We start from the raw sequence: 57,671 nt of genomic DNA, 5'->3' as shown, positions 1-57,671 counted from the left end.
GGTGTGCGGTTAGGCGATAGCGCCACACCCACGGCAAAGACCACCGCGAACAGGATGCCCGCGATGGCGATGTAGTGTTTAGCCGTCCACCCGAATGGTGGTATTTTTTGGGTCATAAGGGCTGTCCTCGACAATCTCGGCGTCCCACAGCTGATCGAACATCTTGACCTTCAATTTGGTCCCGACCACCGCAGTCTCGGGCTTGACATAACCCATGCCGATCGACTTCCCAAATGCGACAGAATAGCCTCCCGAGGTCAAACGCCCCACGCGGGTCGCACCGTGATAGAGTACTTCACGGCCCCAAGGGTCTGCATCATCCGGCCCGTCAATGAGAACAGTGACGCATTTCGCTTTGATCCCATGATCTGCCATGGCTTGCTTGCCGTAGAAATCCTTGTCCATGTTCACAAAACGCGGCAGATCAGCCTCAAGCGGGGTCGCATCGCGCCCCAACTCGGTGCCGAAGGCGCGATAGGATTTTTCCTGACGAAGCCAGTTCTGCGCACGTGCGCCGACCAGCTTCATGCCATGCTTGTCACCCGCTTTTTCCAGCAGATCAAACAGGTGGTTCTGCATCTCAATGGGGTGGTGCAATTCCCAACCCAGCTCTCCGGTATAGGCCACGCGGATGGCGCGCACAGGCACCATGCCCAGTTCGATATTGCGCATGGTGAGCCATGGGAAGCGTTTGTTGCTCAGCGCTGTCTCAGGGTCTGCGTCTTTGATCACGTCGCGCAGAACATCACGCGATTTGGGGCCTGCGATTGCGAACACGCCCCACTGCGTTGTCACGTCATGACACTCGATATAGCCAAGCTCGGGCGCTTTATCTTCAATTGCCTTGCGTAGATAGTCACTGTCATAGGCTGTCCAACCACCCGCGCTGACAAGGTAATATTCGTCCTGCGCCAAACGCACGATGGTGTATTCCGTGCGCGTCGTGCCTGCACCCGTCAGCGCATAGGTGAGATTGATACGGCCCACATTGGGCAGCTTGTTACAGGTGAACCAGTCAAGGAAAGCCGTCGCACCGGGCCCTTTGACCAGATGTTTGGTAAAGGCAGTCGCGTCGATCAGGCCCACGCCCTCACGGATCGCCTTGGCTTCCTCGACTGCATGTTTCCACCAACCACCACGGCGGAAGGAGCGGCTACCTGCATCATCAAACCCAACTGGCGCATAGTAGTTCGGACGCTCCCAGCCATTCACCCAGCCAAATTGCGCACCACGCGCGGCTTGGCGATCATAGGCGGGTGACGTGCGCAAAGGCCGCGCGGCAGGACGCTCTTCATCTGGGTGGTGGAGGATATAGACGTGCTCATATGCCTCCTCGTTCTTGCGGGCCGCAAACTCGGTGGTCATCCAGTCGCCGTAGCGCTTTGGATCGAGCGAAGCCATGTCGATCTCGGCCTCCCCCTCCACCATCAACTGCGCGAGGTAATAGCCTGTACCGCCCGCCGCTGTGATCCCGAACGAGAACCCCTCGGCCAGCCACATGTTGCGCAGACCGGGCGCAGGACCCACCAGTGGATTGCCGTCAGGCGTGTAGCAGATCGGGCCGTTAAAGTCGTCCTTGAGGCCAGAGTCCTCAGCAGATGGAATACGGTGCAGCATCGCTGCGTACTGATCCTCAATACGATCAAGGTTGAGCTGGAACAGGTCCGCACGGAAGCTGTCAGGCACCCCGTATTCGAACCGTGCTGGCGCGTCTTTCTCATAAACGCCCAAGATCCAGCCGCCGCGCTCTTCGCGCACATAAGACTGCGCGTCTGCATCGCGAATGACCGGATGCTCAACATTACCTTCGGCGCGGAATTTGACTAGATCAGGGTCCTGATCCATGACGATAAATTGGTGCTCGACAGGGATTGCCGGCATCTTGATGCCCAGCATTTGCGCCGTGCGCTGCGCGTGGTTGCCAGAGGCGGTCACCACATGCTCGGCAGTGATCACAACCTGCTCGTCCGAAGGGATCAAATTGCCCCCCTTCTCGACCATCTTGGTGACGGTGACTTCCCACGCTTCACCATTCCAATGAAACGCGTCCGCCTGCCATTTCCGCTCGATCACAACACCACGCTGGCGTGCGCCCTTGGCCATCGCCATGGTCACATCGGCGGGGTTAATATAGCCATCCGTCTGGTGGTATATCGCACCCTTCAAATCCTCGGTACGGATCAGAGGCCACTTCGCCTTGATCTGGTCGGGAGTCATCCACTCATAGGGCACGCCACAGGTCTCGGCGGTGGAGGCGTAGAGCATATACTCTTCCATCCGCTCCTCAGTCTGGGCCATGCGCAAATTTCCCACCACGGCGAAGCCTGCATTTAGACCTGTCTCCTCCTCAAGCGTCTTGTAGAACTTGATGGAATAATCGTGGATATGCGTCGTCGCATAGGACATGTTGAAATAGGGCAGCAATCCTGCCGCGTGCCAAGTGGAGCCCGAGGTCAGCTCGTCGCGCTCTAGCAGCATGACATCGTCCCACCCCGCACGTGCCAGATGGTAGGCAATCGATGTTCCCACGGCGCCGCCGCCGACAACCAATGCTTTGACTTGTGTTTTCATGACACGATTCCCTTTTGCGCGCTTTGGCTTGGTTTTATCCCCGAACACCGAAATCCAACGCCAAGCCGCGACTGGAAAACGTGCAAATCCGACCTCGCTCCATTTCAAGCGCCTTAGCAGCAGGCGGTAGGCTCAGGGCATAATCTTTCCGGGATTCATGATGTCGTCAGGGTCCAGCGCATGCTTTATCGCGGCCATGACATCAACTGCACCGCCCAGCTCTTTGACCAGATAAGGACGTTTGCCCTGACCGATCCCATGCTCGCCTGTACATGTCCCACCAAGGGCAATCGCGCGGTCATTGAGCCAGCTTACAAATGCCTCGGCACGCGCGACTTCTTGGGCGTCGTCCATGTCGATCAAGACAGAGGCATGAAAATTCCCGTCCCCTGCATGGCCCACAATCGGCGCCACAAGGCCCAACTCGGCGGCCTTCTCATTGGTAGCAACAACAGCCTCTGCAAGTTTGGAAATCGGCACGCAGACATCAGTCGCCACGGCCTTACAACCAGGGCGCAGGGCAAGCATCGCCCAATAGGCATCATGGCGCGCCTGCCACAGCTTGTTGCGCTCCTCGGCGGAAGTGGTCGCAGCATAGCCATTGCCGCCGAACTCCTCGGCCAACGCGCCGAATGTCTCGGCTTGCTCGGCGACCCCTGCGTCTGATCCGTGAAATTCCAGCAGCAGCAAGGGTGTCTCTGGCAAGGTCAACTTGGAATAGCTGTTGACTGCCTTCACCACCATCGCATCCAACAATTCGATCCGCGCCACGGGCAGACCGTATTGGATGACAGCCATAACCGTCTCACAGGCTGCCTCGACAGTCGGGAAAGAACAACTCGCCGCCGAGATCGCCTCGGGAATACCCTGCAAGCGTAGCGTAACTTCTGTGATGATCGCCAGCGTTCCTTCGGAGCCAACCATCAACCGCGTCAGATCATATCCAGCCGAGGATTTACGCGCACGGCTGGCGGTGCGGATAATCTCGCCATTGGGCATCACCACTTCGAGGCTCAGCACGTTGTCTTTCATCGTGCCATAGCGCACCGCATTGGTGCCTGACGCGCGTGTCGCGGCCATACCCCCAATGCTCGCATCAGCACCGGGATCAATCGGGAAAAACAGCCCCTGATCGCGCAGATGCGTGTTGAGCGCCATACGCGTCACACCGGGTTGCACGCGGCAATCCAGATCGCCTGCATTCACCTCCAGCACCGATGCCATCTGGCTTACATCAATGCTGACCCCCCCCGCAGGTGCATTCACATGCCCTTCCAGCGATGTGCCCGTGCCAAACGGAATAATCGGTACTTTATGAGCGGCACATATCTTCACGATGTCCGAGACTTCTTGCGTAGAGTGGGCAAAGACCACGCCATCAGGCGGTTGGTTGATGATCCACGTTGTCGTGTGGGCGTGCTGTTCGCGAATGGAGGCCCCCGTCTGGAACCGTTCGCCAAACTGCTGCTTGAGAATGCCCAACGCCGCGCCGATACCTTCTTCGTTCCGTGCAAGTGCAACTGCCTGAACCATCGTCTATTCCCCCAATGCAATGCCTTCACGGCGCGGATCAGCGCCACCTTGTAAGCTATCACCGATTCCGATCAGGTGAAGACCCGAGGTCAGCCCGCGCACATTTGTCTCATAGCCTATGGTTCCCAAATCCTCGGCAAGCGCTTCTGCCGAAGTGCCTTCTTCCAGATCATAAGTGCCAAACCGATTGACTAAATGAGGTAATGCCGCCGCCTGCTGCGGGTCCAGCCCCCAATCGATCATTCCAATAATCGCTTGCGCAGTATAGCCGATGATGCGGCTCCCGCCGGGCGATCCCGCCACAATCACGGGTGCGCCATCCTTCATCACAATCGTCGGTGACATGGAGGAACGCGGCCGCTTGCCAGGCTCCACACGGTTGGCAATCGGCACACCGCTCTTATGGCTACGAAACGAAAAATCAGTGAGTTCATTGTTCAGCAAAAAGCCCCCCACCATCAGACGACTGCCGAAACCGTTCTCAATGGTCGTAGTCATTGACGCTACATTGCCAAAGCTGTCGACGATGGAGATATGCGAGGTTGAGGGTAACTCAATCGCCTCATCATCCGCCCAGTTCAGCGCATGATCAAACGCGGGGTTACCCGCCGACACTTCGGGCAAAGCATCATCCCCTGCCAGCAGTGCGCCGCGTTCTGCCAGATAAGCCGCGTCCAGCATCCCCTCAACAGGTACAGGCACAAAATCAATGTCCGCGACATAGCGACCCCGATCCGCAAAAGCCAAGCGCGACGCGTCACCGATCAGGCGGCGCACGGTCACATCATCAGGTCCCGCGCTCAGGTCGTAGCCCTCAAGCATCCCAAGCGTTTGCCCCACCGCAATCGCACCAGAGGACGGAGGCCCCATGCCGCAAACCTCATGCGCACGGTAGCTCGCACAGATCGCAGGGCGCTCCTTCACACGGTAGATGGCCAGATCAACTTCGGACAGAACACCCGCGTTCTCGGCGCCTTGCACAGTGGCGACAATCGTCTTGGCCAGATCGCCCGCGTAGAAGGCGCCAACGCCCTGCTCGCCCAGTACTTTCAAGGTTTGCGCATAAGGCAGGTTGACCAAAGTGTTTCCCGCTGCAAGCGGCACACCCGCAGGCATAAAATATGCGGCGGTGACTTCAGAGCTTCCCAACCGCTCCGCATCCGCCGCGACAAGCTGCGCAAGGCGCGGGCTGACGGCGAACCCTTCCTCGGCCATTTGCATCGCGGGGGCCAGTAAACCTGCCCAGTCTTGAGTTCCAAACCGCTTGTGAATTTCGGCAAGCAGCGCAGGCGTGCCTGGCGTCCCGACAGAGCGCCCCCCTACGACAGCATCAAAGAATTTCAAAGGCTCGCCCGCGTCATCCTGAAACAGACGCGGTGTCGCAGCCAAGGGCGCAGTCTCGCGCCCGTCAAAGGTCGTGATCTCGCCCGATGTCGCATCATACCAAACCAGAAACGCGCCGCCGCCGAGTCCCGAGCTTTGTGGCTCCACCAGTCCCAGCATAACTTGCACGGCAACCAGCGCATCCGCCGCTGTACCACCCCGCGCCAGAACATCAGCACCCGCCTTCACTGCATGCGGGTTGGCCGCGACGACCATCCAGTTGTCCGCTTCCACAGGCACGCCAGACGCCTTGGCGGCCAAGGCATTCGTCACTTCCGGTGACAGGCTCTGAAATACTCCACCCCCCGCCACCTCAGGTTCGACCGCATCCGCCGCCTGCTGCGCAGTCGCGCTGCCTGCCATCGCCACAAGAAACCCCATCACAAATGCACGCATCACAAACTCCTCAGCTCTTTTTCGTTTTTCCCTTAAATCCATCTGCGCGGTCAACACACACACTGACTTTGCGGTCACAGCATTGATGGGACAACCTGATCCGGCGGACGGTGACCATCATCAAATGTCTTGATGTTAATGATTACCTTCTCCCCCATATCAATCCGGCCTTCCAATGTCGCGGACCCCATATGCGGCAGCAGCACGACATTCTCCAACTCGCGCAGGCGCGGATTGATCTCGACACCGTGCTCATACACATCGAGGCCCGCACCTTTAATCTCACCCGCGCGCAGCATGCGGGTCAGCGCGTTCTCGTCGATGACCTCCCCGCGGGAGGTGTTTACGATCACCGCGTCAGGTTTCATCAACTTGAGCCGCCGTGCATTCATCAGGTGGAAGGTAGAGGGCGTGTGCGGACAATTTACCGAAATCACGTCCATCCGCGCCACCATCTGGTCAAGGCTCTCCCAATAGGTCGCTTGTAGTTCGGCCTCTGTCTCGGGGCGCAGGCGGCGACGGTTGTGATAATGGATCTGCATGCCAAAGGCCGCAGCGCGCCGTGCAACAGCCTGACCAATGCGGCCCATACCAAGGATCCCAAGGCGGCGACCAGATATCCGCCCCCCCAGCAACGCATTGGGGGCCCAGCCGTCCCAGTTGCCATTCTTCATCTGCGCCATGCCTTCGGGCATGCGGCGGGTGACCGCCAACAGCAGGGCCATGGTCATATCGGCCGTATCATCCGTCAAAACACCTGGTGTGTTGGAAACCAATACCCCCTGCTGACGGGCCGTCGCCACATCAATGTGGTCCACGCCTGCCCCGTAGTTCGCAATCAGCTTGAGGCGACCACCTGCCTGAGAAATCAGCGCGTTGTCAATCTGGTCAGTGATGGTGGGGACCAAAACATCACAGGTCTTGATCGCCTCGGCCAGTTCTGCACGGGTCATGGGCGCATCTGTTTCGCGCAGGCGTACATCGAACAATTCCGCCAGTCGTGTTTCGACGACTTCGGGCAAGCGTCGCGTGACTACAACACTCAGTTGTTGTTTTGGCATAATTCAATCTCCGGACTTGGCGTGACGTATCTGTTACTGCCATGGTGACCCAAGCAGCGACGAGGCACAAGAACCTCGCGCATGCGATGAGCAGAACTAAAACAATAAAATCCAGTGCAGGCAGCACATCATGAACAAATCGAAATTGCGTCGTCTTGGCGCGGGCCTCCTTGGCGCATGCGCCCTGATCCTGACCACCAGCTTTGCAACTCCTGTCCTCGCGGCAGGGGTTGAAGAGATTGGAAAAGTCACAAAGCGTCCGATCCCGCGCTATGTCTCGATGAAGGCGTCCGAGGGCAATGTGCGCCGTGGCCCCTCCCTGACCCACCGAATCGATTGGGTATTCAAGCGCCGCGACATGCCACTGCGCATCACTGCAGAACACGGCCACTGGCGCCGCGTCGAGGACCGTGATGGCATGGGCGGCTGGGTACACTACTCCCTTTTGTCTGGCACTCGCACCGTGCTGGTTGAAAAAGACATGCTCACTCTGCACGCACGCCCTGACGCCACTGCCCCTGTAATGGCGGCCCTCGAGATGGGCGTTGTCGCCCGTGTTTCCGAATGCGGCGGCGAGTGGTGTCTACTTAGATCAGGCGGGTTCAAGGGCTGGGCGCCCAAGGCCCGTCTTTGGGGTGTCCGCCCACAAGAGGTGTTTGACTGATTGCACCCCTGCCGTCCTTGGATCATGCTGACACCAACCAGTTGATCCAAAGGACGCTCGCACATGCAATCCGTTTTCTATGACCGTTTCGGCACAGCAGCCGATGTTCTTAAATCGCAAACATTTGACACGCCTGCACCCGCAGCGGGAGAAATCACTGTGCGTCTCGCCTTTTCAGGTGTGAACCCCTCTGATATCAAATCCCGCGCAGGGGCACCCGGTGTGGCAAAGCCTGCCTTTGCACAAGTGATCCCCCACAGCGATGGCGCCGGTGTGATTGAGGCCGTGGGCGAAGGCGTCGACGGTGCACGCGTCGGTACACGCGTCTGGATCTGGAATGGCCAATGGCAACGCGCATTTGGCACGGCCTCCACCCATATCACACTCCCGTCCGAACAGGCCGTAGCCTTGCCCGATGAAATATCGTTCGAGACAGGCGCGGTCCTTGGCATTCCTGGGCTGACAGCCGCAGAAGCAGTGTTTGGCGGCGGCGACGTGAAAGGTAAGACCCTACTTGTATCGGGCGGTGGCGGTACTGTGGGATATCTCGCCGCGCAATTGGCAGTCTGGGCAGGGGCCACAGTCATCACCACCTGTAGCCCCCGTGATAGGGAACGCCTTGAGACAATTGGCGCACATACCGTGCTCGACTACCGCTCGGACACGCTTGGCACTGATATCCTTGCCGCAAACGGTGGCGCACTAGTCGACCGTATTCTCGAAGTCGAATTTGGTGCAAATGTGGACATGAACGCCGAAGTTATCGGGGTCAACGGCACGATCGCCGCCTATGGCTCGCAGATCGAAATGACGCCCACGCTGCCGTTCCGCCCCCTCCTGTTCAAGGCGGTGACCCTCGATGTTATCCTTATCTATCTTCTGCCTCTTCCCGCGCGCCTTGAAAGGATAAAAAAGCTGCATCAAGCACTCAAGGAAGGGGCGCTGACCTGCCCCGTCGCACAGGTTTATCCGCTTAGCGAATGTGCTGCGGCACATGAGGCCGTGCTGGCCGGTGGTCGTGCTGGTGCCATCTTGCTGGATTGTGCCTAATTGCAAAGCGAACTCAATTTGCAAAAAGAAGGGGGCAGACCTAACCTACCCTTTTTACTTTAACCCTTTTGACAGAGATATCTTATGCGCCTGATTGCCCTAATCGCCTGCTTGTTGATACCTTTCGCCTTACAGGCACAAACCACGGCTGATCAGCCCTCTGGCACCATTACCATCGATGACAGCGCAACTCAGGATGCAGCCATCGCTGTGCGTATCCGCGATATTCTGCGAGAACTGGATGGCTATACTGACGTAACTGTCTCCGTCAGCTCGGGTATTGTGACTCTGCGCGGCAATACACTCGACACTGTGACAGCAAACCGCCTGAACGATCTGGTGGCGCGGGTCGAAGGGGTGGTGGCGATCGAAAACGAAGTGACTGAGACGACAGATGTCGTGCAGCGCCTCAACCCCGCAGTTGAGCGTTTTGTCGCGCGAGGCCAGCAACTCGTAGCCTTCTTGCCGTTGGCCTTGGTGGCAGTATCGCTCTTTGCGCTGATTGTCGTGATCGGCTTTGCCATTGCGCGACGGCGACAACCGTGGGAGCGGCTCGCCCCGAACGCATTTATCGCTGATATCTACCGCCAGATATTGCGGCTTTTGTTTGTGGTGGGCGGTTTGGTCGTGGCCTTGGATATCGTAAATGCAACGGCCTTGTTATCGGGTATTCTGGGCGCAGCGGGGATCGTCGGCCTTGCCATCGGTTTTGCTGTGCGTGACACGGTCGAGAACTTTATCGCATCCATTATGTTATCGATTCGCCAGCCGTTTCGCCCCAATGACACCGTCGAAATAGAAGGTGATACTGGTAAAGTCATTCGCCTCACCTCTCGCGCGACCATCCTGCTCAGCTTTGACGGCAACCATATCCGCATCCCCAATTCGACCGTATTCAAAAGCCGCATCGTGAACTTTTCCCGCAATGCCGAACGCCGCTTTACCTTTGAGCTGAGCGTCGCGTCCGATATTGATCTTGACCATGCGCGCACCTTGACGCTGAGCGTATTGGAAGGGCTGCCCTTTGTATTGGCCACGCCCCAAGCCTCGGTATGGATAGAATCAGTGGGAGACAGCGCGATTAATCTCGGCATGGCAGCTTGGATTAATCAGAATGATACAAACGTTGTATTAGCGCGATCCGAAGCAATACGACTGGTCCAAGCGGCCTATGACAACGCGGGCATTGGCGCGCCCTATCCGACCTACCGACTTATGCACGAAGGAGCGCTTGCAGGGACGGGATCAGCGGAGACGGGGAGCAAACCTCCCTACCAAGGCTTCAGCGATACCCCTGCTCCAGTGCAGGATGTGGACGCAGTTGAGGACAAGCAGCTTGAACAAATTGTCGAGCTGGAACGCGCCGAGGTGCATGACGATTTGCTCCACAGGAACGCCGAACAAGAATAAAGACGGATTGATCCATTTATGCAGATAAAGGACTTGCGCCCTGAGCCAACCCGTCCTATTTAACAGCCCACGTTGGGGTGTAGCCAAGTGGTAAGGCAACGCTTTTTGGTAGCGTGCACCGTAGGTTCGAATCCTACCACCCCAGCCAATTTTCTCTTAACTCATTGTATGAATTGAGACGCGATGCGCGATGTGGGAACAGATTCCCAGCTGCATCTCGTAGGTGCATCTCGCTCGGTTTGCGAAATAAAATTTTGACACCTTCGAAACCGAGGGAATGTTGAGATGACTGGTCCAAATTATGTAACCCGCCGTGGCGCGATCTGTGTTTGGCGGGGACGCCTGCCTGCCTGGGTTTCCAGAACGATGTATCTGAAAATCAGTCTTCGAACGGCAAACTTTTCCACAGCAAGATTCTGGCTAATCTTGTGAATGGCAGTTTTGCGACCTGTATTAGTCGCATGAAGAGCCAGCGGATCACTCAAGCAGAGGTACAGCGTTTCTTGGTTGATTTGGTCGCACAGCATTTGGAGCAGATCGAAGAAGAGCGCTATTATGAGCCTGACGCCCCGTCGCCAGAAGATTAGCGGCAACGATATCTCGAAGAGAGAGATCGGGCCGTCGCCGCGCGTCTCGTGGCTACACGCGGCATTGCCGCTGATCTTTTTCCTGAAGATGTAGCCGACCTGGAGAAAGATGGGTTCTCAAAGAATGACATCGACCATGTCCTTAATGAGATTGCAATTTTGAAGGCAGAGATCGAATCTCCAACATACAGAGAAGAAAGCCGGACAATGGCTGATACCGCCTTAGGGCGTGCGGATTGTGATACTTACGCTTTGCGTAAGGTGGGTACGTTGCGTTTACTGGCAAAAGCAGAAGCCTTTGAAAGGTCTGACCGCTGCAAAGCGCATGCCTTAATCCCAAGTCGGGCGATCGCCGTTGGTGACAGCGACACACCTGAACCATCGCAGCAGCCAAAGAACCAGCGGGATAGTGCGGTGATGGCTTCTATCGTGTCTGACTACCTTGTCAGTCGAAACCGCGTTGTGGATGATCCAGCCGAACAAAAGAACATTGCCAAGGACGTTACGCAGCAGAGAGCAATCTTGGCTCAGTTTACGGAAGCGACGCAGGTAGAACGGGGCAACAAAAAGAAAGAGCGGCAGGAGGCCGGGGCGGATTACCCGGACACGCTTCACCGGACGGTAAAGCAGTTGCACCAGGACCACCCGCAGGAGAAGGCGACGCTGGAGGCAGAAATCGCGGCAATTTCGCAAGAGATCAATGAATAAAAGGCATCTGGAGACGTTGAAGGCTAAGGCCGAGTTGACTGAAAAAGAGATCAAACGAAAAGAGACCTATAACCTACGGCTAGAAAAGAAGCAGGCAGCGGTGGCTGAAGACATGGAGCAACTGGATGCGCGACGGGTCGCGCTGGAAGCGACCGTGGCGCAGGAAACAGACGCCATTAAAAAAGAAAAGATAGCCGTAAGGGCGCCGGAGCAAATGGCTACGGCGCGTGCTGCCAAAGATTCCTATGAAAGTGGTGTGAACGCAATCGAAGCGGTTTTTGACAGCGTCAATCGAGGTGGTTTGCGTATGTTCCAAAAACGACCGTTTTTGACACTTCCGCTTTTAACCAAAAGCGGGAGTGGAAAGCTTTTCCGAAGTGCCTCGTTTTGCAGCTGCCCCAGTGCTATTCCGTATAAAGCTCTGCCTGACCGCATCGGCTACATCAAAACCACCTTGCTCAACCACGAATGCGACAAGTGGCCGGACGCGAAGACGCATGATTTACCCGAAGCAAAACAAATGCTTGCGTATCTCGGCTATGATTCGGATTGGGATCGAGAACCACTTGAAGAAAAAGGGGTCATGCTCTAAGAGCGCGCCGCGTCAGGGGCGAAAAAATCCGATCCCATACGATACTGATCGATACAAGAAGCGCCACAATATTGAGACCAGCTTTACCCGTCTTAAGGATTGGCTGCGGGTCGCGACACGCTACGATAGGTGCCCGTGGGTCTTTCTATCAACCTGCGCTTTGGCAGAAGTGGTCATGTTCTGGTTGTGAATCCTAACCCCAGGCATCTTGTTGCGAACTAACCGTTCGGGAAGATGGGTTGTCGGAACTATCAACGAAGCGATTCTCGATCGCAATTTTTCCTGTTACACGGCTTCAACCATGGAGTATTTAGTATGTGCTGTAAGCTCTCGGTGCTCTGCCTAGTCTTGTGTTTGTAGCTGAAGGATGTTGATTTGCGTTGGATTTTGAATTTAGTGTTTGCTGGGATCTTAGCGGGAGAGTGTATGGCAGAGGAAAAGCTAAACCTTAATATTGTATCCTACCAACCACCCGTCGGCTTGATTGAATATATCAACAAACATGCGCCCAAAGGTGTCGAATACAATCAGAGGGGATATGTTGGGCTGGCGGACGCCGATCTTCTCATCTATTATATGTCTAGTTTTGAAAGGCGCTTCGAAATAACCGAATTCGGGTCAAAAGTACTGGACGCGGGTGATGAAATTTCAAAAGGCACTTTTGTAGTCACCCGTAGTATCAAGCACCGTGATCGGATTGTATATGCTTTGTATGTAGCTACAGAAGGCCTCAACGGGTCCGAAGAATACATAAAATGTAATACAGCAAATGCAGTATCGGCCCTGTCGCTCAATTTTAAGCAGGATTTTCAGTTAGACATTTTAAAGTGTTGAGAACCCGATAATTTATTGACCCAATCTTAAGGGAATTCTATGGCAAATGAACCTGGCGCCTCGAAGAACTGAAGGCAAAGTTTCTGCTCATTGCAGGTGCCCAAGGCATGAACGATTTCCTGTGGTCGAGAGCGATCTCTAAAGAAATGGTCGAGCAACACGTCGAAGAGGAAATCACCAACCTCATGACCGCAAACGTGGCTTCAATCATCGAGGCGCGCGGTTTGCTCGAGCAATCCCAGATCGAATTTCTGGGCTTCGTGCATGAAGACCCTAGTGATGATTTTGTCGCGGCGGTCAGAGATGCCGTACAGGTCAGCTTTGCCTACGATGCGGCGCAAAAGGCGTTCAAAGACGAAGTCTGAATAAATTCCCACCACACGGAAGAACCCGCCGTGTTTGAAATTGGACTATCACCTCAATCATGTTGATAAGAGCAGGGCAAACAATGCCCCGCTCTCATTTTTCAGCTGGTGGTTAGATGAACACCAGCTCGTCATCAGGCATATCATCTTCGAAATCACTGATAGCGTCTTCGTCAACCTCTTGGTTCATCAGACCCATTATGTCTTCCGTAGAGAATGCAGCATCATTTGCTGACCAACTTGGGTTGTCGCTGTTGGTAACACCCAGAACTGCTCCATCATCGTATTCGGAATTCACAATGACCTTCATGTTGTTCAGGTCAATATCATCAAACGTCAATGGCCTCCCATCATCAGAACTGAGAGTAAAGTTGGTCTGGATGATCTCACCTTCTACGCTATCTGGCACGCTGCCGAATTGAAGCCCCACATCATAAGCGTTCCCATCACCAGCCCCGTTAGAAAGCTCGGTCACTCCATTTGCGTCGATCTGTGCATCCGTAAGATCACCTTGCGCAGTGTTATTTTCATCTGGAAAGACGACCAGATCTGACAAAGTGCTATCGTCGGCAACGTTGAAGAGTATCCCGTCAATGTCGGCAGGTTCATCCTCAAAATCGGATTGGCGCACCACGAAGAATAGAGAGCCCGCAGGTGTCATTGTCACATCAACGCTAATTTCACCCGGTTCACCCATGTCGTAGGTATAGGATATTTTTTCTCCCACTGGATCACCTCCACCAGTGGTGCCGCCGGAGCCGGAGCCTTTAGTACCGCCGGAGCCGGAGCCCTTCGTGCCGCCGGAGCCGGAGCCTTTGGTGCCGCCAGAGCCGGAGCCCTTGGTGCCACCGGAGCCGGAACCCTTGGTACCGCCAGAGCCGGAGCCTTTAGTACCGCCAGAGCCGGAGCCTTTAGTACCGCCGGAGCCGGAGCCCTTGGTGCCACCGGAGCCGGAGCCTTTGGTGCCGCCGGAGCCGGAGCCCTTGGTGCCGCCAGAGCCGGAACCCTTGGTACCGCCAGAGCCGGAGCCCTTGGTGCCGCCAGAGCCGGAACCTTTGGTGCCACCGGAGCCGGAACCCTTGGTACCGCCAGAGCCGGAGCCCTTGGTGCCGCCGGAGCCGGAACCCTTGGTGCCGCCGGAGCCGGAACCCTTGGTGCCGCCGGAGCCAGAGCCTTTGGTGCCGCCAGAGCCGGAGCCCTTGGTGCCACCGGAGCCGGAGCCTTTGGTGCCGCCGGAGCCGGAACCCTTGGTACCGCCAGAGCCGGAGCCCTTGGTGCCACCGGAGCCTGAGCCTTTGGTGCTATCTTCATTGACGTTCTTAAAATGTGAAGCAAGATTTTGGTCGTACCAATCGGCGAAGCTGTCGCCTTCGACGCCACCGTTGTGATATGATTTTGTGCTGCTGGCGCTTCCGCCGCCTGATGTATAATCCATGTTCTTCACCCTTCAATTACATTTTTATCTATCGACCAGCAGCGCATGGTAAAACGAGGCGCCGTGTCAAAGTCGGTCTATCAGCCCCTTAAATCTTTGCGGGCTTGTCTTTGTCACTCAACGGTACTTGAGAGATTTATTTAAAAACAATTAAAAAATTCACAAAAACATCCTCTTAACCATCCCTATGAGCTTCAAAAGCTGTCTTTATGTTGGATTGTCGCGTAACAGTGAACAGTGGCGAAGAAGCAATTACCGGTGCAATATCTTGTTTCTGACAAATTTCTGCCCGAGATTCGGTCAATGCGCCGCGTATTCTACTCACTTGATGGAAACAGAAAAGGCGGCAAAGAAATGGGCGAACCCTCCAAAAAACTGAGTACACGGGATCGCATTATCCAGTCGGCTGAGGAGTTCTTTGGACAGAGTGTGAGAAATATCCTCGCGCCTGGTGGATCAGATCGCGCCAGTTTGCTGCTTCAATTGGACGATCGGGAAGTATTTGCCACGCTGCGGCCAAACTTCCGGCGCACCCATCTTGAAGCTTTTGTTCTGACCGAGTTGGGAAAGTATTGCGATGATCAGCCCCAATGCCTCGGGGTGGATGGTGAAATCATGTTTCAGTCAAATGTTGGGGATAGGCGATTGAACATCGAAATTGCAAATGTGAGCCAAAAAACGCGAGCAGTCCTTGCTGAAAACTCTGTCGCGTCAATCTTTCGTATTCAAAATGCTGCGCGTAAGACCGAGATGCACAAAATGTTGCCACATCTGGGCGCGACCGATGAATGGATGGATAACTTTGTCGGGGCGATCAAGTTTCTACAGGAAATGTCTGGTGGCATTTCGAACCAGTTTGATCCAATCGCTGTGTCCGAGCGGCTGTCTGGACACACGGGGCAGTTCGTTAAATGGGATTGCAGATCGGGTAACGCGGCAATTGATCACGCAGACAAACTGAGATGGTTTGATTTTGAATATTGCGGCATGCGTCACGGAGCAGAAGATCTTGCATGGCTTATTGGTGATGAGGCTTGGCCGCTGCGCCCCGACGATATGGTCGATATTGTCATTGATGCCTTTGACCCCGACTGTGGCATCGAAATTGCAGACTATCTTGATTATCTATCCGTGTATCTGACGTTTCACGTTGTTCAGCGGATAAAACTTATCACAAAAGAATCCCAGAAACGCGGGTGGCTCAGCAAAACGCGCATTCGGAAGTATGACGACGCGGGTGTTCATCCCGACTTTGCCGCTCAGGCTTGTCGTGTTGGCGCTTATTTTTCAGCGCAATCCCCCTTAACCGCGTCATTGTCAAAAAACTTCATAGAGGCAGAAAAGGGCTTTGTTGGAGTAGCCGCTTCTTTGTGAGCGTTCTTCGCTGAACCATTTTTCAAAGAATATGTGTCTCGATAACTGAGCACCTGAACAAACGTGCGAACCTTCAAATAGCCATCGTCTGATGCTTTTTGAACGTGCCGAAACCGACACAAGTATTGATCAGCCTGGTCTCTTACGTCTTTCATGCCGTGCCCAAAACGCCTTCAGCCTTCTTAGACGGGTCTCTTTGCGCGAACGCAAATTACATTGAGCTGTAATGAGGGTATTGGCCTCGAAGAAGACCTAAGCTGCAGCTGAAAGTGCCACGTGCTGCCAAAAGTCTGGTTTGAGCCCAGAGTGGCCGGTGCTGCACCATAGCGAAAGTCCGCTTCAAATAATTTCGGACACGAGCCTTCGAAGCGAAAGTGCGCATTAAGTTAACTGGCGGGAAAGCTGTCGAACTTATGCTGACCTCTAGGGTAACAAAAACTCAGAGCGATCCCATGGCCACCTATACAATTGTAAGTTCAACGACAGACCCACTTGGTCCCGGCGAAATCGCCGCCGGGGGCACCATTACTGTGTCGCCCGGTGATGTCTTTGTCATCGACCCGTCAGCCAACTCCAATATCACTTTCGTCGCCTCCAGCGGTGGGCCGCATGATTTCGACGTGGTGTTCAATGATAGCAACGCCAACACGTTCAAAGTCATCACATCGGCCAATCTAAGACCATCTGTCACAATCGCGGACAATTCCAACCTAAGCAATGTCGACATAGAGGCGCAGTCCTCCGAAGGGCTCACTCTTGATGTTGGCCACAACGCAAGTCTTGGAAAGCTGGATGGATCTGGCGCGGCGGATACCATAACCATCGGCGATGGTTTCACAGCAACGGGGGATTGGAACACGCTCAATGGCGCTGACGTACTCACTGTTGGTGACAACGCAACTTTCCTGAAGCTCAAAACCGGTAATCAAAACGATACGGTCACTTTTGGTAACGGCGCCAATTTTGGTGAGATCGATACAGAAGGTGGCAATGATACGATCACATTGGGTGACGATGCCACCGGAGGAAATATTCAAGCCGGAAACGGTGACGATACGGTTCGCACTGGAAATCGTGAGAACGTCTCTACCGTTGATGGCGCGAGTGGCAACGATAACTACACAACCCAAACAAGTGGCACCAATCCCTCGAATATGGAATCCACCTCGGTCGTTTGCTACGCCCCGGCACCATGATCGACACACCGGATGGCCCACGTGCAGTAGAAATTTTGCGTGCTGGTGATCTGGTGCTGACGGTAGATCACGGGCCGCAAAATGTTCGCTGGGTGCGAAGTAGTGAGCACGCACTTGAAGATGCCGAGATTGATGACAAGCCAGTGCTCATTCAGGCTGCCGCTTTGGGCGTTGGTCGGCCTGCACAAGACCTCATCGTGTCGCCGCAGCACCGCATACTGGTGGGCGGCGGTGGGCAGTTAATCGAGTATTTCAAGACCGAGGCCTTTGTTCCCGCCAAAGCACTGACCGGATTGCCCGGAATCCGGCACATGAAAGGCAAAGCAAAAATCACGTGGATTCATTTCGCCTGCCAGCGGCACGAAGTGGTGACGGCCAACGGCTGTCTGTCTGAATCTCTACTGCTTGGACCAGCCGTTCTAAATGGGCTGAACCGTGAAGAATGGCGCACGGTGGTCACTGCATTCGAAGCTATTTTACATCCAAGCCAAAACATGTGTAGAGATCCGGCCCGCACCATTTTGAAGGTCGGAGAAGTGCGCCGCCTGCTCGCAACTCAAGCATTGGCGAACTCCAAAGGGGAAAAAGAAATTCGCAAATGGAACTTTGATGCCGCTATGGAGAAGTTCGAGGCTGACCATATGCATTTCCTCGAACCGTCAAGAGCTCACAACAGATAAGCGGACGTTGGCCGCGCTGGCGGCAAGGTCGGGTTTACCCGCTTAGCAGCCCTTTTGTGCGGTAAGAATGCTGCAAAAATTACGAATGGCTACTTTGGTGACACCTCGCTCAAGCGTTTAAACCCAACGCGAAGGTCGGCAACGTGCCGTATGCGGCAGCCTTCGCGAAGGGCGGATTGGACCATAGATTCTGGCGATGGACCTGAAGCCTGTCACTAGTTTTTCAGCTTCCGTCCCATCGGCTACAATACCACTCGATCTATGCTGTGAAACATTGACCGCTACACGTCTATGTGCAGTACAGTTGCATCACACAGTGAAGTGTAGCGAAATTTTTCATCTAGAAAAACAATGAGTTACAAACTTTTCTTGGAATCTACCACCCCAGCCAGTTTTCTCTCAAGTTATTGATAGTTATCAGCCCTCCGGTTGGGGATGCGGTGGTTTCACCCCACTGCATCACATCCGTGCGCACAGGAACACCAGCCAACGGTTTAGATGAGGCATATTCGGCGCTCGGCTGTATCGGGAGATTCGAATGCACCATCTCAACCACGTCCACCGTCGGGGGCAGTTGACGTTTGGCGGCGACGCATGCCAGTAGCATGCTCAGACTGCTGTGATTTTATCCAAGTAAGCCTCCGCACCCGCGAGTTTTCCACAGCTAAGAATCTTGCGGCCCTATTAAATAGCGCTTTTTGCATCTCTATACTGAGGGTGAAGACGCAAAAGATGACCCAAGTTGAGGCTCAGCAATTCCTCACGGCGGTCGCTTCAGAAGACTTGAAGCGCATTCAAGCCAAAATATACGCGGAGCTTTTGCGTGACGATTTTGGCGGAACCGCTATAAAACGTATTAAAAATCATATCAAAGATCTGGTGCCACTGTGTGGCGCGGACCTCGAGCGCAAGACAATAGAGCTTGCTGATATTCATCTTCACTGGAGTGACTTCTCATCAAACGACCGTCGGTTTTCTCAAAAATTTGGCTGACTGGAAAAGCAAATGCCATAGCGCAAAGCGATCAGCGTACCCAGACTACACCTTTCATCAACCTAGACCCGATCACCTGACAGCCCTACCGAGACTTACGGCAATGTTTTTATAAGCCATGGAAAACAGCTATGGATCAGCAGTTGCAGTCAGGGTCGACACGCAAGGCTTTTTATTCATTCAGGCACCGTGTTGTGACGCCTCTCCGACATCTGCGCGATATCGATAGAGCATGGGTCAAAGACCTTGTCGGCCATAACCATGGCGATGAAACAGATGGTAGATATCGCGATCCGACGCCACTTGAGCAACTCAAAGAGGTCGTAGAGACCCTCCGAGACATCTTCTAAATGCGGATCAAGATAGTAGCAATTAGAATGGATTGAATGACAGTTCTTCTTCATCCAAATTCTGCGATGGGCCGTGCCACTCGAACAGCGCCTGAAACAGGCCTACAGGGCATACCGTCGCTCATACCGTTCCTCACCCAGAGGTATCATCGAAAGCAAATTTCTGCGATGTCTTCAGGCCAGCCTCTCTGGCCAGCCATTTCAGTCTGAAAAACCAAATCGCTCGTCCTGCGTTGCAACCTCCGTAAGAATTTTCAAATAAGCCATCTGCCCGCTCAGGTTCGCCAGCCGTCGGTCATGCCGATCCGCATTCTCGATAGGCCTCTGGAGTAGATTGAACAGACGGTCCGCGAAATTGAGCTCCTTCTCCTGTGCCTCCTGGTGGAGCACGGTGAGTATTGGCATAAGCTTCTGGACATCGTTCCGCGTCAGATCTAGCTTTTCGTGCGGGATTTTGAGGATAATTCAGTTCGGTCATCAATACCTTTTTCCCTAGATGAAAAATCGGGAAAACCCTATTCCCGATGTGCTGCCTAATGTGCCGCAAGATGGAGCCTCGCTGCGAATGCAAGACTGAGCAGGATGTTCCTTCAGGAGAATGAGCGGCCGGCATCCCGCGGGTTGATTTTACGTCCTGTCACTGAATTCTCGGGGACCAGATATCCAGTTTTTTTTCCGTCGGACCCTCAACCTGCTAAGGCGACTGAATCTCCCGCAGCCCCTTGTTGAGCATATCGAGCGTTTCCGGCCGGAACCTGCTCATGACTGCATTCACGTCTGACGCAAACTCAAACGCAACGGCGTTCTTCTGCTGTATTGTTTGGGTATCGGCATAACAAGACACATTTCCGGATCACGAAATCTGTCTAGTTTAAGTAAACTAAGCCGATGACATATATCCCGCGCAAGCCATTGTGTGAACCCAACAGAGGTCGCAACTTTGAGAGAACGACTTGTGAAAGTCTGCTGTGCCGAAATGATATGAACGTGGTCGCAGTTGGTCTGTTCACCACCCCAGACGACCCACGGCACCATGTTTGGTGGAATCCCGCTTTGCTCTCAAACATGCCGTGCTATTTCGTGCCACCCATCTTCACTCAGCTTTTTTCCAGCCGGTAGCGACAGCGTAAAATGAACCAGACCATCTCCTCTTGGCTTTTCGAAACGCACAAAGAATTTGACCAACGCTTCAATCATCGCTTCCGAAACACTGCCGCTCATCACATGACCAACTTTGGAAGGGTAGTGCATCACCGGTCCAGCCACAGAGGGAAAGGTTGTATGTCTCCACGTCATGTCGAGCCTTGAATTGAGGCAGTCATTACTTCCCGGACATGGCGGGACATAGCCTTGATCTGACGGGGCTTCAGCAAGTGTGGCCGACCGGTGTCTGCACTAGCGAGTTGATGACGCTAATACGAAATATGCGAAAGCTATACGATGACACCATCGTCTACGCGTTTTCCGTAGGCCGCAGAGGCAGGACTGAGAAATTTTGCTCGCGTTTCAAAGCCGTAGCTTTTTGCCTTTGCATCAATTGCATCTAGATCTTCCAAGGTTGCGCGGTAGATATACGATGTCTTTTCTTGCTCATGATCTCACCTTAAACTTTGAAATCAGAATACCGGTCAAAACATCCAAAAAACCGTTTTTTCAAAAATTTCAGAACCACCTATCAACTGAAAACGCGCATTTTTCGATGAAATAAAGGACTTTCAAGCCAACGGGGACCCACCAAGGAAAATGAAGTCAGACAAAAAATCTTCAACCGGAGCCCATCCACACCATAATTTATTTGAAAGATAGAAAATGACGTCACGCTTTAGGTGCTCAAGATCAGCAAATCCTGATGCAAACCGAAATTTACACTGCTATCGGCCTACGCTTCCTCGAATATGGGCGGAGAAGGTGATCGCGTAACAATCAATTCTGGGGGGAATGCGATTTAAGAAACTGATCCTGGCATTGCGACATATCCCTCTCGGGTTATCGTTCCAGAAAACAGACAGCGCGCGATGACAGGCTTTCCACGCCCCCTACGACGCAGCACAGTCATGCCCCAAACACACCGCATGTCTTTGCGGGATGGGGAGATTTGGGAGCAGCAATATGATCTGAAAGCAGACCCCCAAGAGGTGCGAATACGCGCGGCGCTTGAACATAAAAGGACCAACACCAACGAGGTTGGCACTCAGTGATGGGTCAACTGCAGTCGCTGTTTTGGACTTAGTGCTACATCTCTGCAAAAATTAGTTTTCAATTTCATGCCAAATACGCCATGGAGCAAAACGTTGCGGACGTATCACCTGCCACGTTTCAGTTCCCTTCATGCCAAGCCGTACAAAGTTCAGCAGCACATATCTGCAAGATGCTCAGACAACGCTTTAGTATCTCTGGGTCTTGCATAGTCGCTGTTGGACCTGAAACGCCGATGACAGTTTTTGCAGTGCCAATACGGCCTATAGGAACGGACATTCCAGAGACACCCGCCTCGAATTCTGAATGCACGATGACGTGCCCCTGCGTGCTGGCCTTCCCGATTTCCTCATGAATCGCCAAAACGTCCAAATTCGTCTGGGGAGTATACCCGATAAGGTCGCTTGTTTTGACGAAGGCTTGAACGGCTGTTTCGCTTTCTAACGCCAGCAGCATACGACCAACAGCAGTATGCGGGAGTGGCAGGCGGCTACCGACAGTAAACCCAAAAGAGATAGCCGATCCTGTGATGTTCGAGCGCGCAAGATAGACCGCGGCACCGTCACAAAGAGTCGCCATTGAAATCTCTCTTCCCATTTCTTCAGAGTATTTATTAAGTATAGGTTGTACTGTTGCACCGATCCGGTGACCGCGCAAATACCCCCCCGCGAGCACTAGAACCTTCGGTGTTAGCGAAAAAGATTTGCCTTTTTTGACAAGTAGACCCTCATCAAAAAGAGTGATCACAAGACGTCGAACCGTTGCCCGATCATATCCTGTCTCGCTCCCGATCTCGGGGAGGGTCATATGGGCAGCCCCACCCTCAAAGGCCGCTAGCACCTTTAATCCCTTCACAAGGGTCGTGGAAATATCACGCTCTGTATACCAGATATCCGTTTCATTTACGGTCAAAACAATCTCCTCAGGACTGTGGCTAGGAATACTTGACAATAGCACCCTGCATCATGTGTTATATATGTCAACAAATGTGCGTTATTTGAACATCTATAAGATGACTTACGGCACTTCAAGACACTCGAGGGAGATGAGACAGATGATCAGCCAAGAACTCAACGACCAGTTGACGCGCACTGGACCTGACACGGATGCCGGCGCTGTTATGCGTCACTACTGGCAACCTGCGGCGCTGACTGACGAGCTTGCGGGCAATCGCCCTGTGGTGCCGGTCAAGCTTCTCGGTGAAGACTTGGTGCTGTTCCGTGACAGCGACGGGGCGCTGGGATTGATCGGGCGCGCCTGCCCGCACCGCGGCGCTGATCTATGCTATGGCCGCTTGGAAGACAACGGATTGCGCTGTCCCTTCCATGGCTGGCATTTTAACCGCGACGGCCAATGCGTCGAGCAACCGGGGGAGCCTGAGGGATCGCGCATGCACGAAAAAATCCAGAACACCTCCTACCCCGTGATCGAAAAGAACGGGATCATATTTGCCTACATGGGGCCGGGTGATCCCCCCGAATTCCCGAATTTCGACTGCTTCCGAGCACCCGAAAGCCACGTCTTTGCCTTCAAAGGTCTTTGGCAATGCAACTGGTTGCAAGCCATGGAAGTGGGCATTGATCCTGCTCACGCCTCTTTCCTGCACCGCTTTTTGGAGGATGAAGACCCCGCTGACAGTTATGGCAAGCAGTTCCGCGACAAAGCTGCGGATACCGACATTCCCATGACCAAACTCTTGCGCGATTATCCCCGCCCCGACATCACGGTGGAGGAGACGGAATACGGCATGCGCCTGATCGCCCTGCGCCATCTGGACAATGGCAAAACCCATGTCCGCATCACCAACCAGATTTTCCCCGAAGCGATTTCAATCCCGATGAGCCGCGAGATGATCATCACGCAGTGGCATGTGCCTGTCGATGACGAGACCTGCTATTGGTATTCGATGTTCACCAGCTTCGACAAACCCGTCGACAAGGAAAAGATGCGTGCGCAGAGGCTCAAGGAGCACCGCCTGCCCGACTATGCCCCGCTCAAAAACAAGGCCAACAATTATGGCTTTGACCCCGAGGAACAGCAGCGCGAGACCTACACAGGCATGGGCCTTGATATCAACGTGCATGATCAGTGGGCAGTGGAAAGTCCGGGGGCCATTTTCGACCGGACCAAGGAACATCTGGGCAAAACCGATGTGGCAATCATCAAATACCGCCGCATGATGCGCGCCGCGATTGCCAGCCTCAAGGACGGTACAAAAGACGCGATGCCCATGATCTCTGGTGTCGATGTCAAAACGATCTATGGTCCGATCTCGAATGATACAATCGGGGACAAGGATGCGTGGCGTGAAGCGTTTGAAGCAAGTGATACGGTGCGCCGCACAGGCTGCACCGATTGGGACGCAAAAGTTTAGAAAGTGCCGCGCAGATGACTGATTACAAAACGCAGATAGAGGCGGGTGCTTTGGCGCGTGCGGGGCTGCTGGATGCCGCTACGATTGATGCTGCGGCGGCTTTGCTCGCGCGTGTCAGCGAGAGCGATCTTGAAACGGTCCGTGTCCTTTTTGCAGATCAGCACGGCGTGCTGCGGGGCAAAACAATCGTAGCGAGCGCCCTGCCCTCCCTCTTTACAAGCGGCCTCGCCGCTCCCTCCACCCTTCTGCTCAAAGATACGTCACACCGTACCGTCTTTCCCGTCTGGTCCGGCGATGAAGGTGTCGCGGGCGGTATGGGCGGCGCAGGTGATATCCTGATGCTGCCTGATCCTGCCACCTTCCGCATGCTGCCGTGGTCGCCCCACTCTGCATGGATATTCTGTGACCCAAGGTTCAAGTCGGGTGGTGTGATCCCCTTCTCGCCCCGTGATATGCTCAAGACCGCAGCGGAAAAACTCGCCGCTCACAACCTTGATCTGGTTGTAGGGTTAGAAGTTGAGTTCCATGTGTTCGAGCGTACCGATGCAAAACTGGACCATGCCGACGCCACCATGCCTGGCCAGCCTGTGCAGACCCGCAATCTGGCCCAAGGGTATCAGTTCCTGACCGAAACCCGCTACGCCGAGCTTGAGCCGATCATGGACGTCTTACGCCGCCACTGTCAGGCGATGGACCTGCCCATCCGCTCGATGGAAGTCGAGATGGGGCCAAGCCAGTTCGAGTTCACTTTCGATCCAGCGGGTCCGCTGACCCATGCCGACAACATGATGATGTTCCGCGCGATGGTGAAGGAAGTTTGCACCGCGCGCGGCTTGCACGCCACCTTCATGTCCCGCCCAAGTGTCGAGAATGCTGCCGCCAGCGGATGGCACCTGCATCAATCGCTACTGGACCGCACAACAGGCAAAAACGTAATGATGCCCAACGCCGATGGCACGCTCAGCGATGCCGCAAGCGGATGGATAGCAGGGCTGCTCAAACATGCCGCCGAGAGCTGCCTGCTGACCACGCCGACCATCAACGGCTACAAACGCTACCGCCCCCACCAGCTTGCCCCTGACCGCATCCAATGGGGCCGCGACAATCGGGGAGCAATGGTGCGTGGCCTTATGACTGCGGGTGATCCCGCCTCGCGCATAGAGAACCGCGTGGCTGAAACTGCTGCCAACCCATATTACTTCTTCACCAGCCAGATCCTGTCCGGTCTGAGCGGAATTCTATCGGGCGCTAAAGCCCCTGACCCTGTCGAGACACCCTATGATAACGGCCCCACACGCCTGCCCGCAAACCTGCTCGACGCTATTCGCCTGATGGAAGGATCAACATTCTACCGCGAGCAGCTGGGGGATGAATTTGTCGATTACATCACAACCATCCGACGCGCCGAATGGGATCGATACAATTTGGCGGTCTCAGAATGGGAGCAGGCCGAATATTTCGGACTGTTCTAAGGTTGAGGCAGAGCTCTTCAGCGTAAATTTTTGACGCTGCGCATGATAAACGCCGCCGACAGGCCGATCAGCACACCCCAGAATGCCGACCCAATCCCGAACATCGTCATGCCGGATGTGGTAAATAGGAATGTAAGCAGACCAGCCTGCACATCATCACCAGCCAGCATATCGGTCATGAACTTCTGGATCGCAGGGAGCAATGCAAGCCCTGCCAGCAAGGCAATAACAGCCGTGGGCAGCAGGATTAGAAAATCAACAATCGAACCTGCAAACAGCCCCCCCAGACAATAAAAGCAACCACTCGCCACTCCCGCGATGTAGCGACGGTCAGGGTTTTCATGGCTATCAGGGCTTGCACAAAACGCAGCTGTGATTGACGCCAATGCAATCGATATACCACCAAAAAATGAAGCCCCGACAGAGGCAATGCCACCCACCACCAAGATGTGTCGTGTCGATACGGCAAAGCCATTTGCGCGCAAGATTGCAACGCCGGGCAGATATTGCCCACTGAGTGTCGTGATAAGCAGAGGCAGCGCCAAAGTTGCGATGGCCGTGACCGAGAGTTCAGGAATCCAGAGGATTGGCGTTGCAAGTGTCAAACCAACATTTCCAATTGGGGCGTCGTAAAACAGAGCAGTCATTACAACTGCAATGCCCAGCAGACATAAAACGGCATAGCGCGGGACCAGTACGGTGAGGACAACAAACGCTGCGATGAGAATTCCGACAATGGCCGGATCAGTCGCAAACCCCCGAGCCGCACGCAGTCCGAAACCGAATAAAATGCCCGCCATCATGCCGTTGGTCACAGCGGGCGGCAGAAGCCGCACCAGTTTTTCAAACACTCCTGATAAGCCAATAAGGATAAGACTGACCGCTACAAAAAGATATGCTGCGATAATTTCGGCAATCGACATGCTTGTTCCGATCGAGATCAACAAGACCGTACCAGGCGCTGACCATGCCATCGAGATCGGAACCCTGAGCCAGAGACTTAGAAAAATGCTTGAAAGCCCTGCAGCGATTGAAATTGCGAATACCCACGAGACAAACATGCTCGTGGAAATTTCCATCGCCTCAGAAGCGCTCAGGTACACCAAAAGCGGCCCTGAATAGGACACCATTACAGCCAGAAAACCAGCGCCGACCGCCGTGGACGAAATGTCCTGCCATATCGGGCGGCGGGGTATTCCAGCCTCAGACAAATCTTGCCTGCGTCGCAGCGTGTAGCCTGCGTTCCTCGGCGTTCAGCTTGAGAGTAGTAATGAGGATCATACCGAAACTGTCCGCAACCCAAGGATGTCACGCGCTTGACGCCATGTGGCGACAGGACGCTCATACTTCTCACACAGATCGACAGCGCGTTGAACCAATGCCGCATTCGACGGAGCAAGAGTATCGCGGTCCAGACGGACGTTGTCTTCAAGACCAGTGCGCGTATGGCCACCCTTGGAAATCGACCATTCGTTGATCGTCAACTGCGACGGGCCAATGCCTGCCGCACACCACTGCGCGTCAGGTGCGAGGCGTTTGAGTGTCTCGATGTAGAAGTCAAAAATCGGTTCATCCGCTGGCATCGAGTTCTTCACACCCATCACGAACTGCACATAAAGCGGCCCCTTGAGGCGACCATCCGCCGCCATCCGTGTAGCCTGTACGATGTGACCCAGATCAAAGGCCTCAATTTCGGGCTTAACGTGGTGGGTGCGCATTTCCGAGGCCAACCAATCCACCAGATCAGGGCTGTTCTCATAAACGCGTGTGGGGAAGTTGTTTGATCCCACCGACAAGGATGCCATGTCAGGCGATAGCGGCAGCATCCCACCGCGATCACGCCCTGCACCAGAGCGACCACCCGTCGAGAGCTGCACGATCATACCGGGACAATGTTTTTCCAGCCCCTCCTTCAACGCGGCAAACCGCTCAGGATCGGACGTTGGTTTGCCCGCATCATCGCGCACGTGGCAATGTGCGATGCTCGCGCCTGCCTCGAATGCCTGATGCGTACTTTCAATCTGTTCGGCAACAGTTATCGGAACCGCAGGATTGTTCTCTTTCGTGGGCAGAGATCCCGTGATTGCCACGCAAATAATACAAGGGTTTGTCATAGGTCTAAGGTCCTTTGCCGCATCGTGGGATGCGTATGGGAGATTTCGGCGCTCAGCCCTGAGAAGGCATCTTGGACAGCGCGTCGACAAAGAAGGGACGAAACCCCACAGGATGCTCGCTCATCGGGAAGTGCCCAAGCTCGTCCATCACGGCGAGTGTAGCGCCAGCGATTGCGTCAGCCGTGCGTTTGGCGTCCTGAGGCGTACAGGTAAGGTCATAGGCACCAACGATAATGTGGACAGGTGTTTGAGCCGTGTGGATACCCCCCAAACGTGCGATCAGGCTGTCGTCACGGGTGTAAAAGCTGAGGTCGCCGCGAAAAATGCCAGGTCCGGATTGCTTGAACATCCAAAGGGTATTCTCGCGCTCCGCTTTTGGCGCGTAGGGGGAGATGTTGGCAGACACCAACGCGGCACCCATCTCGCCGCCATGCGCATCAGGGCGGTCGAACCAATCAATATCATACCAAGCGGGCTGAAAGTCAGAGGCCTCAATGGCAATGAATCCGCTAAATTTCTCTGGACGCAATGCAGCCAGTTGAAGGGCAATGCGCCCGCCCATGGAGCAACCGGACAATACAGGACGGTCGAGGTCAAGCGCGTCAATCAGCGCAAGGATCGTTTCCATATAAGCCTCAGTCGTCAGCATATATTCTTGTGTCTCGAACCCTTCAGGCGGCAAGGATTTGCCGTGCCATGGCATGTCAAAAGCGATCAGGCGGTTGTTTGCGGTGATCTCTGCGTCGTTCATAAGGTGGCGCCACTGGCGGGTATCTGCACCAGCTGTGTGCAGGCAAACAACGGCACGTCCCTGCCCTGCTTCCTCAAAATAGATGCGGCGCGGCGCACCCTCGACAGTGATCGTGACATACCGTCCGGTGATAGGTTCAATGCTCATGCTGCGACCTCATGGGCTGGGCGGGCAAGCGCCATGACTTCTTTGAAAAACCGCAGGTTTTTGACCAGACACAGGATGTCTCCGTCAATCTTGCCCCGACCTATTGTGACAAGACCGAAGATGTCGTGAAACTTCGCCTCTGGCAACGGCTGCCAAAATTTCTCCAGCGCCTCTGCGTCCGTTCTAAAGGCAAAACGCCACGGTGTTTTGCGGCTCGGGCCGGGAATGACCTCGACAAGTTGGCCCTTCTCGAACGTGAGATAAAGCTGATCTTCGCCAACCTCGATCAGGACAGTTTCGGAAAACAGGCGACCCAGACGCAAAAGATGCGGCGTCTCATTGAGCTGTGCCTGAATGTTTCGGAATACCTCGATCACCATCATCTCCTTTAGAACCTGTCATTACCCTGTGTGCCATGTCGTGCGGCCAGTTTGCCGTATCGATTTTGGCATAGGGTCATGCCCTGAAATTGCACCGTGAGGCACCGCATTGGCAATCATGGGTTAGGTATCACCCGATACCACCCGCGGCATTGGTCGAGGCACCTCCTTCAAGGAAGATGAGCCATCAAAGAGCGCTAAAGACGCGCCAAAGACCACGAATTTTATCGCCGATTTGGAGGAGAAACCCATGGGCATTGTAAACCTTGAGAACATCACCGACGTTGTGATTGCCAGTCTTGGCAAATCAGGCGACATCACCGACCGACAGCGCGAAATCATGGCATCCCTGATCACGCATTTGCATGGCTTCTGCAAAGACGTGAACCTGCAGCACGGCGAATTCTTTGAAGGCTGCGAATACCTCAAGCGTGCTGGCCAGACCTGTGACGAGAACCGTCAGGAATTTATCCTGTTGGGTGATATTCTGGGCGTCGAAGTTCTGGTCGATATGCTCTCTAACCCTGTTACTGGCACCGAGAGCGAGTCCACCGTCCTTGGCCCGTTCTACCGTGAGAACCCGCCTGTCCTGCCAAAGGCCGCCTCCATCATTCTCAAGCATTATGACAATGAGGAGACCGCCTATTTCGAGGGGTATATCCGTGATGAAGATGGCAAGGGTGTCGCCGGTGTGACGATGGACGTTTGGGAAGACGCGCCAAACGGTATCTACGAAAACCTCGACCCCGATCAGCCAGATTACAACCTGCGGGGCCGCTTCGAGACAGACGAGAACGGGCACTATGCCTTTGTCGCCGTGCGTCCGGTCCCGTATCCGATCCCCGACAATGAGACCGCAGGCGAGCTGCTGCGCTTTATGGGTCACCACCCCAACCGTCCGGGTCACATGCACTTTATTATCTCCAAAGATGGCTATCGCCCGCTGATCAGCCAGATTTATGACCAAGACAGCGCATGGCTCGACAATGACAGCGTCTTCGCCGTCAAAGACAGCCTGATCGGCACTTTCAGGCCAGCAGCGCCTGAGTTGAAGACCGATCTGCACTTTGAATTCGACTTCACACTCAAGACTGAAGCCGCTTCAATCGCCGCTGAATAAAGCCACCCAGATACCAGAAAAAGGCCCCCATCACTTGGGGGCCTTTTTTTATATGAAATGCTGCACTACAGTTCACTTTGCCCAGTCATTCTAGGATTCAACGCCAAGATGAACTTCAAACAAATGACCTACTTTGTCGCGGTTGCCGAAGAATTGCATTTCGGCCGTGCTGCCGAGCGTCTTGATATGGCGCAGCCACCTCTGAGCCGTCAAATCAAGCAGATCGAAGAAGAACTCGAGGCGATGCTGTTTAACCGTGGCCGCAGTGCAATCACCCTCACGCAAGCAGGAGAGCGTCTGCTGGAACGCAGCAAATCCATCCTTGCGCAATTGGACGACACAAAGCTGGAAATCAGACGGATCGGCCAAGGGGCCGAGGGCAGGTTACGCATCGGTTTTGTCGGGTCGGCCACCTACGGCATTCTCCCCAATATCATCAAGTCGTTCCGAGCCGCCTACCCTTCAGTGAACATGAATTTGATTCCCCTCAACAACGCCCAACTTCATCGCCAGCTGGTCTCGCGGATGATCGACGTGGCCTTTGCACGACCCGCGCTGAGCGACTCGGAATTTGCGATGAAAAAGCTCGTGGACGAAGATCTGATCCTTGCCCTGCCAGATACATTGGATACTGGGTCGCGCCGAATTGCTGACTTACGAAGGCTCGCCACCCATAATCTCATCCTGTATCCGGAATACCCGCGTCCCAGCTACGCCGATACCGTTTTACAGGCCTGTCAGGACGCAGGTTTTGAAGTGCCCAACCGCGTCTTTACGATGGATTTGCACACCGCACTCAGCCTAGTTGCGATTGGCGAAGGTGTTTGCGTGGTGCCTGAATCCGTGGGATCGGCGCCGCGCACAGGGATCAAATTTCTTAAGATCGAGCCAGAAATCGCCCACACTGCAATATCCATCAATTACCGTTTAGACGAACAAGGTGTGCATGTGCAGAACTTCGTCAAACTGGCGCAAAGCGTGGCGCGAAAACTTATCTAGCACCACACGATCAGTTAGACCTATCCCTGATCACCACCGCCCACGGGAACAGTCAGTCCGGTGATATAGGACGCATCATCCGAGGCCAAAAACAGGATCGGGCCTATCTGCTCGTCCAACGTGCCATACCGCTTCATATGGGACGACTCGATCGTCTGGTCGACGATGGTCTGGTACCAGTCATCGCGTTGATCTTCGGCAGCGTTTGCATTGCGCGGCACCACACGCGGCGGTGCTTCGGTGCCGCCGGGTGCTGTTGCAACCACGCGAATGCCGCGCTCCGCCACTTCCCAAGCGAGGCTTGCCGTAATCGCATTCACCCCGCCTTTGGCCGCGGCATAGGGAACGCGGTTCAACCCGCGTGTGGCAATGGAGGACACGTTCATAATAACGCCGCTGCCCTTTGCCAACATAACTTCAATCGCCGCGCGGCAACAAAACAGCGTCGGGAACAAAGAGCGCCGAACCTCCGCTTCAATCTGCGCAGGCTCGTAATGCTCGAACGGCTTGGCCCAGATCGTGCCGCCCACGTTGTTAACCAATATATCGATGCGACCCCACATGCTCACCGCTTTTGCCATCGCAGCTTCGCAGCCTTCCCATGTTTCCAGATCGACCGAGATGGAAGAAGCATCCCCTCCCGCTGCGCGGATGTGCTTCACCACATCCTCGCGTGCGTCAGAGCGGTCAACTATAAGCACACTTGCACCCTCAGCCGCCGCACGTTCCGCCACACCGCGCCCGATGCCTTGAGCAGCGCCAGTCACAACCATGACTTTATCCTTGAAACGCATGCTCATGCGGCCTCGGTAGGGTTGAATTTCTCAAAATAGAAATTGGAAGGCTCGACTCCCAGCTTGCCAAAATGACCCCGTACCGCGTCCACCATGGGAGGCGGACCACACAGATACACATCACAATCACCCCCATTCAAGTCATCAGCGCTCACATGGTCGGTGACAAAACCCTTACGTTCATGCGCGTCTTCATCAGCAGCAAGCACGGTGATGACCGTCACATTTCCGATCTTTTCAGCCAGCGCATTAACGCGGTCGAGCTCGACCAGATCTGCTGCATTTGTAACCGCGTAATAGAGCGTTATGGCCTGATCAGTCCCCTGCTCTGCCACTTGCTCCAACATCGACAAAAACGGCGCAAGGCCCGTGCCGCCAGCCAGCCAAAGCTGCCTACGCTCCATCGGGCGCAGATAGAACGCGCCCATCGGACCGGTAAGCGTTACAGCATCGCCAGCTTTGGCACCGTCACCCAGATACGAACTCATCACACCGCCGGGAATGTTGCGCACAAGAAATGTCGCCTCTTCCGATCCCGGTGCGGAGGAGAAAGAATATGAGCGTTGTTTATCCGTGCCAGGCACAGTAACATTCACATACTGACCAGGCAAAAAGTTGACCACTTTGGACGGCTTCACCCGCAGGCTGAACGATGTCTCGGAGAGTTTGTCCACCCCCAAGACTTCGCCTTCAACGGCTTCAGGCGCGGTTTTGCAGCTTGCAGCGGTAACGGGCACGCGCACCACACAATCACTCTCGGGGATCATCTGACAGGTGAGGACGTATCCCTGTTCGGCTTCTTCGTCGCTCATGGACTCGTCCATGTAGAACTCCAGCTCATACTCGCCCTTCTCGGCAAAGCATTTGCAGGTGCCACAAACCCCGTCACGGCAATCCATCGGCAAGTTGATCTTCTGACGAAACGCGGCGTCCGCTACGCTCTCGTCGTCTTCACACTCGATAACGCGGGTGACGCCATCTTCGAAATTCAGGGCAATGTTAAAAGGGGTCATGGCGTGCTCCTCCCAAATCCGCGCATCCTGTTTGACGGGATGCGCGGTGGTGCAATGGCGTCAAATTAATAAATTAGATGTGGTAGACATCGATCACGTGATGGATTTTGTCGTTCTTCAGGACGACTTTTTTATTGCTAATTAGTGGCTTCGGGCCAGACGTGTCGACGGTATAAAACGACGTTCCCCAGTGCTGATCCGTAACGCCATAGCGGTACGTGCAGGTCAGCCAGTTAAAGCGCAGCTTCAACTCACCCCCCTCTTGGCTCAGGATTTCGATGTTGCTGAGATTGTGCATCGTGCGCGGCTCTGGCAGCGAGGTCGACGAAGAGCGGTCCGTTTGAATGCGAAACACACGGTCTTCGATGCCTGACTTATCGGGATAATAGATCAAAGACATCTCGTTCATCGGGTCTTCGGTCAGCTGGTCCTCGTCGTCCCACGCGGGCATCCAGAACGGGCAGTCGGCGTGATAAAACGTCAGCCATGTTTCCCACTCGCGGTCATCCAAAGCGCGGGTTTCAGCAAACAGGAATGCCTGAACATCGTCAAAAGTCATTGTAGTGCTCATCGTCACAATCCTTATTCTGCTGCCACGGAGGCTTCAGGCGCATCAGCCCGCTCTTTCGCAATCGCTTTTGCCATACGCTCCGTCCACTGGGAGTGCTGGATCACAAACAAACCCTCATCCTCGGTGCGCGCACCCGACAGGATCGGATTGATGCCCAGCTCTTTTGCGTCCTCGTCGGGGCCTTCGATCCACTGGGTTGCACCACGGCTCAAGTCGTTCCATTTGGCATGTGCACTACCGGCATATCCCCGCTGGGTTGCGCGGAATTCTTCGGTATCATCAGGTGTCGCCATGCCGGAGGCGTTGAAGAAATCCTCATACTGGCGGATGCGCAGTGTGCGAGAGGCCTGATCTTCGCCCTTGGGCGCGATGCAATAGATTGTTACTTCGGTCTTATCAACACTGATGGGACGGAATACACGGATCTGGCTGCTGAACTGGTCCATCAAAAAGACGTTGGGATGGACGCACAAGTTACGCAGCACGCCGACCATCCACTCTGCCTTGGCTTTGCCATAGGTCTCGGACCATTTCTCGAGGCTGGCATAGTTTGGGCGTGTCGTTGGATCAGCCCATGTCGTCCAGAGCAGCAAGTGACCGTTCACATAGGAGTGGAAGCCACCCTTTTGTTTGGACCACTTGGACGCATCTGTCGCTTTGATCTTGTCTTCTTTTCCGTCCGCTGTGCGGTGCGACGTCGTCGCAACATAGTTCCAATGCACCGCAGACACGTGATAGCCATCCGCCCCGTTTTCGGCCTGAAGCTTCCAGTTGCCGTCAAATGTATAGGTGGACGATCCACGCAGCACTTCGAGGCCCTCTTCAGATTGATCAACGATCATGTCGATCATCTTGCAAGCTTCGCCGAGATACTCCTCAAGCGGTTCAACATCTGCATTGAGCGAGCCAAACAGAAAGCCACGATAATTTTGGAACTTCGCCACCTTTGTCAGGTCATGGCTGCCGTCTGTGTTGAACTGCTCGGGGTAGCCGCCGCCTTTGGCATCTTTCACTTTGAGCAGCTTACCTGTGTTCGAAAAGGTCCAGCCGTGGAACGGGCACGTAAACGTCTTTTGATTGCGGCGCTTGAAGCGGCACAGCATGGCACCGCGGTGTGAACAGGCATTAACCAGCGCGTTCAATTCACCGTCTTTGTCGCGGGTGATGATGACCGGCGTGCGGCCCATGTGCAAAGAGAAGTAGTCACCGTTATTCGGGATCTGGCTCTCGTGGGCCATGTAGATCCAGTTGCCTTCATAGATGTGCTTCATCTCGAGCTCGAACAGCTCTTCGTCGGTAAACATATCGCGGCGCGCGCGGTAGATACCCTTTTCAGGCTCGTCTTGAACCATGCCGCCGAGACGGGTTTCGAGTTCATCCAAATTTGATTGCGTGAACATATGTGTTCTCCCCTATTGAAGCCGTCACCTGTTTAGGTTTGGCCAAGTTATTTAATCGCCGGACTACTCTCCGGCAGCAGCTATGAATGTCTGTCCGCTATCACGGCGGTAGAAGTTGATTTTGTCCGGGTCGAGTGTCGCGCCGATCCCGTGGCCTTGCGGCACCTCAACACAGAAATCGCGGTACACAATCGGTTCAGCCAGTATCTCGTCTGTCAGTAACAGCGGGCCAAACAATTCTGTCCCCCAGTGCAATGTCTCAACGGTTGAGAAGAGTTGCAGTGCAGCAGCAGTGCTCAAACCCGTTTCCAGCATCGTACCTGCGTACAGACCCAGACCCGCAGACTGCGCGATTGAGATCACTTCGGAGGCGCGCTTCAGGCCCCCAGACTGCGCGATTTTCACAGCGAACACGTCCGCCGAACGGTTGGCCGCGACTGCCAGTGCATCCTCGGGACCGTTCAAGGCTTCGTCCGCCATGACCGCAATCTCGTATGAACGGGTCAGCTCTGCCATCGCGTCATGATAGCGCGCCTGAAGCGGTTGCTCCACCAGCTCACAGCCAACCTCCTGCAAGCCCTTCAGGCCCCAGCGTGCATCTTGCAAGGACCACGCAGTGTTGACGTCTACACGGATACTGCCTGCATCGCCTACAGCTTGCTTGATGCGGGCAACATGTGCCACGTCATCGCGCACACTGCGTTTCCCGATCTTGAGCTTGAAGATGTTGTGGCGGCGCGTCTCGATCATCTCTTGCGCCTCGGCAATGTCTGTCTCGGAATTGCCAGAGGCAAGCGTCCAGGCGACAGGCATCTTGCGATGCACCGCACCACCAAACAGCTGGGACACAGGCACGCCCAAGCGTTTACCCAGTCCATCCCACAAGGCGATCTCGACAGCCGTTTTGGCGATACGGTTCCCGCGCACCAGCTTATCCATCAACTGGAGCGCACCGTTTACATTGTCAGCATCCCGCCCGATCAGTTCAGGCGCAATGTATGTATCAATGGCCGATCTAATGCTCTCGGGGCTTTCAGGACCATAGGTCAGGCCACCAATCGTTGTCCCCTCCCCGATCCCTTCGGACCCATCCGAGAACTTGATATGGACGACAACAGCGGCTTGTGAGCGCATGGTCGCCATGGACAAGACGTGCCCGCGGATGGTGGGGATGTCGAGGATCATGGTTTCGATCTGGTCGATTTTGGTCATGCTCTGCACCGCTATTTTGAACTTAGTTACAGATATAGAGTGCCCAAGAGAGCGGCCTTCTGTCGATGATCAAACGGGTCTCGGGTGATACCCTCATGACCATGTAAATATATCAGTGATGTCGGATGGAAAACCGACAGGATTAGAAATGCGAAAGAGCGCATAGGTGTTTGACCATGCGCTCTCTTTTTTCGCTCCTACTGCCGCATATCTCAGGCGGGCAGCCCTCTACCAAGGGATCAGGATAAGTGTGATCACCGGGAAGGCCACAAGGAGGACCACTCGGACGATATCGGATGCAACGAAGTAAATGATAGCTTTGTACGTCTCGACCATCGGCGTTGATCGGTCCATGGCATTGATCACGAACAGGTTCATGCCGACGGGCGGAGTGATCAGGCCAACTTCGACTACAATGAGAACAAGGATACCGAACCAGATCGCGGTGCGCTCGATGTTGATGCGGTTCAGCACACCTTCGGAGACGCCACGCAAGCCGAGTTCACGTGTGACTTCGCGAGTAAGTTCTTGGCCGTTTGCCAACATCGCCTGCGCATCGGCAAGGAGCAATGCAGGCAAGTCCGCCCCGCTTGCGATCAAATCCGATAGTCTTGCGGATTGCAGATCAACCATACTCACCAGAGCGAAATCAAGCTCTTGGATGACGGGCCAGAAGATCGGGATGGTCAGTAGGATCATCGACAGACTGTCCATCAGGCAACCCAACAGCAGGTAGAAGCACAAGATAACAATCAAAATGACCCAAGGGCTATGCCCGCTGCCTCCTACCCATGCAGCGGCCTCTTGGGGCAGTTGCGTGAGCGCCAGAAAACCGTTGTAGAATGCCGCCCCCAGCACGATGAAAAAGATCATCGCTGTGGCGCGTGCCGTCACATAAATGCTCTCGGCCATAGAACTGCGCGTCAGGCCACCGGCAAGCCATGCGATCATGCCAGTCCCAAATGCGCCAACGGCTGCCCCTTCAGTCGGAGTGAACCAGCCCAGATAGATGCCGCCGACAACCGAGGAGAACACCAGCAAAACAGGCCATACCGCAATGAGCGCTTTCATGCGCTCGGAATACGGCTCACGCGGACGGGTGCCTGCCGATCCGGGGTTTACGCGTACATATATCGCGATCGCAATCATATATCCCGTAGCCGCCAGAAAACCGGGAATGAACGCCGCGAGGAACAACTTGGCGATGTTTTGCTCGGTCAGGATCGCGTAGATCACCAGCACGACCGAGGGCGGAATGAGAATGCCAAGCGTACCGCCCGCCGCCAGTGTCGCGGTCGAGAAGCCACCCGCATAGCCGTAACGCTTAAGCTCTGGCAGCGCCACACGGCTCATGGTGGCGGCAGTGGCTAGCGAGGAACCGCAGATCGCACCAAAGCCTGCACAGGCGCCCACAGAGGCCATGGCGACTCCGCCCTTACGATGCCCGAGAAAGCTTGAGGCCGCTTGGAAGAGCGCTTGGCTCATCCCGCCCAGCGTCGCGAAATGACCCATCAACAGGAACATAGGAACAATGGAGAGCGAGTAATTGGAAAAGGTCGAATAGGTCTCTGCCTTGAGCCGTGCAAACGGTAGGCTGGCATCGCCAGTGACGACGATCATGCCCACAAGACCCGCCAAGAACATGGCTACCCCGATCGGAACACGCAAAAAGATAAGAACCAGAAGTGCGGGGAAAGACAGCAGCCCGATGACGATATCGCTCAATGGTCCGCTCCCATTTCAAGAGGTAGAATATTTTGGTCAGTGGTAAATTCCAGCACTCGCATGCACGCAATGTAGACCCCGACGATTGCAGCCACGACTGCACCCACAACACTCAATGCGTAGGCCCACCAGACGGGAAATTGCAGCAGGAAGCTCGTCTGGCCCGACCCTTGCTTGCTCAGCATGCCCAAAAACAGCTGATAGGCGATGATGACCAAAATAGCGGCGAAAATAATTTCAACCAGCATACGCAGGAAACGGTTCGCGCGGCGCGGCAACGTCTGAGTGAAAATGTCGACCGAAGCATGTGCGCCGTTCAGATGGCAGATTGGAAGAAACGAAAAAATGGCAAAGGCCATGCCTGCCTCAACCAGCTCGAAATCACCGTTGATTGGGCCTACACCTGTGGCCAAAAGAAAATTGGTCAAACCCGGCACAACCGACTGGAGAATATCACTATTCAGGATCGAGTTCAGCGAACGCCCGAGTATGGACAGGCAAACCATGATTATCAAAACAATTAGAACAATGCCGCCCAATAGGGCAAATACCCGCGACAGCTTTTCCATAAAGCTTTGCATAACAACCCTCCCCTGAACAAAAGATCGCCGCAGTCCATTACAGACCGCGGCGTGTATTTTTTACATCTTCGACATGGCGCCTTTGCACGCGCCGCCCATCAGCGACTTTGCCTGATCGATCAAAGCTTGGCCGTCGATGTCCTTGCTTTTCATATCGGCAACCCATGTCTCGTAGATCGGTTTTGTCAGAGCGACCCATTCGGACGTATCCGAGACCGTGATAATGTTGTTGCCCATATCCACAGCAGCCTCACGTGCAGGACCGTCTGAATCGGACTGTGTACCGCCCGCAAAGATCGAGAAGTCGAGACCGGAGTTATCATCGACAACCTTTTTAAGGTCATCCGCCAATCCGTCATAAACACCTTTGTTCATCGCAAGGACAAACGTCAGGTTATAGAGCGCAGGGCCTGTGAACTCGGTGTGGTTCTCAACCAGCTCTGGCACTTTCAACGCGGCAGTAACTTCCCATGGGATCGTAGTACCGTCGATCACACCTTTGGACAGACCTTCAGGCACGGCCGGAACCGGCATGCCAACAGGCGTCGCGCCCGCCAGTGTTAGCAACTCATTCACCAAACGGGAGCCACCACGGATTTTCATGCCCTTGAGGTCGGCAGGCGTCTCAACCGGATCTGCCGTATGCAAAACACCGGGACCGTGAACCCATGTGCCCAAAATCTTGACGTTTTTGAATTCGTCGTCTTTCATATGCTCATCAAACATCGTCCAATAGGCGCACGATGCTTCGCGCGCATCTTCGACCATGAATGGCAGCTCAAAAACTTCGGTGGATGGATAGCGACCGGGCGTATAGCCAACGACTGTCCAGACAATATCTGCCACACCATCAATCGCCTGATCCATCAGGCCGGGAGGTGTGCCACCCAACTGCATGGAGGGAAAACGATCAATCTTGATCCGACCCTCAGAGGCCGCTTCGATTTTGTCAGCCCATACATCAAGAACCAGTTTAGGCACGTTGGCCTTCTCTGGCAAAAACTGATGTAGTTTCAATGTGACTTCTTGTGCAAATGCACCTGTGGTCAGCATCGCAGCAGCAGCGGCACCGCCCAGCAAACGGGTGATGGATTTCTTCATAGTCATGTGTGTTCCTCCCTCAGAACTGGTGTTGGGCAATGAAGCCCTCAATTTCGAGCCTTTGCAGCTCGGAAAATTCAAGGGGAGCTGATGGAGCTTTTTATGTTCACTCTCATTCGGCCCAGAACCCCCAGATCGCCTAAAGACGTCGCATCGGAGCAGGCCCATGTCGATAACACGCAGGGTCTTAGGCAATACCCTGGAGCTGTTTCGGAAAGTCTGCTCCCCTGCTTTCGTCTGAACTGTATAGCCAATACCTTGCAATGGTTGGCTTCTGCTCCACGCGGAACGAATGAGGGCGCGACTTGCAATACTGTCCATTGCACGATCCATCAGCCGTGAACTAGCAGTAAACATGTCGACGGGTTAAACAGGCCAAGCAGCGTTATATCGTTCTATACTTGACTATTTAAAGTGAGGTATCGGCTCATACCCCAAAGAAACTTATCTTAGCCGACCGACTGCAGCAAATTACTTAAAATGTGTTCAAACACGTAGCCGACCTTTGTTTAGTGAACAATGCGCAGAGAGCGAGAGCTGAAAGGCGTCAGATATGAACGGTCCAAGCGATCCAGTAAACCTGTATGACGTCGATGTCATTCGTGATCCTTGGCCACATTATGCGCACCTTCGCGATCTTGGGCCAGTTGTCTGGATGGAGGCGTTGGGCAACTATGCCTTCACAGACTATGATACTGTTCGCAGCGGTTTACGCGATCATAAAACATATATCTCAGGCCTTGGCGCCGCCGCTGATGATTTCAGCTGCACCCATCTAACGTAGCAATACCGTTGCCTCGGACCAGCCTCGGCACACAACATTGCGCAGCACAATCCTGCCGCCGTTGATGCGCGACAATATCGAAACGCTCAGATTCCACATCCAGAGTGTCGCAAAAGACATCGTCGCGGCCTGTGTAGCCAAAGGCAGCTTTGAAGCGATCACAGACCTTGCACAGCCCCGCGCCCTCACAGTGTTGCGCGACCTGATCGGATTGCCCGATTTTGGACGCGAGAACATGCTGAAATGGTCAAGTGCGGCCTTTGACATGCAAGGCATCCAAAACAGCCGTGGCCAAGCCGCCCGTCCTGTGATTGCGGAAACGAAAGAGTTCATCATAAGGGAAGTCAGACCCGAGGCGCTGAACTCAGACAGTTGGTCACGCCGGATTACCGAGCTGGCCGCACGGGGTGAAATCGACTCCGAGATCGTACCTTTTGCGATCCGCGCCTACATCAACCTCAGTCTGGACACAACGATCTCCGCAATTGGGCACTTTATCTTTCAGGCAGGATCAAATCCTGAAACTTGGGCTAAACTGAAACACAATCCATCCCTTGCACTCAACGCCGCCCATGAAGCGATCAGGATCGGAACGCCCATCCGCTCGTTCAGTCGCCATACATCGAAACCCGTTGAGGCCGCAGGACACCACCTCTCCGAAGGGGCACGCTTGATGATACTCTATGCCTCGGCAAACCGCGATAAAACGGTGTTTGCACAGGCAGATCAATTCGACATTGAGCGGCGCAATGCGCGCCGTCACCTTGCATTTGGTGCGGGGATTCAGATTTGTGCTGGTATGCATCTGGCACTGTTGGAGATTGAATGCCTGATCCTTGCCATGACGCAGCAGATGCCAGCGGTTGACGTGGGAACTCCGAAGGTCGCGATGAACAATCCTATCTGCGCATTCGCAGAACTTCCCGTCCGCATTCAGGACTAATCAGACCCCAAAGGAGCGTGCCATGCGTGTTGTGATAACCGGAGCAGCTACAGGTATCGGTGCCGAAACGGTCCGCTTGTTTAAAGAGGGCGGGCATGAAGTCTGCGCGCTGGACATTATTGAGCCCGCAAATGTGGATCAATGGATCAAGGTCGATCTGTCGGACATGGATGCGATTACAGCCGCTCGTGCCAAGATTTACGGACCGTTTGACGTTCTGATCAGCAATGCCGAATTACCACCGCGCCCCGAAAATAAAATCAAGCTGCTAAGCGTCAATCTATTCGGTTTACGCAAAGTGACGCAGCAGATGCTTCCCAAACTTACCGATGGCACGCGCATTGTGAATACGGCCAGCCGTGCGGGTCTGATGTGACAAAAGAACATCGAAGAGGTGAAGGCGTTACTGGGCCTCGAACACCCTGACGATTTGCCCGCATTTTTTCGGCGCGGGATATGGACCCAAAGCGGGCCTACAACCTCTCAAAAGAGGCAGTGATCACATACACAAAATCTTTGACCAAACCGTTGCTTGCTCAATATATCCGCGTCATCTCCGTAAGCCTTGCTCCTGACGCGACTGACATCTTGGATGATTTCATGACGGCTTTGGGGGATCGCGCAGCCGAGGCGATCCCCCTTCCGGGTCGGGCGGGGAACCCTGATGAAGTCGCGCGCGTCATTGCGTTTCTGGCAAGCGAGGAAAGTAGCTGGATCAAAGGCGAGGACATTCTGGTCGACGGTGGGGTCTCTGCAATGGTAACCAGCATTGCACTTGGGCTGCCTGCGGTCACGTAAGCGACGATGGCAGCATTGTGAGGTAAATGGTCTTTACGAGAAAGTGTAGCAATCGGTACGTTAGGCTTAAGCGAGCCGCTCTTCGTGATACAGGTAGCCGTATCACCTAACTGTCAGCAGACCTGAAAAGAACAGCCCTTAGCGGACATTGGTTGAGGTCAGCAGCGATTTCGTGGGGCCGATACCTGCAAAGCCAACTATACCGCCCTTCAACCGATGCGCCGATGCACCTTTGAATATCACATATAAACCCGATAATTCAGTCGAGCTGGACGGTGCCATCTTCTGAGGTATCGTCTCCCGCCCATCTGGCACAGAGATGGATCAGGATTATGATCATGGAAATGGGGACAGCCACAGAAATCCAGACCATCGGAATCCCGAGCGTATCTGCTGTCAGACCTGATTGGCGTGCAAGGTACCCTTTTGCAAATCCGCCCCGCAGTCCGATAAAGCAAAAGTAAATTACGGGCAGGATAAAGGTCAGCACCGCAGCGCTTTGGACCGCTTTTGCAAAAGCGGCAAGGATATGCGGCGGGTCGGGAAACACGCTTTGCATCAGCACTGCATCCGACTGCGTTTTGAACGACAGGGTTGCCCCCAGAAGACCGGTCCAGACCATTGCATAGCGTGCGACGTCTTCGGTCCAGACAGGAGGGGAAGAGAAAACGTAACGCGCGATGATTTGCACGACGACCGTTAGGAACATCAAACAGACCGCAAAAACCGCGACGCGGCGCATTGCGAGGTGCAAACGGTCGCTGGTGCTGATGATGAGGTGGCGCATGCGTCTCTCCCGTAGTGGATGGCGGGCCGCGAGGGGCAGCCCGCCGGTTGCTTTAGCGGTTCTCGTCGGAGAGTTTTTTCCACAGTGCAGTGTCTTCAGCTGTCATCAGGTCTGAATCGTAGACCGGCAAGGATGCCTCACGGAAGACAGCACGCTCTTCAGGTGTGAGGCGTTGGACCGTCACGCCTTTTTCCTCAAGTGCGGCGAGGCCTTTTTCAGCCGCTTCACCCAGCCATGCGCGTGTCGCGGCGTCTGCTGTCACAACAGCCGCATCAACCGTCGCACGGTCGGCGTCTGACAGACCATCATACCACTGCTTTGACGCAATTACGGCACGCATTGGCCAGATCACATCTGCGGTTGCAAAGTTTTTGACGAAGTCGGTTTGACCGAACATCACAGGCACGAAGGGCGAGTTCAGATAGCCATCAATCACGCCCGTTTGCAGGCCCGCAGGCACTTCGCCCCAAGGCACAATTGTGCCGCTGGAGCCCCATGCTTCATACATCGCGATCTGTGCATCATCCAAAGCGCGCATGCGCAAGCTCGACATATCGGCGGGCGAACGCACGGCCTGCGTGGTTGTGATCACGCCAGAGGCTGGTCCAAGCGGCGCAAGCGCAAGCAAGATCGCGTCTTGCTTGGCAAGGTTCTCGTTCACGCGGGTAAAGACATTACCAGCAGCCAGCGCACGGTCCATATGTGCAATGTCGTCAAAGACATATGGCAGGCGCACGCCATAGATGAACGGGTCAACCTGCGCGACTGCGCGCACGTCGGACATTGAGATTTCCAGCAAGCCCGTCGAGACCTGATCGAATTTCTCGGCTTCATTGCCAACTGAGCCGCGCGGCATTTCGCGTGTTTCCATACCGCCAGCCTTCAACGCCTCGGCGAAAGTATAGGACCAATTGTAGGATCCCGATTGTTCGAGGTCCGGTTTCCCGTCCAGCGCGATCTTGACCTCCGCAGAGACTGATGTGGACACCGTAAGCAATGCCGCCAGTGTGAGTGCCTTGAGTTTCATTAGTCGTCCTCCCTATTCGTTTGGTTTGGTTAGTTCACAGAAAATCCGAACAAGCGCGGCAAGGTAAGGCTAATGCTTGGCCAATAGACCAACGCCAGCAACAGCAGCACTTGAACGAAAACAAATGGCAGCACAGCATATGCGAGCCGCCAGTAATTGAGATTGGTGAGCGCGGATACGACTACAAGGCATTTGCCCAGCGGTGGCGTGATCAGGCCCACACACAGATTGAAACACAGCACGATGCCAAGGTGGATCGGGCTGATGCCTTGCTCCATCGCCTGTGGCGCAAACAGCGGGATCAGCAGGGTCAGGGCCACCGGCGTGTCCATGAACATGCCCGCAATCAGAAAGATACCCACAAGGAAAAACAGATATTTCGTGCCGGTCAGCCCAAAGGAGTCGACCCAATTGGCCAGCGCGCCGGACCAGCCCAACTGACCCGCAAGATAGCCCAATACTGAAATCGCTGCGAGGATGATAAAGATCGTGCCGGTCATTTTTGCCGTGGCCTCAACCGCGTCAAAGATCATGCGCCAATTCAGCCCTTTATAGAACTGGCCCGCCATAACCGCGAAAAACACCGCGATGGCAGAGCCTTCTGTCGGGGTGGCAAGCCCAAAGACCAGCGAGCCGAGGATCACCACTGGCAAGCACAAAGCAGGGGCTGCATTCAGCAAGCTGGGCAGAAAGCGCGGCAGGTCGTCGGATGCACCGCCCGGATGCCCCTTCATATGCGCGATGACTGCGTTCAGGATCATCAACGCAGCGGCGAGCATCAGGCCGGGGATAACGCCTGCAATGAACAAAGCTGCAACAGAAGCACCCGTCAGCCCCCCATAGATGATCATGATGATCGACGGAGGAATGATCGGCCCGATCATGGAAGACGCCGCCGTAATCGCACCTGCATAATAGGGATCATAACCGCGGGCCTTCATCTCGGGCACGAATGTGCGAGAAAGGGCAGCACTATCGGCAATCGCAGAGCCTGAAATGCCTGCAAAGAATACACTAGTGAGAATGTTCACATGTCCCAGGCCGCCGCGAAAGCGTCCAACGATCGACATGGCGAAATCAATCAGGCTGCGGGTCACCCCTGCGCGGCTCATGATTTCGGCGGTCAGGATGAACAGTGGCATTGCCATAAAGGCAAAGACGTCCAACTGGGCAAAAATGCGTTGTGGCAGGATCGATAGGAACTGGGTTTTGTCCACGGCGATAAAGGTCAGGACCGACACTGCCCCCATCAGATAGGCAAAGGCTGTGCCGCTGATCAAAAGCAGGATAAAAATGAAGGGGATGAACCACATATTACACTGCCGTCCGCAAGGCGCGTCTTTCGGTTGCGGACGCTGCGCGCAGATCAGGTGGATGCGTCACAATGGATGTCAGATCTACTTCCGAGTGTGGGAGGGTTTGCATATCTGCCAAAGGCCGCGCTGTCTCGGAAGAGCATGCAAAGAGAGTTTCTACCGCCTTTGCCGCCGCCAGCAGTCCTTCGTCGCCCCGAACGGGTCCCAACATCTGAAACCCAAAGGGCATCCCGGTGTGGTCGCGCCCACAGGGTAGCGTAATCGACGGCCCGCCCGTCAAGGACCCGCGATAGCATAGGGCAAGCCAGCGGTAATAAATGTCCATCTTGCACCCGTCGATCTCCTCGGCATAGGATTGCGTCCATGCAAAGGGCGATACCGGTGATGTTGGCAGCACAATCACATCAAACTGGGTCATCAGCGCGTTGAATTTGCGCAAGATACGCGATTGCTCGGCATGGGCCCAGCCGCGGTCGGCCAATGACATGGTATGTCCAAGCGCAACGTTATCCTTGATATGCGCACCAAAGCTGTCGGGATCTTGAGCAACGGCTTCGCCAAAGGCGACGCCAAAACTCTCGGCCCGCAGAATGTCGAAACAGCGGTCCATATCGCCCAAATCGAGGTCAGCCACGCGGCATTCCTTGACCTGCGGACGCAATACTTTAAGACGGGCGCGAAATGTCTCACGGATGCTTTGCTCAACAGGTGCGCCACCAAAATCTTCACTGAAACCCACGCGCAAATCTTTCAACTCTGTGGAGGGGAGCTTTGTGAAACGCCCTGTAGCGTACGGAGCAGAAAGGGGATCATCAGGATCATAGCCCTGACAGACATCCAGCATCAGCGTCAGATCATCCAAGTTTCGCGCCATCGGGCCAAGCACCGAGATGCCCGACCACCCCAAGGGCCGCGTGGGATGGGCAATCACATCAACAGACGGACGGTAGCCCACCACACCACAAAGTGCTGCTGGCATGCGGAGCGATCCACCCGTGTCCGAGCCTGTACACAAGGGCAAAAGGTTGGCCGCAAGTGCTGCGGCAGAACCACCAGACGAGCCGCCCGCGATGAGATTGGCATCAAACGGATTACCCGTCGCCCCCCAAACCCGATTGCGACTGTTTCCGCCAGCTCCCATTTCGGGGACATTTGTCTTCGCAAGAATGATGGCGCCCGCCGCCCGTAGGCGCGCAACCATCGGCAAGTCGTCATCGGGGACGTGCCCCCGTGCGCGGATGCTGCCATGGGTGGTCAATAAGCCTTTAGTGTTTTGCAAATCCTTCACACCAATCGGCAACCCGTCGAGCGGACCTAGCGGGTATCCTGCCTGCCAACGCGTCGTCGCAGCGGCAGCAGCAGCGGTGGCACCCTTGATATCCAGCGCCGTCAAAGCATTGATTTTGGGATTAGAGCGCGCAATTCCATTGAGGCAGGCCAGCAAATAAGCACTTGGCGTCAAGCTTTTTGCCTTGAACGCCGCAAGCACCTCACAGGCAGACAAAGCTCGCAAAGCTGTAGTGCTCAACGGCTCGTCCCAACGCTCATGATAAATACAACAGACACCCAAGCCCTCCCAAACTGTGTGTCTGGTTAAGGTAATAGAGGAATTAGATCATAAATAGTGAATTATACACCAAATACATTAACCAAAAGGAATGATTTTGAGATCCTCAGTCGTTTGTTGCAAACATTTGAGGAAAAATGACAGCGTCGCGTTCTGCGCATACTGGTCTTTACGCCAAAAACAGCGCGCTTCGGACAAAAGGTCACGAGTATCGAGCGGCAGCGTGACGATTTCACCCCGTGCGGCCTGCGCCTGCGCAAGCCTTTGAGGCAGCAGACCAAGTGCTGGCATCACACGCAAAAGCTCAAGGTTAAGGGCCAGTGACAGGGATGCAATTGTATTGCTCGGAGGTGACAGCCCATTCGCAGCAAACAATGCATCCACTGCCTGCCGCGCAACAGAGTTTGGTTGCGGCAATATCCACGGATAGCTTGCGACATCTGCCCATTTCACATCTTCATTTTGCCCCAAAGGATGATTGCGACCCGCGACAACGACCACGGGTTCCGAAAACAGGGCCATTTGATCAATGCCTTCCAACTCCTGAGGCTGCCAGATTCGCGCAATCAACAGATCCAGTTTTCCCGTCTCCAGTTGCGGCAGCAGCTCGACAAAATGGCCCTCCGACACCGAAACATTTGCTTGCGGCGTGCTACGCTTGAACAACGCGATCGTGCGCGGCAAGAGCACGGGCGCTACCGAACTGACAACACCAACGGAGACAGAACCCGAAACCCCGCTCGTCATTGCCTCAATGTCGAATGCTGCGCGATCAAGTTGACCGAGAGCCTGTCGCGCATGATCCGCAAGGCGAATACCGATCGGTGTCAGATACAACCTGTTGCGATCGCGCGTGACAACAGGCACGCCAACGATCTTTTCCAACTCGGCAATCTGCTTTGATACAGCGGGTTGCGTCACCCCAAGCGCCTCGGACACCCTTGCGACGAGTTTGAGATCAGACAGCGCCACAAGAGCACGCAAATGCCGAAGCGTGATGCCCTGTTTAAACCCTTTATCCAAAACGCGTCGCACCCGTTTGCAAATTCAAGCGCATGGTCTCCTGATTTTTCGACAGTTGCCCAATGAAAGAGGCAGGGATGGTATTAATCGACCCTGCTAAACAAAACTATTGCCCGCGCACGCATACCATTTGACGCGCTGCCTCGAGAATCGGCGCAAAGCGCTTGATTGGCAAGGCTTGAATTCAAGGGAACCGTCTCAGGCAGAGTTTTCAGCATCGGACGGTTCGGGCGTACGACCTCCCCTCGCAAGCAACGCGGCAGCGGGTCACGCCATTCAAACCATAGCCCCTGAAGCAGATGTTTCTTAAATGCCTGACGGATAGCTAATCATTAACTGATTTTGGAAACAGGCGCCGGACTGACTCTTGACGACAATGGGCTTAGGTTTCGCCAGCAAAGAACTGATGTTATCCAGATAGAACCATATCCGCAGGGAGCAGTTTACTATTCACCAACCGCGCGTTGGGTAGATCGTTTTCTTCTGCTTTCTTAACCGCTGCATCGCTGTCATATCCCAGATCAAGCCACCTCTTGAGCAGCCGGTTTTGGAGTTCGGCCAAAGGGACATCAAGAACGATGCCAAAATCCCAGAGCTCGGCCGAGCCATCCCATGGCGGTGCATCAAAAAGCAGATAATTGCCTTTTACCAATGCGGTTGTATCGCTAGCGAGCAAGCATCCACCGTTTGGGACAACGCAATCGCGGGCCCGATCAAATGTAGGGAATGGAACCTAGCCTGCGCGCCACATCCGCTCTGACAGAGATACAAGACCGGCAACGTCGAAAGTCTCGGGTGCTCCCTTGCGCGACCGCAACCCTCGCGCTTGCAGATGGTCGTTGCTGTGGTGAAATCCATCCATCGGTACGACACAAGCGTGTGGAATTTTGGCGCTCAGCTTCTCGGCAAGATAGGATTTCCCGCTTGCAAGAGGACCTGCAACAGTGATGATCCGTCTCCCTTGTCGCAGCGGAACGTCCATGATCCTTTGCGTGATTTCAGCATAATCAATCAAGCGTTTACCGTCTCGGATGGCGCCTCTTTTGCCCCCGTCATGAATGCGACAGCATCCGACATGGTGTAGTCTTTAGGATTGATGACACACAATCGCTTACCCAAACGGTGGACGTGGATGCGGTCGGCGACCTCGAATACATGGGGCATGTTATGGCTGATGAGAATGATCGGAATACCACGGGACTTCACGTCCTGGATCAATTCGAGCACCTTACGCGATTCCTTTACACCCAAGGCCGCAGTCGGTTCGTCGAGAATGATCACTTTTGATCCGAAAGCCGCAGCGCGCGCCACGGCGACACCTTGGCGTTGGCCGCCCGATAATGTCTCGACCGCTTGGTTGATATTCTGGATCGTCATCAATCCCAACTCGGTCAGTTTTTCACGAGCCTGACGCTCCATCTCCCGCCGGTCGAGTTGCCGGAAAAGTGAGCCGCGGATGCCTGGGCGGCGAATCTCGCGGCCCATAAACATGTTGTCCGCAATCGACAGTGCCGGCGACATGGCAAGCGTTTGGTAGACGGTCTCGATACCGGCATCGCGGGCCTGAATGGGAGATTTGAAATTGATCTCTTTGCCTTCGAGGTAAACCTGCCCTTCGTCAGGGATCACCGCACCCGATACTGCTTTGATGAGCGAAGACTTCCCCGCGCCGTTATCTCCAATCACGGCAAGGATCTCACCGGGCATCAGGTCAAAGTCACAGTGATCCAGTGCCGTTACTTTGCCATAGCGTTTAACGAGGCCGCGGCCTTTGAGGATAGGTTCCATTATGCTGCTACCTTTCTGATCCACTGGTCTACTGCGACTGCTGCGATGATGAGCACACCGATGAGCAGGTAAGTCCATTGTGCGTCCGCCCCCATGAGGCGCAGTCCGAGCGTGAACACCCCCACGATAAGCGCACCAAAGAACGTGCCAAGGATGGAACCACGCCCGCCAAAGAGCGAAATGCCTCCGATCACCACGGCCGTGATGCTTTCGATGTTCAAAAGTTGTCCTGATGTGGGAGATACAGAGCCAATCCGGCCGATCAATGCCCAGCCTGCAAATGCGCAAATCAGTCCCGCGACGGCATAGACGGAGATGATCGTTCCTTTGACGTTGACGCCGGACAGTTCTGCAGCTTCGGCATCATCGCCCACGGCATAGACATGGCGGCCCCATGCCGTATGGCGCAAGACGTAAGCCAGAACTGCTACAAGCACGACGAGAAAGACAACACCCACAGTAAAGACTGCGCCGCCTATATTAAACTTGGCACCCAGCAGTTGCAGCAGGGGCGCGTTATTTGCGATGTCCTGACTGCGAATGGTTTCATTCTTCGAGTAGAGAAAATTGGCGGCCAGCACGATCTGCCACATGCCAAGGGTTACGATGAACGGCGGCAGCTTCATCACAGCGACCAGCCAGCCGTTAACATATCCAATGGCCGTCCCTGCCAGCAAACCACAAGCCACGGCCACCTCAACGGGAAGCCCGTAGCGGAACGTAAACTGTCCCATCACGACTGACGAGATCACTGCGATTGCACCCACACTCAGATCAATACCTGCAGTCAGGATGATCAATGACTGTGCGGCGGCAACAATGCCGACGATCTGGACCTGCTGCAGAATGAGAGTCAGTGCGAAAGGAGAAAAGAATTTCGAGCCCAGCAATAGGCCGAACACCACGATGGAAGCCACGAGTACGATAAGGGGCACGAGCGCAGGATTAGTGTGCAGGACGTGCTGAACCGTACCCATAAACCCGCGATGCGGATCCTCGAATTTGGCGACCCCGTTCTTGGTGGTATCTGCGTTGGACATCTTATCCTCCCTTACCGTTGAAAAGGGGCGAACACCGCCGCCCCTTTTGTAATCAAAACCCGTCTAGGGCCGATGGGGGATTAGCCCCAGCAGAGCTTGGTACCTTCTTCGGTGTCGATGCTTTCGACACCATCAACAGGCGTGTCCGTGACCAGTGCAACGCCCGTGTCAAAGAAGTCCTTGCCCGGTGTCAGTTCAGGCTTGGTGCCGTCTTTGGCCCATGCGGCAATCGCTTCGATGCCTTTGGAGGCCATCAAAAGCGGGTATTGCTGGGACGTGGCGCCGATGATGCCATCCTTGATGTTCGCGATGCCGGGGCAGCCGCCATCGACAGATACGATCAGCACGTCATTCTCGCGCCCGATGGATTTCAGCGCCTCATAGGCACCCGCCGCAGCTGGCTCGTTGATGGTGTAGACCACGTTGATCATCGGATCCTTGGCCAGAAGATTTTCCATCGCCTTGCGGCCACCCTCTTCGTTACCAGCGGTCACATCGTTGCCAACAATACGCGGATCGGTCTCGTCCCCGTTTACGTTCGGGTCGGCCAGATCAATGCCAAATCCTTGCAAGAAACCCTGATCGCGCAGCACGCCAACAGTTGGCTGGGATACGGCAAGGTCAAGCAATGCGATCTTGGCGTTTGCGGCTTCGTCACCGAGTTTGGCCGCAGCCCATTTGCCAATCAACTCACCCGCGAGGAAGTTGTCTGTGGCAAATGTCGCATCGGCGGCATCAATCGGGGACAAGGGCGTGTCGAGAGCGATGACAACCAGACCCGCATCGCGTGCCTGCTGGACCGAAGATACAATGGATGATGTGTCGGACGGCGTCAGCAAAATGCCTTTTGCGCCGTCAGCGATGCATGTCTCAATGGCCGCGACCTGAGTTTCATGATCGCCGTCTACTTTGCCGGCGAATGACTTCAGCGTCATACCAAGCTCGGCTGCTTTGGCCTCTGCGCCCTCTTTCATCTTTACGAAGAACGGGTTGGTATCGGTTTTTGTGATCAAGCAGGCAGTAATGCCATGGCCATCAGCGAATGCAGCGCCAGACAATGTAGTAAATGCGACAGCCGTTGTTGCGAGTAGTTTTTTCATGAGGTCCTCCCAGACGTTTTCCGATTGATCGGAGACAGTTCCCGCATTTTGCGGAATTCGCTTGAGGTAATGCGATTCTCAACCTCACGTCAATAAATAAATAAACTTGATTTATTAATTCGATCTGCCACCTTCATTCCAGCACAATATGCATGTAAGGCCTAAAGGTATGGATGGGTCAAAGATCAGAAGTTTAAGCGGCGGCGTGAACCAGAGAGGGTTGCGCGACCACAATGAGAGGCTGTTGCTGTCTATGCTACAGCGCAATGGCCCAATGCCGGGCAGTGATCTTGCGCGTGTTGCAGGCCTGTCGCCACAAACCGTTTCCGTTATTTTGAGAAAGCTGGAAAAGGACGGACTGCTTGCCCGTGGAACGCCGGTAAAGGGCAAGGTGGGCAAACCATCGGTGCCCATGGCGCTGGCGGCGGATGGTGCCTTCTCGCTTGGCGTGAACATTGGCCGCCGCAGCGCCAAGATCGTCTTGATGGATTTTCACGGCACCGTACGCGATGAACGCAGCACACATTTCCAATACCCCCTCCCCGCCGATGTGTTTGAATTTCTCAGACTGGCCAGCGAGGAGTTGATCCAAAGCCTCTCAGCCTCTTTGCAGGAGCGCATTTGCGGCATCGGCATCGCCGCCCCTTTTGAGCTTTGGAATTGGCATGAAATGGTCGGGGCGAGTGCCGAAGAGTTCTCCGCGTGGAAAGACATCGACTTCCACGCCGAGATTGCGCATTTCTCCGACCTGCCCGTGCATATCGTCAATGATGCAACCGCTGCCTGTCGTGCGGAACATATTTACGGTCGTGGCAAGGAGTTTCGCGACTACGCCTACTTCTTCGTCGCGGCATTTGTCGGGGGTGGCATCGTGCTGAACCACTCCGTTTTCGAGGGGCATCAGGGCAATGCAGGTGCGCTGGGATCGCTGCGCAGTGTGGGTCCCAATGGCGAGAGCCGCCAGTTGATTGATATCGCCTCCATCCATCTGCTGGAGGCGCGCCTCGCCGAAGTCGGCCTTGACCCGAGCGGCCTGTGGAACAGCGACGACTGGACTCCCTATGAACGCTACGTAGAGCCTTGGATCAGACAAACAGCGCAAGAGCTGGCAAAAGCGGCGCTCTCAACATGCGCGGTCATCGACTTTGAAGCTGTTATGATCGATGGGGGCCTGCCGCCAAACGTCAAACAGACTTTGGTAGAGCGGACCCGCAGATATATCGCGAACCAAGATACTCGTGGTTTGATCCCGCCACAAATTGAGGCAGGTACAATGGGACGAAAAGCGCGCGAAATTGGTGCCGCTTGCGGTCCGATCTGGTCCCATTTCCTACTTAAATCAAACGCGGGTCTGTCTTAGATTGTCCGGCCCATAGAAACCGTACGCTGACACCATCAAGGAGAAGAAATGAAGCGATCCTGCATCAACGAGATCATGTTACAGGCGGACGACATGATCCGCTCTTTTGGATTTTCACTTCCTCCCTTCGCCTATTGGAGCCCTTCTGAATTTCAGGCGCGCAAAAGCGCTGCTTCGGCGTTGATTGATGCGAGATGCGGATGGGATATTACAGACTACGGCGCAGGAGACTTTGACCAAATGGGTCTGTTCCTCTTCACCCTGCGCAACGGGCGTCTTGCAGATCTTCGGCGACGCGGCGGCATGTGTTACGCTGAAAAACTTCTGATCTCGCGGCAGGACCAAATCAGCCCGATGCATACCCACATTAAAAAAGCCGAAGACATCATCAACAGAGGCGGTGCCACGTTGGTGGTTGAGCTTTTCGGCTCTGACGATAAGGGCGGTTTTTGCGAAGATCGAGGGGGGCAGGTGCTTTGCGACGGCATCATAAAGCGCTTTCACGCAGGCGAGAAACTCAAACTTGCACCAGGAGAAAGCGTAACGTTGATGCCGGGAGATTGGCACGCCTTTTGGGGCGAAAATGGTGATGTCCTGATCGGCGAAGTGTCGACCGTGAACGACGACCTTCACGACAATATATTCCGAGCGCCGATTGGTCGCTTTGCCGAGGTCGAAGAGGATGTTGGCCCATTACATTTATTGGTGAGCGACTATGCCCTCTTGTTGAAATGATGTCGTTTTACAGCGCCGCAGAATTCACAGGTATTGCTGTGTTGGATAGACAAAGCTATTTTTCCTCGCTGCCTTCTTGTGAGAAGCAGTCCATCGGTGGTCGAACGTACATTGAGTTCTGAATTTCTTCTCAGATCCTCCCTATTTGGTACCTGACCGCGATCTGCTTGCCGGATCGCAAGTGGATATAGTTATCAGGCAACACGTCACCAACCAATGCTTCTTTAGATCTGACACGTTAACGCCAATCTGAACCTCAGACATCTATTTTCGATTTGCGCCAATCCTTCTTACCAATGTAGCCTATCATCACCTATCCTGCGCCTTCTGTACGCACTGCTTTCCAGCAGGGTCGAAAGCGTTTCGCAAATTAGTTTACGATGTGACCTAAGTCGCCAACGTCATCGCATCATCAACTTTATGCTGAATGATTGAACGTGTGTGCCCATGTTGGCTGCAAGACAAGCTGAACACTAAATTTTGCTATTATTGCGAATTAGTGTAACGATACCCCAAGTAATATTGATCATCCGACTTTTTGAAACCAACGATTCAATTTCAAAGTGGAGGCCAAAGTTATGGCAAAAACTCCAAAAAACGACGGAAAACCTGCAATAGCAGTGGATGAGAAACCCGTCGATCCGTCTCAAACGCTGGACGCCGCGCCTAGACTTGGCAGCCGTATTTTGAATGTTCAGCCCGATGCGACCGATTTGCGAGACAGGATTTACGAACCAGCCCTTCTAGATCTGAAACTAAAGCTAAATCCGCCAGAGTCTGGGTTAAGTCCGGTTAGGGACCAAGGGCAGGAGGGTGCTTGCACCGGCTTCGCGCTTTCGAGTGCGATTACCCTGATGAACCGACTTCGCCATAAACGGATTGACCCTACGATTTCCATACCGATGGCAAGCCCGCGTATGCTTTATGAAATGGCGAAATTAAACGATGAGTGGCCTGGGGAAGACTATGAAGGCTCAAGCATTCGAGGCGCACTGAAAGGCTTCTATCACAACGGCGTATGCAGTGACGACATTGCACCTTACATGGATGGTGATCATAATTGGCATCTGTCCGTCCAACATGCCAAAGACGCGCGCGTTGTGGGGCTGGGTGCATATTTCCGATTGAGACCAGAGATCATCGACTATCATGCGGCCCTCAACGAGGTTGGCGTGATCTACGTTTCTGCAACGATCCACCGCGGTTGGCAAAGACCTCCCAAAGGTGACATTAAGCCTTCCCATCTCACCGAAGGGGGTCATGCCTTCATAATTGTCGGTTACGACGATACCGGTTTCCTAATCCAAAATTCATGGGGCGAAGACTGGGGCCGATATGAAGGCAAACCTGGAATCGCTCGTTGGCGTTATGAAGACTGGTCTGCGACGGTTATGGACGCCTGGGTGCTTCGACTATCTGTGCCAACGCCCAATGCATTCGATCTTACGGTCACGGAGCCAACGCCTGAGACAGAGAACCTCTTTGGGGCTGTAAACCTTCGCGCGCCTCGGAATGAAGACATCGTTGGTCATATTATTCATCTTAATGATGGGAAGCTTGTTGAAACTGGGAAATACCCAACCCCAATTACGACTATTCGTGAAACAGCAAACTTTCTCGCCGACGAAAATTTGACGGCGGGCCGGAACTACAAACATCTCGTGATCTACTGTCATGGCGGATTGAACGGGGCGTCGGCGTCAGCAAATCGCGTGAGGAAGATGAAAGAAGTCTTTAAACGCAATGGCATCTATCCAGTACATTTCATGTGGGAGACTGGCTTTTTTGAATCACTCAAGGATGTGATCTTTTCAGCGCGAACCAAAGCTGAGGGACGGACTGGAGGTCTCTCTGATTTTTCAGATCGCGTCTTAGAGGCTATCGCACGAGGGCCTGGCACAGCCGTTTGGCGCAATATAAAGCGTGATGCAGATTACAGTTTCAGAAAATCGGGCGGTGGTCGCAAGGCGCTCGAAGTACTTCTTGAGGGAAATGCAAAACGCACGAAGCCGCTCAAGGTGCATCTGGTCGGTCATAGTGCCGGTTCAATCCTGATTGCACACCTACTTGATGCAATGGACGCAATGAATCCGCTTAATGCGCCTGTTGCGTCATGCTCAATCATGGCACCGGCCTGTACCGTGGATTTATACAAGAAAAGCTATCATGCAAGGGTCGGGATGTCCGGTGCTGCAAGCGGCATCTCCAAGCTTTGGCAATATAATCTGATCAATCGAAGAGAGTTGGACGACACGGTCGGACCTTATCAGAAATCCCTTCTGTACTTTATTTCCAACGCATTCGAGGACGGAAAGAAAATGCCGTTGCTTGGCATGGAGACGTTTGAGGGGCTCATTCCGAATAAGTCTGGTCATACGATTCATTATGCTGGTCGTATGGCGAGCATCACAGACAGCCAAACTCATGGTGGCTTTGATAATGATCGAAAAACGATGAATGACATTCTTAAAAACATATTGGGCAAAAAGCCGACTGCAGCAAAAGGGTTTCAGCCTGGAGACGTCACCGGATACTAGAACTGTGCAACCCGCAAGCTGAGCGCTTCATTTTGCCCGCCTGGCTCGCGACTCATCTGCAGCCGTGTTAATTTGCTCCATGAAATCAGCAATATCGACCAAAATCAGTTTTTCATGATTTCGCGCAATATTACTATAGGGATCAAGGTTCATTAAACGGTCGCTTATTTTCTGCTCTTTGCCGAAGGCATTTTATTTTTGTTTTTCGAACCCAATGGTTTCTCACTCAGTGGCGATCATTCAAATCTGCCGTAGACGGACTTGGGCCTGCGCACCTTTGCCTATGAATTGAATAGCGGCTTTCTGACGCATGAATAAGGACTGGCAGTCGTTGATGCGCCAAGTCAGGATAAGCATCCGTCGCTTAAGCCATTGCAGCATTTCAGATATGTTTTATCTCGGGCATTTTCCTCGAACGCCTGGTACTCTATGGTCAGACGCCATTCTCTAGGGTAGCGGATCATTCCAGCTAGATGAAATTCTTCGTTGGAACTGTCAGTACCGCTTTAGAAAGATAGTTTATTACCATTCATTAAACGCTGTTGGCTGGCCAAGCTCGGCCAGCGATCCTCATAAAACTGCATATCGGGGGAGTTGAGTAGTCGATCCCTTTTGGCTGCCGCCAGCGCTCATGGGCCAAATTGAGAAGCGGTTGTTCCTGGCTCATCGTAACCACCGAGCAGTGGAAGATGAGGCAGAAAACTGAAACACGCAAAAGTTCTGATGAGAAGTTTGCCGAAGATATCAAACGGATCACCACTGCCCGGCAATGTATCGTTCAGAAATGTCCCGAGATTGTTGAAAGCATTTTCCAAGAAACACCAAGGACTGCATGGTTTCCCGTAAACGCCGTTTGATTGGCAATACAGCGCGCGTTGCTCCCCGATAGGGTCAAAGAACGACACCGCAAAGCAAAAGGCCTGAAGACAGTGGTTGCCGAGCAGACTTTAAAATGGGGTCTTCTCAAAAATGGCACACTGGCCCCTACTCCGCAGATCTCTTTGTATCGGCTGCCATGCAGTGGAAAGGATCAATGGAAAGACACTTGAAACGCAACGCTGGCTGCGCAGACAACGGGCCACATATTCAAACCAATTAGATGAACAGAACTCTCTCTTTTTTTAAGATGCTCTTGGTTCCCAAAAGCCGGACCACAGACAAATCTCTTTGCTAAGTTATATTGGTATGATTGATGTAAGCCCGATATCTTCTGCGCAAAAATTTTCACAAAGCTCATTTAAATTTTAACTATTTGTAGCGCCCGTTGGTATCGGTAATAGTTGGGTGACTGAGATGATCTACAAGACATCAATGCGATTTGGGATTTAGGATTTTTATACGCTTATTGCGTCCACCAGTGTGGATATACATAGATAATTACTGGATTGCAGAATTATTGGACTGGGCGCAGCCAAAGCCGAAAATATGTTGGGTGACGTGACAACTGAACAGACCGTCCAGAGGCCACGTTAGTTGCAGCCAGCCACAGATGCATTGGTGGCAGAGGTCATTTTTGGTATCATTGAGTGTACTCTGGCGACACCCTAACTGATGGCAGGAGTCCGCATCATTAACCATTTCTAACTGATCCGCGATCATTGAGGTTTTGGTTACCCCTTGGCTGGCTCTAATACCCGACGGAGTTCGGCATCCTAACTGGACCTGTCCCGCTTTAGTGCTGCCCCAAGTGCTCGTTTAAGCCACTTTCCCTTCGAAAGCGACGGGGCTTTTCCA

At 54.2% G+C, this 57,671-nt stretch carries 52 protein-coding genes, 1 tRNA gene and 1 pseudogene (1 of these 54 running past the window's edge); 24 read left to right on the top strand and 30 right to left on the bottom strand.

Translation table 11 applies throughout. The features are described from left to right. The 5 genes from Q0775_RS10495 to Q0775_RS10475 form a co-directional block, all read right to left on the bottom strand. Positions 1 to 116, bottom strand: the beginning of a protein-coding gene (locus tag Q0775_RS10495) for a hypothetical protein (protein ID WP_298860144.1). The gene continues 379 nt to the left of window position 1, outside the view; only the first 116 of its 495 coding nucleotides appear in the window; its start codon is at positions 114 to 116; its stop codon lies beyond the left edge, outside the window. Beyond that, positions 79 to 2,571, bottom strand: a complete 2,493-nt coding sequence (locus Q0775_RS10490; protein WP_298860142.1) for an FAD-dependent oxidoreductase — start codon at positions 2,569 to 2,571, stop codon at positions 79 to 81. The genes Q0775_RS10495 and Q0775_RS10490 overlap by 38 nt, the downstream gene beginning before the upstream one ends. A 132-nt stretch (positions 2,572 to 2,703) precedes the next feature. Beyond that, complete coding sequence (locus Q0775_RS10485) at positions 2,704 to 4,104, bottom strand: FAD-linked oxidase C-terminal domain-containing protein (RefSeq protein WP_298860140.1); 1,401 nt, start codon at positions 4,102 to 4,104, stop codon at positions 2,704 to 2,706. 3 nt (positions 4,105 to 4,107) lie between these two features. Next, positions 4,108 to 5,883, bottom strand: a complete 1,776-nt coding sequence (gene ggt, locus Q0775_RS10480; protein ID WP_298860139.1) for a gamma-glutamyltransferase — start codon at positions 5,881 to 5,883, stop codon at positions 4,108 to 4,110. 74 nt (positions 5,884 to 5,957) lie between these two features. Then, positions 5,958 to 6,944, bottom strand: a complete 987-nt coding sequence (locus Q0775_RS10475) for a D-glycerate dehydrogenase (protein WP_298860137.1) — start codon at positions 6,942 to 6,944, stop codon at positions 5,958 to 5,960. Positions 6,945 to 7,074: 130 nt separating this feature from the next. Here Q0775_RS10475 and Q0775_RS10470 point away from each other — a divergent pair, with 130 nt between their 5' ends. The 9 genes and pseudogenes from Q0775_RS10470 to Q0775_RS10430 all read left to right on the top strand — a co-directional run bounded on the left by Q0775_RS10470 (position 7,075) and on the right by Q0775_RS10430 (position 13,154). Then, on the top strand, positions 7,075 to 7,608 hold the full coding sequence (locus Q0775_RS10470; protein ID WP_298860134.1) for an SH3 domain-containing protein: 534 nt from the start codon (positions 7,075 to 7,077) through the stop codon (positions 7,606 to 7,608). Positions 7,609 to 7,671: 63 nt separating this feature from the next. Then, complete coding sequence (locus Q0775_RS10465; protein ID WP_298860133.1) at positions 7,672 to 8,658, top strand: NADPH:quinone reductase; 987 nt, start codon at positions 7,672 to 7,674, stop codon at positions 8,656 to 8,658. Positions 8,659 to 8,742: 84 nt separating this feature from the next. Further along, on the top strand, positions 8,743 to 10,068 hold the full coding sequence (locus Q0775_RS10460) for a mechanosensitive ion channel family protein (RefSeq protein WP_298860131.1): 1,326 nt from the start codon (positions 8,743 to 8,745) through the stop codon (positions 10,066 to 10,068). Between the two features lie 73 nt (positions 10,069 to 10,141). Then, positions 10,142 to 10,216, top strand: a tRNA-Gln gene (locus tag Q0775_RS10455). A gap of 313 nt (positions 10,217 to 10,529) precedes the next feature. Beyond that, the gene (locus Q0775_RS10450; RefSeq protein WP_298860129.1) at positions 10,530 to 10,655 is read left to right on the top strand and encodes a hypothetical protein; all 126 of its coding nucleotides are present in this window, start codon (positions 10,530 to 10,532) and stop codon (positions 10,653 to 10,655) included. Positions 10,656 to 10,703: 48 nt separating this feature from the next. Then, the gene (locus Q0775_RS10445) at positions 10,704 to 11,363 is read left to right on the top strand and encodes a hypothetical protein (RefSeq protein ID WP_298860127.1); all 660 of its coding nucleotides are present in this window, start codon (positions 10,704 to 10,706) and stop codon (positions 11,361 to 11,363) included. Positions 11,364 to 11,898: 535 nt separating this feature from the next. Further along, a pseudogene (locus tag Q0775_RS10440) lies at positions 11,899 to 12,145 on the top strand (IS5/IS1182 family transposase); the annotation flags it as partial. A 236-nt stretch (positions 12,146 to 12,381) separates the two neighbouring features. Continuing rightward, positions 12,382 to 12,789: a hypothetical protein gene (locus Q0775_RS10435; protein ID WP_298860125.1), complete on the top strand. Its 408-nt coding sequence runs from the start codon at positions 12,382 to 12,384 to the stop codon at positions 12,787 to 12,789. Positions 12,790 to 12,896: 107 nt separating this feature from the next. Beyond that, complete coding sequence (locus Q0775_RS10430; RefSeq protein WP_298860123.1) at positions 12,897 to 13,154, top strand: hypothetical protein; 258 nt, start codon at positions 12,897 to 12,899, stop codon at positions 13,152 to 13,154. Between the two features lie 112 nt (positions 13,155 to 13,266). On the opposite strand, the gene Q0775_RS10425 is transcribed toward Q0775_RS10430, so the two are convergent. Continuing rightward, positions 13,267 to 14,589 (bottom strand): hypothetical protein, encoded by a 1,323-nt coding sequence (locus Q0775_RS10425; protein ID WP_298860121.1) that lies wholly within the window; start codon positions 14,587 to 14,589, stop codon positions 13,267 to 13,269. A gap of 354 nt (positions 14,590 to 14,943) precedes the next feature. Between Q0775_RS10425 and Q0775_RS10420 the strand changes: the two genes are divergently transcribed. The 4 genes from Q0775_RS10420 (at position 14,944) to Q0775_RS10405 (ending at position 18,832) form a co-directional block, all read left to right on the top strand. Further along, entirely contained in the window at positions 14,944 to 15,963 is a 1,020-nt protein-coding gene (locus tag Q0775_RS10420; RefSeq protein ID WP_298860119.1) for a hypothetical protein, read from the top strand. A gap of 452 nt (positions 15,964 to 16,415) precedes the next feature. Further along, positions 16,416 to 17,159: a hypothetical protein gene (locus Q0775_RS10415; protein ID WP_298860118.1), complete on the top strand. Its 744-nt coding sequence runs from the start codon at positions 16,416 to 16,418 to the stop codon at positions 17,157 to 17,159. Further along, positions 17,156 to 17,839 (top strand): Hint domain-containing protein, encoded by a 684-nt coding sequence (locus Q0775_RS10410; protein WP_298860117.1) that lies wholly within the window; start codon positions 17,156 to 17,158, stop codon positions 17,837 to 17,839. Before Q0775_RS10415 ends, Q0775_RS10410 begins: the two co-directional genes overlap by 4 nt. A 732-nt stretch (positions 17,840 to 18,571) precedes the next feature. Next, positions 18,572 to 18,832, top strand: a complete 261-nt coding sequence (locus tag Q0775_RS10405; protein ID WP_298860115.1) for a hypothetical protein — start codon at positions 18,572 to 18,574, stop codon at positions 18,830 to 18,832. Positions 18,833 to 20,241: 1,409 nt separating this feature from the next. Here Q0775_RS10405 and Q0775_RS10400 read toward each other — a convergent pair. Together Q0775_RS10400 and Q0775_RS10395 are read right to left on the bottom strand one after the other, a co-directional pair. Further along, positions 20,242 to 20,433 carry a hypothetical protein gene (locus Q0775_RS10400; protein WP_298860113.1) on the bottom strand — a complete coding sequence of 64 codons (192 nt, stop codon included), beginning with the start codon at positions 20,431 to 20,433 and terminating at the stop codon, positions 20,242 to 20,244. 1,065 nt (positions 20,434 to 21,498) lie between these two features. Continuing rightward, positions 21,499 to 22,233 carry an IclR family transcriptional regulator C-terminal domain-containing protein gene (locus Q0775_RS10395; protein WP_298861753.1) on the bottom strand — a complete coding sequence of 245 codons (735 nt, stop codon included), beginning with the start codon at positions 22,231 to 22,233 and terminating at the stop codon, positions 21,499 to 21,501. Positions 22,234 to 22,432: 199 nt separating this feature from the next. On the opposite strand from Q0775_RS10395, the gene Q0775_RS10390 reads away from it, so the two are divergent. Beyond that, complete coding sequence (locus Q0775_RS10390) at positions 22,433 to 23,752, top strand: aromatic ring-hydroxylating dioxygenase subunit alpha (RefSeq protein ID WP_298860111.1); 1,320 nt, start codon at positions 22,433 to 22,435, stop codon at positions 23,750 to 23,752. Positions 23,753 to 23,766: 14 nt separating this feature from the next. Then, positions 23,767 to 25,224 (top strand): glutamine synthetase family protein, encoded by a 1,458-nt coding sequence (locus Q0775_RS10385; RefSeq protein ID WP_298860109.1) that lies wholly within the window; start codon positions 23,767 to 23,769, stop codon positions 25,222 to 25,224. 17 nt (positions 25,225 to 25,241) lie between these two features. Here Q0775_RS10385 and Q0775_RS10380 read toward each other — a convergent pair whose 3' ends face one another. From Q0775_RS10380 to Q0775_RS10365, 4 genes are all read right to left on the bottom strand, one after another. Further along, positions 25,242 to 26,354 (bottom strand): benzoate/H(+) symporter BenE family transporter, encoded by a 1,113-nt coding sequence (locus tag Q0775_RS10380; protein WP_298861750.1) that lies wholly within the window; start codon positions 26,352 to 26,354, stop codon positions 25,242 to 25,244. Between the two features lie 147 nt (positions 26,355 to 26,501). Continuing rightward, positions 26,502 to 27,338, bottom strand: a complete 837-nt coding sequence (locus tag Q0775_RS10375; RefSeq protein ID WP_298860107.1) for a 3-keto-5-aminohexanoate cleavage protein — start codon at positions 27,336 to 27,338, stop codon at positions 26,502 to 26,504. 52 nt (positions 27,339 to 27,390) lie between these two features. Beyond that, the gene (locus tag Q0775_RS10370) at positions 27,391 to 28,236 is read right to left on the bottom strand and encodes an alpha/beta hydrolase (RefSeq protein ID WP_298860105.1); all 846 of its coding nucleotides are present in this window, start codon (positions 28,234 to 28,236) and stop codon (positions 27,391 to 27,393) included. Beyond that, complete coding sequence (locus Q0775_RS10365) at positions 28,233 to 28,616, bottom strand: hypothetical protein (RefSeq protein ID WP_298861747.1); 384 nt, start codon at positions 28,614 to 28,616, stop codon at positions 28,233 to 28,235. The genes Q0775_RS10370 and Q0775_RS10365 overlap by 4 nt, the downstream gene beginning before the upstream one ends. 250 nt (positions 28,617 to 28,866) lie before the next feature. Between Q0775_RS10365 and Q0775_RS10360 the strand changes: the two genes are divergently transcribed. Beyond that, positions 28,867 to 29,736: a dioxygenase gene (locus Q0775_RS10360; protein WP_298860103.1), complete on the top strand. Its 870-nt coding sequence runs from the start codon at positions 28,867 to 28,869 to the stop codon at positions 29,734 to 29,736. A gap of 108 nt (positions 29,737 to 29,844) precedes the next feature. Next, on the top strand, positions 29,845 to 30,735 hold the full coding sequence (locus tag Q0775_RS10355; RefSeq protein ID WP_298860101.1) for a LysR family transcriptional regulator: 891 nt from the start codon (positions 29,845 to 29,847) through the stop codon (positions 30,733 to 30,735). 20 nt (positions 30,736 to 30,755) lie between these two features. Here Q0775_RS10355 and benD read toward each other — a convergent pair whose 3' ends face one another. From benD to Q0775_RS10315, 8 genes are all read right to left on the bottom strand, one after another. Further along, positions 30,756 to 31,535: a benzoate diol dehydrogenase BenD gene (gene benD, locus Q0775_RS10350; RefSeq protein WP_298860100.1), complete on the bottom strand. Its 780-nt coding sequence runs from the start codon at positions 31,533 to 31,535 to the stop codon at positions 30,756 to 30,758. Then, positions 31,532 to 32,542, bottom strand: a complete 1,011-nt coding sequence (gene benC / locus Q0775_RS10345) for a benzoate 1,2-dioxygenase electron transfer component BenC (RefSeq protein WP_298860098.1) — start codon at positions 32,540 to 32,542, stop codon at positions 31,532 to 31,534. Before benC ends, benD begins: the two co-directional genes overlap by 4 nt. A 73-nt stretch (positions 32,543 to 32,615) precedes the next feature. Continuing rightward, positions 32,616 to 33,113, bottom strand: a complete 498-nt coding sequence (benB, locus tag Q0775_RS10340; RefSeq protein ID WP_298860096.1) for a benzoate 1,2-dioxygenase small subunit — start codon at positions 33,111 to 33,113, stop codon at positions 32,616 to 32,618. Positions 33,114 to 33,124: 11 nt separating this feature from the next. Then, positions 33,125 to 34,513 (bottom strand): Rieske 2Fe-2S domain-containing protein, encoded by a 1,389-nt coding sequence (locus Q0775_RS10335; protein WP_298860094.1) that lies wholly within the window; start codon positions 34,511 to 34,513, stop codon positions 33,125 to 33,127. Positions 34,514 to 34,576: 63 nt separating this feature from the next. Next, positions 34,577 to 35,725: a muconate/chloromuconate family cycloisomerase gene (locus Q0775_RS10330; protein ID WP_298860092.1), complete on the bottom strand. Its 1,149-nt coding sequence runs from the start codon at positions 35,723 to 35,725 to the stop codon at positions 34,577 to 34,579. A 228-nt stretch (positions 35,726 to 35,953) separates the two neighbouring features. Beyond that, positions 35,954 to 37,450, bottom strand: coding sequence for a TRAP transporter large permease (locus Q0775_RS10325; RefSeq protein WP_298860090.1), 1,497 nt, complete (start codon positions 37,448 to 37,450; stop codon positions 35,954 to 35,956). Further along, positions 37,447 to 38,031, bottom strand: a complete 585-nt coding sequence (locus Q0775_RS10320) for a TRAP transporter small permease (protein ID WP_298860088.1) — start codon at positions 38,029 to 38,031, stop codon at positions 37,447 to 37,449. The genes Q0775_RS10325 and Q0775_RS10320 overlap by 4 nt, the downstream gene beginning before the upstream one ends. 60 nt (positions 38,032 to 38,091) lie before the next feature. Further along, positions 38,092 to 39,138 (bottom strand): TRAP transporter substrate-binding protein, encoded by a 1,047-nt coding sequence (locus Q0775_RS10315; RefSeq protein WP_298860086.1) that lies wholly within the window; start codon positions 39,136 to 39,138, stop codon positions 38,092 to 38,094. Positions 39,139 to 39,685: 547 nt separating this feature from the next. On the opposite strand from Q0775_RS10315, the gene Q0775_RS10310 reads away from it, so the two are divergent. The 4 genes from Q0775_RS10310 to Q0775_RS10295 all read left to right on the top strand — a co-directional run bounded on the left by Q0775_RS10310 (position 39,686) and on the right by Q0775_RS10295 (position 41,657). Beyond that, positions 39,686 to 39,916, top strand: a complete 231-nt coding sequence (locus tag Q0775_RS10310; RefSeq protein ID WP_298860084.1) for a hypothetical protein — start codon at positions 39,686 to 39,688, stop codon at positions 39,914 to 39,916. A gap of 37 nt (positions 39,917 to 39,953) precedes the next feature. Further along, the gene (locus Q0775_RS10305; RefSeq protein ID WP_298860083.1) at positions 39,954 to 40,859 is read left to right on the top strand and encodes a cytochrome P450; all 906 of its coding nucleotides are present in this window, start codon (positions 39,954 to 39,956) and stop codon (positions 40,857 to 40,859) included. 22 nt (positions 40,860 to 40,881) lie between these two features. Then, on the top strand, positions 40,882 to 41,235 hold the full coding sequence (locus Q0775_RS10300) for an SDR family NAD(P)-dependent oxidoreductase (protein ID WP_298860082.1): 354 nt from the start codon (positions 40,882 to 40,884) through the stop codon (positions 41,233 to 41,235). Positions 41,236 to 41,315: 80 nt separating this feature from the next. Next, on the top strand, positions 41,316 to 41,657 hold the full coding sequence (locus tag Q0775_RS10295; RefSeq protein WP_298860080.1) for an SDR family oxidoreductase: 342 nt from the start codon (positions 41,316 to 41,318) through the stop codon (positions 41,655 to 41,657). A 259-nt stretch (positions 41,658 to 41,916) separates the two neighbouring features. Here Q0775_RS10295 and Q0775_RS10290 read toward each other — a convergent pair whose 3' ends face one another. The 10 genes from Q0775_RS10290 to Q0775_RS10245 all read right to left on the bottom strand — a co-directional run bounded on the left by Q0775_RS10290 (position 41,917) and on the right by Q0775_RS10245 (position 51,305). Then, positions 41,917 to 42,444 carry a TRAP transporter small permease subunit gene (locus Q0775_RS10290; RefSeq protein ID WP_298860078.1) on the bottom strand — a complete coding sequence of 176 codons (528 nt, stop codon included), beginning with the start codon at positions 42,442 to 42,444 and terminating at the stop codon, positions 41,917 to 41,919. A gap of 52 nt (positions 42,445 to 42,496) precedes the next feature. After that, a complete protein-coding gene (locus Q0775_RS10285) occupies positions 42,497 to 43,471 on the bottom strand; it encodes a TRAP transporter substrate-binding protein (RefSeq protein ID WP_298860076.1) in 975 nt (324 codons plus the stop codon). Positions 43,472 to 43,500: 29 nt separating this feature from the next. Beyond that, on the bottom strand, positions 43,501 to 44,784 hold the full coding sequence (locus Q0775_RS10280) for a TRAP transporter large permease (protein WP_298860074.1): 1,284 nt from the start codon (positions 44,782 to 44,784) through the stop codon (positions 43,501 to 43,503). A 1-nt stretch (position 44,785) separates the two neighbouring features. Next, complete coding sequence (locus Q0775_RS10275; RefSeq protein ID WP_298860072.1) at positions 44,786 to 46,315, bottom strand: amidase; 1,530 nt, start codon at positions 46,313 to 46,315, stop codon at positions 44,786 to 44,788. 117 nt (positions 46,316 to 46,432) lie between these two features. Further along, the gene (locus Q0775_RS10270) at positions 46,433 to 47,377 is read right to left on the bottom strand and encodes a LysR substrate-binding domain-containing protein (protein ID WP_298860070.1); all 945 of its coding nucleotides are present in this window, start codon (positions 47,375 to 47,377) and stop codon (positions 46,433 to 46,435) included. 409 nt (positions 47,378 to 47,786) lie between these two features. Further along, positions 47,787 to 48,053 (bottom strand): hypothetical protein, encoded by a 267-nt coding sequence (locus Q0775_RS10265; RefSeq protein ID WP_298860068.1) that lies wholly within the window; start codon positions 48,051 to 48,053, stop codon positions 47,787 to 47,789. Positions 48,054 to 48,110: 57 nt separating this feature from the next. After that, positions 48,111 to 48,359 carry a hypothetical protein gene (locus Q0775_RS10260; protein ID WP_298860066.1) on the bottom strand — a complete coding sequence of 83 codons (249 nt, stop codon included), beginning with the start codon at positions 48,357 to 48,359 and terminating at the stop codon, positions 48,111 to 48,113. A 29-nt stretch (positions 48,360 to 48,388) separates the two neighbouring features. Further along, positions 48,389 to 49,165 (bottom strand): ATP-binding cassette domain-containing protein, encoded by a 777-nt coding sequence (locus Q0775_RS10255; RefSeq protein ID WP_298860063.1) that lies wholly within the window; start codon positions 49,163 to 49,165, stop codon positions 48,389 to 48,391. Next, entirely contained in the window at positions 49,165 to 50,205 is a 1,041-nt protein-coding gene (locus tag Q0775_RS10250) for an ABC transporter permease (RefSeq protein ID WP_298860061.1), read from the bottom strand. Before Q0775_RS10250 ends, Q0775_RS10255 begins: the two co-directional genes overlap by 1 nt. An 80-nt stretch (positions 50,206 to 50,285) precedes the next feature. Further along, on the bottom strand, positions 50,286 to 51,305 hold the full coding sequence (locus tag Q0775_RS10245; RefSeq protein ID WP_298860058.1) for a sugar ABC transporter substrate-binding protein: 1,020 nt from the start codon (positions 51,303 to 51,305) through the stop codon (positions 50,286 to 50,288). A gap of 169 nt (positions 51,306 to 51,474) precedes the next feature. Here Q0775_RS10245 and Q0775_RS10240 point away from each other — a divergent pair, with 169 nt between their 5' ends. The 3 genes from Q0775_RS10240 to Q0775_RS10230 all read left to right on the top strand — a co-directional run bounded on the left by Q0775_RS10240 (position 51,475) and on the right by Q0775_RS10230 (position 55,937). Further along, entirely contained in the window at positions 51,475 to 52,665 is a 1,191-nt protein-coding gene (locus Q0775_RS10240; protein WP_298860056.1) for an ROK family transcriptional regulator, read from the top strand. A gap of 48 nt (positions 52,666 to 52,713) precedes the next feature. Next, positions 52,714 to 53,400: a D-lyxose/D-mannose family sugar isomerase gene (locus Q0775_RS10235; RefSeq protein WP_298860054.1), complete on the top strand. Its 687-nt coding sequence runs from the start codon at positions 52,714 to 52,716 to the stop codon at positions 53,398 to 53,400. Positions 53,401 to 53,978: 578 nt separating this feature from the next. Then, a complete protein-coding gene (locus tag Q0775_RS10230; RefSeq protein WP_298860052.1) occupies positions 53,979 to 55,937 on the top strand; it encodes a C1 family peptidase in 1,959 nt (652 codons plus the stop codon). The last annotated feature ends 1,734 nt before the right edge of the window (positions 55,938 to 57,671 follow it).

It is taken from the genome of uncultured Sulfitobacter sp., assembly GCF_947499945.1.
Classification (GTDB): Bacteria; Pseudomonadota; Alphaproteobacteria; order Rhodobacterales; family Rhodobacteraceae; genus Sulfitobacter.
This window is presented reverse-complemented; position numbering and strand designations above follow the sequence as displayed.

Bases quoted from the DNA above. Each gene is read 5' to 3' on its own strand.
- Q0775_RS10250 (WP_298860061.1), bottom strand. From the start codon at position 50,205: ATGTCCAACGCAGATACCACCAAGAACGGGGTCGCCAAATTCGAGGAT.
- Q0775_RS10330 (WP_298860092.1), bottom strand. From the start codon at position 35,725: ATGACCAAAATCGACCAGATCGAAACCATGATCCTCGACATCCCCACC.
- Q0775_RS10410 (WP_298860117.1), top strand. From the start codon at position 17,156: ATGATCGACACACCGGATGGCCCACGTGCAGTAGAAATTTTGCGTGCT.
- Q0775_RS10355 (WP_298860101.1), top strand. From the start codon at position 29,845: ATGAACTTCAAACAAATGACCTACTTTGTCGCGGTTGCCGAAGAATTG.
- Q0775_RS10425 (WP_298860121.1), bottom strand. From the start codon at position 14,589: ATGGATTATACATCAGGCGGCGGAAGCGCCAGCAGCACAAAATCATAT.
- Q0775_RS10460 (WP_298860131.1), top strand. From the start codon at position 8,743: ATGCGCCTGATTGCCCTAATCGCCTGCTTGTTGATACCTTTCGCCTTA.
- Q0775_RS10465 (WP_298860133.1), top strand. From the start codon at position 7,672: ATGCAATCCGTTTTCTATGACCGTTTCGGCACAGCAGCCGATGTTCTT.
- Q0775_RS10290 (WP_298860078.1), bottom strand. From the start codon at position 42,444: ATGCGCCACCTCATCATCAGCACCAGCGACCGTTTGCACCTCGCAATG.
- Q0775_RS10260 (WP_298860066.1), bottom strand. From the start codon at position 48,359: ATGGACGTTCCGCTGCGACAAGGGAGACGGATCATCACTGTTGCAGGT.
- Q0775_RS10385 (WP_298860109.1), top strand. From the start codon at position 23,767: ATGACTGATTACAAAACGCAGATAGAGGCGGGTGCTTTGGCGCGTGCG.
- Q0775_RS10315 (WP_298860086.1), bottom strand. From the start codon at position 39,138: ATGACTATGAAGAAATCCATCACCCGTTTGCTGGGCGGTGCCGCTGCT.
- Q0775_RS10320 (WP_298860088.1), bottom strand. From the start codon at position 38,031: ATGCAAAGCTTTATGGAAAAGCTGTCGCGGGTATTTGCCCTATTGGGC.
- Q0775_RS10240 (WP_298860056.1), top strand. From the start codon at position 51,475: ATGGATGGGTCAAAGATCAGAAGTTTAAGCGGCGGCGTGAACCAGAGA.
- Q0775_RS10400 (WP_298860113.1), bottom strand. From the start codon at position 20,433: ATGCACTACCCTTCCAAAGTTGGTCATGTGATGAGCGGCAGTGTTTCG.
- Q0775_RS10390 (WP_298860111.1), top strand. From the start codon at position 22,433: ATGATCAGCCAAGAACTCAACGACCAGTTGACGCGCACTGGACCTGAC.
- Q0775_RS10485 (WP_298860140.1), bottom strand. From the start codon at position 4,104: ATGGTTCAGGCAGTTGCACTTGCACGGAACGAAGAAGGTATCGGCGCG.
- Q0775_RS10405 (WP_298860115.1), top strand. From the start codon at position 18,572: ATGACCCAAGTTGAGGCTCAGCAATTCCTCACGGCGGTCGCTTCAGAA.
- Q0775_RS10380 (WP_298861750.1), bottom strand. From the start codon at position 26,354: ATGGTGTCCTATTCAGGGCCGCTTTTGGTGTACCTGAGCGCTTCTGAG.
- Q0775_RS10370 (WP_298860105.1), bottom strand. From the start codon at position 28,236: ATGAGCATTGAACCTATCACCGGACGGTATGTCACGATCACTGTCGAG.
- Q0775_RS10435 (WP_298860125.1), top strand. From the start codon at position 12,382: ATGGCAGAGGAAAAGCTAAACCTTAATATTGTATCCTACCAACCACCC.
- Q0775_RS10475 (WP_298860137.1), bottom strand. From the start codon at position 6,944: ATGCCAAAACAACAACTGAGTGTTGTAGTCACGCGACGCTTGCCCGAA.
- benC (WP_298860098.1), bottom strand. From the start codon at position 32,542: ATGACCCCTTTTAACATTGCCCTGAATTTCGAAGATGGCGTCACCCGC.
- Q0775_RS10335 (WP_298860094.1), bottom strand. From the start codon at position 34,513: ATGTTCACGCAATCAAATTTGGATGAACTCGAAACCCGTCTCGGCGGC.
- Q0775_RS10365 (WP_298861747.1), bottom strand. From the start codon at position 28,616: ATGGTGATCGAGGTATTCCGAAACATTCAGGCACAGCTCAATGAGACG.
- Q0775_RS10490 (WP_298860142.1), bottom strand. From the start codon at position 2,571: ATGAAAACACAAGTCAAAGCATTGGTTGTCGGCGGCGGCGCCGTGGGA.
- Q0775_RS10230 (WP_298860052.1), top strand. From the start codon at position 53,979: ATGGCAAAAACTCCAAAAAACGACGGAAAACCTGCAATAGCAGTGGAT.
- Q0775_RS10245 (WP_298860058.1), bottom strand. From the start codon at position 51,305: ATGAAAAAACTACTCGCAACAACGGCTGTCGCATTTACTACATTGTCT.
- Q0775_RS10430 (WP_298860123.1), top strand. From the start codon at position 12,897: ATGAACGATTTCCTGTGGTCGAGAGCGATCTCTAAAGAAATGGTCGAG.
- Q0775_RS10300 (WP_298860082.1), top strand. From the start codon at position 40,882: ATGCGTGTTGTGATAACCGGAGCAGCTACAGGTATCGGTGCCGAAACG.
- Q0775_RS10235 (WP_298860054.1), top strand. From the start codon at position 52,714: ATGAAGCGATCCTGCATCAACGAGATCATGTTACAGGCGGACGACATG.
- ggt (WP_298860139.1), bottom strand. From the start codon at position 5,883: ATGCGTGCATTTGTGATGGGGTTTCTTGTGGCGATGGCAGGCAGCGCG.
- Q0775_RS10295 (WP_298860080.1), top strand. From the start codon at position 41,316: ATGGACCCAAAGCGGGCCTACAACCTCTCAAAAGAGGCAGTGATCACA.
- Q0775_RS10255 (WP_298860063.1), bottom strand. From the start codon at position 49,165: ATGGAACCTATCCTCAAAGGCCGCGGCCTCGTTAAACGCTATGGCAAA.
- Q0775_RS10470 (WP_298860134.1), top strand. From the start codon at position 7,075: ATGAACAAATCGAAATTGCGTCGTCTTGGCGCGGGCCTCCTTGGCGCA.
- Q0775_RS10415 (WP_298860118.1), top strand. From the start codon at position 16,416: ATGGCCACCTATACAATTGTAAGTTCAACGACAGACCCACTTGGTCCC.
- Q0775_RS10280 (WP_298860074.1), bottom strand. From the start codon at position 44,784: ATGTGGTTCATCCCCTTCATTTTTATCCTGCTTTTGATCAGCGGCACA.
- benB (WP_298860096.1), bottom strand. From the start codon at position 33,113: ATGAGCACTACAATGACTTTTGACGATGTTCAGGCATTCCTGTTTGCT.
- benD (WP_298860100.1), bottom strand. From the start codon at position 31,535: ATGAGCATGCGTTTCAAGGATAAAGTCATGGTTGTGACTGGCGCTGCT.
- Q0775_RS10285 (WP_298860076.1), bottom strand. From the start codon at position 43,471: ATGAAACTCAAGGCACTCACACTGGCGGCATTGCTTACGGTGTCCACA.
- Q0775_RS10420 (WP_298860119.1), top strand. From the start codon at position 14,944: ATGGGCGAACCCTCCAAAAAACTGAGTACACGGGATCGCATTATCCAG.
- Q0775_RS10360 (WP_298860103.1), top strand. From the start codon at position 28,867: ATGGGCATTGTAAACCTTGAGAACATCACCGACGTTGTGATTGCCAGT.
- Q0775_RS10375 (WP_298860107.1), bottom strand. From the start codon at position 27,338: ATGACAAACCCTTGTATTATTTGCGTGGCAATCACGGGATCTCTGCCC.
- Q0775_RS10450 (WP_298860129.1), top strand. From the start codon at position 10,530: ATGAAGAGCCAGCGGATCACTCAAGCAGAGGTACAGCGTTTCTTGGTT.
- Q0775_RS10310 (WP_298860084.1), top strand. From the start codon at position 39,686: ATGAACGGTCCAAGCGATCCAGTAAACCTGTATGACGTCGATGTCATT.